Source organism: Acetobacter fabarum (genome assembly GCF_011516925.1).
GTDB classification, from domain to species: domain Bacteria; phylum Pseudomonadota; class Alphaproteobacteria; order Acetobacterales; family Acetobacteraceae; genus Acetobacter; species Acetobacter fabarum.
In genome coordinates this window covers 1-56,198 of record NZ_WOTG01000001.1, presented here as the reverse complement: position 1 = coordinate 56,198, position 56,198 = coordinate 1, and the positions used below count along the sequence as shown (strand labels likewise).

General features: G+C 57.0%; 55 protein-coding genes and 1 tRNA gene (1 of these 56 running past the window's edge). 20 read left to right on the top strand and 36 right to left on the bottom strand.

The genetic code is table 11. The features are described from left to right. Nucleotides 1–623 carry the 5' portion of a sulfurtransferase gene (locus GOB83_RS00280; protein ID WP_165924911.1) on the bottom strand. It extends 226 nt beyond the left edge of the window, so only the first 623 of its 849 coding nucleotides appear in the window; the start codon lies at nt 621–623; its stop codon lies beyond the left edge, outside the window. 216 nt (nt 624–839) lie between these two features. Between GOB83_RS00280 and GOB83_RS00275 the strand changes: the two genes are divergently transcribed. Further along, complete coding sequence (locus GOB83_RS00275) at nt 840–1,928, top strand: AI-2E family transporter (RefSeq protein WP_095348846.1); 1,089 nt, start codon at nt 840–842, stop codon at nt 1,926–1,928. Then, a complete protein-coding gene (locus tag GOB83_RS00270; RefSeq protein WP_165924910.1) occupies nt 1,925–2,632 on the top strand; it encodes an endonuclease/exonuclease/phosphatase family protein in 708 nt (235 codons plus the stop codon). Before GOB83_RS00275 ends, GOB83_RS00270 begins: the two co-directional genes overlap by 4 nt. On the opposite strand, the gene cls is transcribed toward GOB83_RS00270, so the two are convergent. After that, nucleotides 2,623–4,050, bottom strand: coding sequence for a cardiolipin synthase (gene cls, locus GOB83_RS00265; RefSeq protein ID WP_165924909.1), 1,428 nt, complete (start codon nt 4,048–4,050; stop codon nt 2,623–2,625). The genes GOB83_RS00270 and cls overlap by 10 nt on opposite strands. A 70-nt stretch (nt 4,051–4,120) precedes the next feature. Here cls and GOB83_RS00260 point away from each other — a divergent pair, with 70 nt between their 5' ends. Continuing rightward, nucleotides 4,121–4,501: a YraN family protein gene (locus tag GOB83_RS00260; RefSeq protein ID WP_306460208.1), complete on the top strand. Its 381-nt coding sequence runs from the start codon at nt 4,121–4,123 to the stop codon at nt 4,499–4,501. Between the two features lie 56 nt (nt 4,502–4,557). Here the strand turns inward: GOB83_RS00260 and GOB83_RS00255 are convergent, their stop codons facing one another. The 9 genes from GOB83_RS00255 to purB all read right to left on the bottom strand — a co-directional run bounded on the left by GOB83_RS00255 (nt 4,558) and on the right by purB (nt 11,377). After that, nucleotides 4,558–4,875, bottom strand: coding sequence for a hypothetical protein (locus GOB83_RS00255; protein ID WP_095348842.1), 318 nt, complete (start codon nt 4,873–4,875; stop codon nt 4,558–4,560). Between the two features lie 70 nt (nt 4,876–4,945). Next, nucleotides 4,946–5,284 (bottom strand): Grx4 family monothiol glutaredoxin, encoded by a 339-nt coding sequence (grxD, locus tag GOB83_RS00250; RefSeq protein WP_086645961.1) that lies wholly within the window; start codon nt 5,282–5,284, stop codon nt 4,946–4,948. Nucleotides 5,285–5,323: 39 nt separating this feature from the next. Beyond that, a complete protein-coding gene (locus GOB83_RS00245; RefSeq protein ID WP_095348841.1) occupies nt 5,324–5,554 on the bottom strand; it encodes a BolA/IbaG family iron-sulfur metabolism protein in 231 nt (76 codons plus the stop codon). Nucleotides 5,555–5,569: 15 nt separating this feature from the next. After that, on the bottom strand, nt 5,570–7,774 hold the full coding sequence (gene purL / locus GOB83_RS00240) for a phosphoribosylformylglycinamidine synthase subunit PurL (RefSeq protein ID WP_165924908.1): 2,205 nt from the start codon (nt 7,772–7,774) through the stop codon (nt 5,570–5,572). Continuing rightward, on the bottom strand, nt 7,771–8,472 hold the full coding sequence (gene purQ / locus GOB83_RS00235; protein WP_086645963.1) for a phosphoribosylformylglycinamidine synthase subunit PurQ: 702 nt from the start codon (nt 8,470–8,472) through the stop codon (nt 7,771–7,773). The genes purL and purQ overlap by 4 nt, the downstream gene beginning before the upstream one ends. Further along, nucleotides 8,469–8,840 carry a Rap1a/Tai family immunity protein gene (locus tag GOB83_RS00230; protein ID WP_165924907.1) on the bottom strand — a complete coding sequence of 124 codons (372 nt, stop codon included), beginning with the start codon at nt 8,838–8,840 and terminating at the stop codon, nt 8,469–8,471. The genes purQ and GOB83_RS00230 overlap by 4 nt, the downstream gene beginning before the upstream one ends. Continuing rightward, entirely contained in the window at nt 8,837–9,079 is a 243-nt protein-coding gene (purS, locus tag GOB83_RS00225) for a phosphoribosylformylglycinamidine synthase subunit PurS (protein WP_086645965.1), read from the bottom strand. The genes GOB83_RS00230 and purS overlap by 4 nt, the downstream gene beginning before the upstream one ends. A gap of 28 nt (nt 9,080–9,107) precedes the next feature. Further along, on the bottom strand, nt 9,108–9,875 hold the full coding sequence (purC, locus tag GOB83_RS00220) for a phosphoribosylaminoimidazolesuccinocarboxamide synthase (protein WP_086645966.1): 768 nt from the start codon (nt 9,873–9,875) through the stop codon (nt 9,108–9,110). Between the two features lie 152 nt (nt 9,876–10,027). Beyond that, nucleotides 10,028–11,377 (bottom strand): adenylosuccinate lyase, encoded by a 1,350-nt coding sequence (purB, locus tag GOB83_RS00215; protein ID WP_086645967.1) that lies wholly within the window; start codon nt 11,375–11,377, stop codon nt 10,028–10,030. A gap of 162 nt (nt 11,378–11,539) precedes the next feature. Here purB and GOB83_RS00210 point away from each other — a divergent pair, with 162 nt between their 5' ends. From GOB83_RS00210 to GOB83_RS00195, 4 genes are all read left to right on the top strand, one after another. Then, a complete protein-coding gene (locus GOB83_RS00210) occupies nt 11,540–12,148 on the top strand; it encodes a YjbE family putative metal transport protein (RefSeq protein ID WP_253527523.1) in 609 nt (202 codons plus the stop codon). Between the two features lie 83 nt (nt 12,149–12,231). Then, complete coding sequence (locus GOB83_RS00205; RefSeq protein WP_165924905.1) at nt 12,232–14,208, top strand: lytic transglycosylase domain-containing protein; 1,977 nt, start codon at nt 12,232–12,234, stop codon at nt 14,206–14,208. After that, nucleotides 14,205–14,687, top strand: coding sequence for a phosphatidylglycerophosphatase A family protein (locus GOB83_RS00200; RefSeq protein ID WP_165924904.1), 483 nt, complete (start codon nt 14,205–14,207; stop codon nt 14,685–14,687). The genes GOB83_RS00205 and GOB83_RS00200 overlap by 4 nt, the downstream gene beginning before the upstream one ends. A gap of 12 nt (nt 14,688–14,699) precedes the next feature. After that, complete coding sequence (locus tag GOB83_RS00195; RefSeq protein ID WP_165924903.1) at nt 14,700–15,215, top strand: CinA family protein; 516 nt, start codon at nt 14,700–14,702, stop codon at nt 15,213–15,215. Between the two features lie 4 nt (nt 15,216–15,219). On the opposite strand, the gene GOB83_RS00190 is transcribed toward GOB83_RS00195, so the two are convergent. From GOB83_RS00190 to GOB83_RS00130, 13 genes are all read right to left on the bottom strand, one after another. Next, a complete protein-coding gene (locus tag GOB83_RS00190) occupies nt 15,220–15,516 on the bottom strand; it encodes a hypothetical protein (protein WP_165924902.1) in 297 nt (98 codons plus the stop codon). Between the two features lie 51 nt (nt 15,517–15,567). Further along, the gene (locus GOB83_RS00185; protein WP_086645973.1) at nt 15,568–16,059 is read right to left on the bottom strand and encodes a type II toxin-antitoxin system RatA family toxin; all 492 of its coding nucleotides are present in this window, start codon (nt 16,057–16,059) and stop codon (nt 15,568–15,570) included. Next, nucleotides 16,059–17,033 (bottom strand): lipoyl synthase, encoded by a 975-nt coding sequence (gene lipA / locus GOB83_RS00180; RefSeq protein ID WP_095349144.1) that lies wholly within the window; start codon nt 17,031–17,033, stop codon nt 16,059–16,061. The genes GOB83_RS00185 and lipA overlap by 1 nt, the downstream gene beginning before the upstream one ends. Nucleotides 17,034–17,173: 140 nt before the next feature. Further along, nucleotides 17,174–18,586, bottom strand: a complete 1,413-nt coding sequence (gene lpdA / locus GOB83_RS00175) for a dihydrolipoyl dehydrogenase (protein ID WP_165924901.1) — start codon at nt 18,584–18,586, stop codon at nt 17,174–17,176. Nucleotides 18,587–18,616: 30 nt separating this feature from the next. Continuing rightward, entirely contained in the window at nt 18,617–19,873 is a 1,257-nt protein-coding gene (locus tag GOB83_RS00170; protein ID WP_165924900.1) for a pyruvate dehydrogenase complex dihydrolipoamide acetyltransferase, read from the bottom strand. Between the two features lie 11 nt (nt 19,874–19,884). Then, on the bottom strand, nt 19,885–21,243 hold the full coding sequence (locus GOB83_RS00165; protein WP_165924899.1) for a pyruvate dehydrogenase complex E1 component subunit beta: 1,359 nt from the start codon (nt 21,241–21,243) through the stop codon (nt 19,885–19,887). Between the two features lie 7 nt (nt 21,244–21,250). Continuing rightward, nucleotides 21,251–22,261, bottom strand: a complete 1,011-nt coding sequence (gene pdhA, locus GOB83_RS00160) for a pyruvate dehydrogenase (acetyl-transferring) E1 component subunit alpha (protein WP_086645977.1) — start codon at nt 22,259–22,261, stop codon at nt 21,251–21,253. Between the two features lie 132 nt (nt 22,262–22,393). After that, entirely contained in the window at nt 22,394–22,870 is a 477-nt protein-coding gene (gene moaC, locus GOB83_RS00155; RefSeq protein ID WP_086645978.1) for a cyclic pyranopterin monophosphate synthase MoaC, read from the bottom strand. Between the two features lie 2 nt (nt 22,871–22,872). Next, the gene (gene trpC / locus GOB83_RS00150; protein ID WP_086645979.1) at nt 22,873–23,739 is read right to left on the bottom strand and encodes an indole-3-glycerol phosphate synthase TrpC; all 867 of its coding nucleotides are present in this window, start codon (nt 23,737–23,739) and stop codon (nt 22,873–22,875) included. Continuing rightward, complete coding sequence (gene trpD / locus GOB83_RS00145) at nt 23,736–24,866, bottom strand: anthranilate phosphoribosyltransferase (protein WP_165924898.1); 1,131 nt, start codon at nt 24,864–24,866, stop codon at nt 23,736–23,738. Before trpD ends, trpC begins: the two co-directional genes overlap by 4 nt. Further along, nucleotides 24,859–25,455: an anthranilate synthase component II gene (locus GOB83_RS00140; protein ID WP_165924897.1), complete on the bottom strand. Its 597-nt coding sequence runs from the start codon at nt 25,453–25,455 to the stop codon at nt 24,859–24,861. Before GOB83_RS00140 ends, trpD begins: the two co-directional genes overlap by 8 nt. Before the next feature lie 58 nt (nt 25,456–25,513). Further along, nucleotides 25,514–27,049, bottom strand: a complete 1,536-nt coding sequence (gene trpE, locus GOB83_RS00135) for an anthranilate synthase component I (protein WP_165924896.1) — start codon at nt 27,047–27,049, stop codon at nt 25,514–25,516. Between the two features lie 8 nt (nt 27,050–27,057). Further along, nucleotides 27,058–28,974, bottom strand: a complete 1,917-nt coding sequence (locus GOB83_RS00130) for a SurA N-terminal domain-containing protein (RefSeq protein ID WP_165924895.1) — start codon at nt 28,972–28,974, stop codon at nt 27,058–27,060. Between the two features lie 232 nt (nt 28,975–29,206). Here GOB83_RS00130 and tpiA point away from each other — a divergent pair, with 232 nt between their 5' ends. From tpiA to kdsA, 4 genes are all read left to right on the top strand, one after another. After that, a complete protein-coding gene (tpiA, locus tag GOB83_RS00125) occupies nt 29,207–29,947 on the top strand; it encodes a triose-phosphate isomerase (RefSeq protein ID WP_165924894.1) in 741 nt (246 codons plus the stop codon). Nucleotides 29,948–29,974: 27 nt separating this feature from the next. Continuing rightward, nucleotides 29,975–30,319, top strand: a complete 345-nt coding sequence (gene secG, locus GOB83_RS00120) for a preprotein translocase subunit SecG (RefSeq protein ID WP_086645984.1) — start codon at nt 29,975–29,977, stop codon at nt 30,317–30,319. 143 nt (nt 30,320–30,462) lie between these two features. Further along, complete coding sequence (locus GOB83_RS00115) at nt 30,463–32,097, top strand: CTP synthase (RefSeq protein ID WP_165924893.1); 1,635 nt, start codon at nt 30,463–30,465, stop codon at nt 32,095–32,097. After that, complete coding sequence (kdsA, locus tag GOB83_RS00110) at nt 32,094–32,930, top strand: 3-deoxy-8-phosphooctulonate synthase (protein WP_165924892.1); 837 nt, start codon at nt 32,094–32,096, stop codon at nt 32,928–32,930. The genes GOB83_RS00115 and kdsA overlap by 4 nt, the downstream gene beginning before the upstream one ends. Nucleotides 32,931–33,009: 79 nt before the next feature. Here kdsA and gyrB read toward each other — a convergent pair whose 3' ends face one another. The 6 genes from gyrB to mutM form a co-directional block, all read right to left on the bottom strand. Next, on the bottom strand, nt 33,010–35,448 hold the full coding sequence (gene gyrB, locus GOB83_RS00105; protein WP_165924891.1) for a DNA topoisomerase (ATP-hydrolyzing) subunit B: 2,439 nt from the start codon (nt 35,446–35,448) through the stop codon (nt 33,010–33,012). Between the two features lie 93 nt (nt 35,449–35,541). After that, entirely contained in the window at nt 35,542–36,675 is a 1,134-nt protein-coding gene (gene recF, locus GOB83_RS00100; protein ID WP_165925181.1) for a DNA replication/repair protein RecF, read from the bottom strand. Between the two features lie 50 nt (nt 36,676–36,725). After that, nucleotides 36,726–37,850, bottom strand: coding sequence for a DNA polymerase III subunit beta (dnaN, locus tag GOB83_RS00095; RefSeq protein WP_095348826.1), 1,125 nt, complete (start codon nt 37,848–37,850; stop codon nt 36,726–36,728). Nucleotides 37,851–37,967: 117 nt separating this feature from the next. Further along, on the bottom strand, nt 37,968–39,407 hold the full coding sequence (gene dnaA, locus GOB83_RS00090) for a chromosomal replication initiator protein DnaA (RefSeq protein ID WP_165924890.1): 1,440 nt from the start codon (nt 39,405–39,407) through the stop codon (nt 37,968–37,970). Between the two features lie 341 nt (nt 39,408–39,748). After that, the gene (gene rpsT, locus GOB83_RS00085; protein WP_086645988.1) at nt 39,749–40,018 is read right to left on the bottom strand and encodes a 30S ribosomal protein S20; all 270 of its coding nucleotides are present in this window, start codon (nt 40,016–40,018) and stop codon (nt 39,749–39,751) included. Between the two features lie 138 nt (nt 40,019–40,156). Continuing rightward, on the bottom strand, nt 40,157–40,996 hold the full coding sequence (gene mutM / locus GOB83_RS00080; protein WP_165924889.1) for a bifunctional DNA-formamidopyrimidine glycosylase/DNA-(apurinic or apyrimidinic site) lyase: 840 nt from the start codon (nt 40,994–40,996) through the stop codon (nt 40,157–40,159). A 29-nt stretch (nt 40,997–41,025) separates the two neighbouring features. On the opposite strand from mutM, the gene GOB83_RS00075 reads away from it, so the two are divergent. Genes GOB83_RS00075 through GOB83_RS00055 form a run of 5 tightly spaced genes read left to right on the top strand, consistent with a single transcriptional unit; the run spans nt 41,026 to nt 46,673 of the window. Then, the gene (locus GOB83_RS00075; RefSeq protein WP_086645990.1) at nt 41,026–41,808 is read left to right on the top strand and encodes a class I SAM-dependent methyltransferase; all 783 of its coding nucleotides are present in this window, start codon (nt 41,026–41,028) and stop codon (nt 41,806–41,808) included. A gap of 6 nt (nt 41,809–41,814) precedes the next feature. After that, nucleotides 41,815–43,041 (top strand): bifunctional phosphopantothenoylcysteine decarboxylase/phosphopantothenate--cysteine ligase CoaBC, encoded by a 1,227-nt coding sequence (gene coaBC, locus GOB83_RS00070; protein ID WP_165924888.1) that lies wholly within the window; start codon nt 41,815–41,817, stop codon nt 43,039–43,041. A 39-nt stretch (nt 43,042–43,080) separates the two neighbouring features. Beyond that, nucleotides 43,081–43,560 (top strand): dUTP diphosphatase, encoded by a 480-nt coding sequence (dut, locus tag GOB83_RS00065; RefSeq protein WP_086645992.1) that lies wholly within the window; start codon nt 43,081–43,083, stop codon nt 43,558–43,560. Continuing rightward, complete coding sequence (locus GOB83_RS00060) at nt 43,557–45,302, top strand: ABC transporter permease subunit (RefSeq protein ID WP_165924887.1); 1,746 nt, start codon at nt 43,557–43,559, stop codon at nt 45,300–45,302. The genes dut and GOB83_RS00060 overlap by 4 nt, the downstream gene beginning before the upstream one ends. A gap of 15 nt (nt 45,303–45,317) precedes the next feature. After that, nucleotides 45,318–46,673 carry an ABC transporter ATP-binding protein gene (locus GOB83_RS00055; protein WP_165924886.1) on the top strand — a complete coding sequence of 452 codons (1,356 nt, stop codon included), beginning with the start codon at nt 45,318–45,320 and terminating at the stop codon, nt 46,671–46,673. Here GOB83_RS00055 and msrA read toward each other — a convergent pair whose 3' ends face one another. The 5 genes from msrA to GOB83_RS00030 form a co-directional block, all read right to left on the bottom strand. Beyond that, a complete protein-coding gene (gene msrA, locus GOB83_RS00050) occupies nt 46,674–47,216 on the bottom strand; it encodes a peptide-methionine (S)-S-oxide reductase MsrA (RefSeq protein ID WP_165924885.1) in 543 nt (180 codons plus the stop codon). 62 nt (nt 47,217–47,278) lie between these two features. Continuing rightward, a complete protein-coding gene (locus GOB83_RS00045; protein ID WP_165924884.1) occupies nt 47,279–49,975 on the bottom strand; it encodes a valine--tRNA ligase in 2,697 nt (898 codons plus the stop codon). A gap of 136 nt (nt 49,976–50,111) precedes the next feature. Then, on the bottom strand, nt 50,112–50,732 hold the full coding sequence (locus GOB83_RS00040) for a DUF2497 domain-containing protein (protein ID WP_165924883.1): 621 nt from the start codon (nt 50,730–50,732) through the stop codon (nt 50,112–50,114). A gap of 30 nt (nt 50,733–50,762) precedes the next feature. Beyond that, nucleotides 50,763–52,202, bottom strand: coding sequence for a TolC family outer membrane protein (locus tag GOB83_RS00035; protein WP_086645998.1), 1,440 nt, complete (start codon nt 52,200–52,202; stop codon nt 50,763–50,765). A gap of 125 nt (nt 52,203–52,327) precedes the next feature. Further along, the gene (locus GOB83_RS00030; protein WP_242005670.1) at nt 52,328–53,041 is read right to left on the bottom strand and encodes a protein-L-isoaspartate O-methyltransferase family protein; all 714 of its coding nucleotides are present in this window, start codon (nt 53,039–53,041) and stop codon (nt 52,328–52,330) included. 150 nt (nt 53,042–53,191) lie between these two features. On the opposite strand from GOB83_RS00030, the gene GOB83_RS00025 reads away from it, so the two are divergent. Both GOB83_RS00025 and GOB83_RS00020 read left to right on the top strand, forming a co-directional pair. Next, a tRNA-Cys gene (locus GOB83_RS00025) sits at nt 53,192–53,265 on the top strand. Nucleotides 53,266–53,431: 166 nt separating this feature from the next. Then, on the top strand, nt 53,432–54,634 hold the full coding sequence (locus GOB83_RS00020) for a tyrosine-type recombinase/integrase (RefSeq protein ID WP_165924882.1): 1,203 nt from the start codon (nt 53,432–53,434) through the stop codon (nt 54,632–54,634). Nucleotides 54,635–54,642: 8 nt separating this feature from the next. On the opposite strand, the gene GOB83_RS00015 is transcribed toward GOB83_RS00020, so the two are convergent. Then, on the bottom strand, nt 54,643–55,458 hold the full coding sequence (locus GOB83_RS00015; RefSeq protein WP_165924881.1) for a DNA adenine methylase: 816 nt from the start codon (nt 55,456–55,458) through the stop codon (nt 54,643–54,645). A 74-nt stretch (nt 55,459–55,532) separates the two neighbouring features. On the opposite strand from GOB83_RS00015, the gene GOB83_RS00010 reads away from it, so the two are divergent. After that, nucleotides 55,533–55,916: a LexA family protein gene (locus GOB83_RS00010; RefSeq protein WP_165924880.1), complete on the top strand. Its 384-nt coding sequence runs from the start codon at nt 55,533–55,535 to the stop codon at nt 55,914–55,916. Next, nucleotides 55,916–56,110: a Y-family DNA polymerase gene (locus GOB83_RS00005; protein ID WP_306309846.1), complete on the top strand. Its 195-nt coding sequence runs from the start codon at nt 55,916–55,918 to the stop codon at nt 56,108–56,110. Before GOB83_RS00010 ends, GOB83_RS00005 begins: the two co-directional genes overlap by 1 nt. Nucleotides 56,111–56,198: the final 88 nt, after the last annotated feature.

Sequence of the window (56,198 nt, the reverse complement as noted above, 5' to 3'; positions counted from 1 at the left end):
TCGTCCAGCACGGTTTTGTAAGGAATATTGCACGCACCGGGCATGTGCCCGGATTTTACGCCGGCACGTGGTTCTGGCGCTGTGCCATAAAACCGCGCAGCACTCCGGGCATCCAGTATGGGGCGGTTTTGTAGCCGGACATGTTCCAGCATGTCCCCAAGACCGGCCAGACGGGAATATTCTGTTCTGGGGTAATAGACCTGTGGAGCGTGCGATGCGCCCTCCCCTTGTTCCACGGGCAGGTTCTGCTGCTGCCATGCGTTGAGGCCGCCATGGATGATCTGGGTTTTTTCATGCCCGAACAACCGTGCCATCCACCAAGCCCGGCAGGCAGAAGCCACATTGCCCTGATCGTAAAAAACAACATGGGTTTGCGGTGTAATGCCCATCTGCCCGAACAGATGGGCAAAGCGTGCAGCAGACGGCACGGTATGCGGCAGAGTGCTCTGTGGATCGGAAAAAATAGAGATGTCAAAATACTGGCTGCCCGGAATATGGCCAGCTCTGAACTCAGCCTGGGGGTCAAATGTCTCTCCCGGCAAAGGCGTTGAGGCATCCAAAAAACGGATTGTGGTGTCCTTCGCAAGTGCGGGGAGCAGACTGCCGGGAATGAGAGGAGACATGACCAAAAGCCTCATGGAGTTTTTTTAACAGGGCAACAACGATCACATAGTCCTTCGGAACTGGCAAATGGGTTATGATATGTGAAGGGAGCAGCACAAAGCCTTTATCCGAACCGACTGGAAACTCGGTGCGGAATGCGCCATACCATAAAGCGGATACGCCATGTTCTTGTAAGCGGAACACAAAATTAAGGCGTTCGGTGGTTTGTTGCGCGCATGACATATGGTCACACATTGACGGCTGAACGTATTCTCCGGTTTTTACTGCTGGCAGGAATTGCATATGGCTGCATAGCCGTGCTGGTTCCTTTTTCCTCTGCCCTGCTTTGGGCGGGGGTGCTGACCTATACCACCTGGCCTCTTTTCCAGTATTTGCGGCGGAGCATGGGGGCCAATGCGGCCAGCCTGATCATGACGGTTCTGTGCGCTGTATGCGTGGTGTTCCCGCTTGCACTTTTAGCATCGGCCTGTGTGGCGTCTGGCCCGCGCTGGGCCGCACAGTTGACTACTCTGTTCGGGCAGGTCAACCAGTTGCCCCCCCTGCCGCGCTGGCTGGATAATTTGCCTGTTTTTGGGCCGGATATTCATCACCGCTGGGCATTATGGAGCCGTAACCTCGGGCTTGCTGCGGCCGAACTGCGGCCGTATGCGGGGGGCATTATCCAGTCTGTTCTCAGTGTGCTCATGCAGATGGCCAGCGGAGCGCTGCACCTTGTAACGGCTTTGTTCATTTCCTTCTTTTTCTGGATCAGTGGCTCCATCCTGTGGGATACTTTGCAGGCTGTTATCCTGCGGATTGCCGGGCCACAGGCCGGGCGGCATCTGTCCATCATTGCCAGTACGGTGCGCGGTACCGTGTATGGTATTCTGGGTACCGCCATTATTCAGGGTATTCTAACCGGCTTCGGGCTGTGGTTTTTTGGAGTGGCCGAGCCGGTTATTCTGGGCGGGATTGCAGCCTTTCTGGCCGTATTCCCGGTTGGTGCGCCACTGGTATGGATACCGGCTGCCGTGTGGCTGTTTGCAACGCATCACCAGCTCAAAGGTATTTTGCTTATTGTGTATGGTGTTGCATTTATTTCCGGCGCGGACCATCTGATCCGTCCGCTGTTTATCGCACGCGGGTCCAAGCTGCCTTATCTGCTGACCGTGCTAGGGGTTATTGGTGGGTTGCTGGCTTTTGGGGGCGTAGGTATTTTTCTGGGGCCGGTTCTGCTTGCTATTGGTTTTACGCTCACCATGGAATTTGCGCAGGGCGAACAGGCACGGCCACCATTGGATGATACAAGGAACATGGTACCATGAAGCGCCGTCTGGCCCGGTTTGTTGAGCTTGCATCCAAAGGGCGGCGCAGGCATGTAGCTGCCAATGATACGCCCGGGGTCCGTATTATCAGTTGGAACCTGCTCCGCCGTACAGGGGCGACTGTGCATGATGTGGCCGCCCTGATTGAAGCGGAACAGCCGGACATCCTGCTCATGCAGGAAGCCACGGTGGAAATAGACGTGCTGCCAGATGTAATTGGTGGCCATTATGCCCGCTCCCCCCTGCCGGGGCGTATTCACGGTGTAGCCTGCTGGAGCCGCCTGCCTTTTGCGCGCCCACCACGGGCATGCACCATTCCATCCGGGCCAATTGTCAAACGGCATGCCCAGATAATAGATTATCCCCAGTTTTCCTTGGCTAATGTCCATCTTTCGCATGGGCAGATGCTTAACCGCAGGCAGCTACGGCGGATTGCATCCCTGCTTTCTGCGCCCTGCGCTATTCTGGGGGATTTTAATCTGGTGGGGCCAACCCTTGTGCCGGGGTTTGCCGATGTAGGGCCTAAAGCCCCAACGCACCGTATGGTTGACCTGCTCCCCATTCGTCTGGACCGCTGCCTGGTGGAAGGCATGGTGTGTTCTGATGCACAGGTCCTGCCTGTTTTTGCCTCGGATCACCGGCCAATAGCGGTCACTCTCCAGCCAGAAATTGGTCGGCGCACACAGGCAAGTGCTTACAGGTAAGGCATGAACAGTCTGGCAAAGGAATCCCTTATGCGGGTGGGGAAGTTCCGGTTGTCCAGATCATAATGCGTTAGCCGGTGGTTACGGTGCTGGCATATGAAGTCATCCATGATTTCCGCCATGGTGACGTCATATGTCTCCATATTGATCTCAAAGTTCAGGCGCAGGCTGCGAATATCAAGGTTGGAACTGCCAACAAAAGACCACGCCTTATCCACCACCATGAGTTTGGAATGATTAAAGGGCGGGTTGGCGTGCCAGACCCGTGCCCCTGTATCGAGCAGAGGGGATATATTGGCCGCACAGGCCCAGTCCAGCGGGCGGTGGTTGCTGCGGAGCGGGATAATAATATCCACCTGCACGCCGCGTAAGGCTGCCAGCCCAAGTTCGGATAAAAAGCGCGCTCCCGGTAAAAAATAGGGGGTCATCAGCCGTATGCTTTTGCGGGAAAGCGTAATGGCCTGCAGCATGGTGTATTCAATTTTTTCCAGATCCGTGTCTGGGCCTGCCGTGACAATCCGGGCCAGAGAACTCCCCTTACTGGCATGTTCCTGTAAAAAGAGATCCCGGTTTAGCTGCTCTCCGGTTGTAAAATACCAGTCCCATGCTGCAACCTGTGCCAATTGGTGCACAACAGGCCCTTCAATCCGGAAATGCGTATCGGACACAGGGTGCCGGGGTTTGCGCGCGACCAGATTATTATCGGCGATGTTGAGCCCCCCCATAAACCCAACGCTGCCATCCACAACCAGAATTTTCCGGTGGTTTCGTAGATTAAGGAACGGCATCCGCCATGGAAGGAGCGAATGCATGAAGCGTGCACAGGGCACCCCTTCCCTTTTCAGGTAACGGTAGATGGGGGATAAAAAATATCCGCTGCCAATACCGTCCACCAGTACACGGACATTGACGCCCCTTTTATGTGCGGCAATCAGCCTGTCTGCAAATAACTGGCCACTGGCATCATGCCGGAAAATATACGAACATAGCAGAATGCTTCTGGTCGCTTTTTCTATGGCGTCCAGCATATGCGGGTATGCACCATCGCCATCATGCAGGCAGGTAATACTGTTATTGCCCACAACGGGGCGGGTTGTCAGTTTGCCCACCATCAGTGCCAGAGGTGCAAACTGGCCATCAAGTTCCCTGTTCCATGAGGAAAGGTCCGCACCATCCGGTCTGTGTGCCGTTCGGTCCCCCACCAGCTTTTTGGCAAGGCGGGTGACACGGTTGATCCCGAACATGAGGTAGAGAGCTGTCCCCAGAAACGGCATGAGAACACATACGCCAATCCACCCGATGGCGGATGCTGTATTCCGTTTTGTGAGCAGAATATGCAAACTTACGCCCGTAACAAGGCTCAGGCGCATACACGCAACTATAAAGGCTGTTGTGGAAAACTGGAGATCAAAAAACATGGTGGAGAGAAGGCTTTCACAACAAGCGGCTGACGTCCACAACATAGCGAATAAGTGTTCTGCACAACAGGTGCCTGCCTCTGCCGCAAAGCGGGCCAGAGGGTATGAGTCTTATAAGAGAGGTCTGGCGGCGGAAGAGGCTGTCTGTCAAAGGTTGCGCGCAGCAGGCTGGAGCATTCTGCTCCAAAGAGCAAAAACACGCAGGGGCGAGATAGATATTGTTGCCCAAAATGGTGCAACCATCTGTTTTGTTGAAGTTAAACAACGGCAGACATTGCGGGGAGCTGCGGAATGTCTTTCCGTAACACAGTCCCGGCGGTTGTACAGGGCTGCGGAGTGCCTGCTACAGAGCCACCCCTATTGGCAATATGAAAACCTGCGCTTTGACCTGTTTATGCTGGACGCACAAGGCCAGATGGAGTGGCTGGAAGATATTATCCGTCAGATGTAAGTCAGGAGCAGGTTATTCTGCCCAAAGTGCAGAACCTGTATAAAGCCAGACGGTAATCAGGTACGGTGGTGGTGCTTGTTGCTGTGTACCACGGTATGCGCGCTAGGGTGGTAGCTAACCAGATGCACCATTTTACCATGCGGAGCAGAGGCCAGAATGACCTTGTGCGAGGCATGGTTTGTTGTGGTCGCATGGCGCACAACATGGCGAACATGCACAACAGGAGGGGGAGCGGTCAGGGAGGCAAAGGTTAACTTGCTGGCTTCCAGATCGGAAAGAACGCGTTCCGCATGCACTGAAGAACTGGTGGCCATTACACTCAGACCGATACCGGCCAGAGCAAAAAGCCCGCGTACAAACGGAACTCGCGTCATTAACCTTAGCCCCCTGATCTTATGTCTGCCTGAAACTATACAAAGCAATTGCAGGCTGACAACCTATAATTCAGGCGGATGCGTTGCAGGCGATGTTTTTTTCCTGCAACAGTTTTTGCAGTTCACCGGTCTGGTACATTTCGGTCACAATGTCGCACCCACCAACAAACTCACCTTTGACGTAAAGCTGGGGAATGGTGGGCCAGTTGGAATAGTCCTTAATGCCCTGACGCAGCGCGGAATCTGCCAGAACATTGGCGGCTTTGAACGGCACACCAATCTGCTGCAGAATCTGCACTACCCGGGCAGAAAAGCCACACTGTGGGAAATCGGCATCCCCCTTCATGAAAAGCATGACAGGGTTGGAATCAATATCCTGCTGGATGGTCTGTTTGATGGAATCAGTCATCTGTCTGTTGTCCTTGGTCGTATGGAAGCCGGGTTCTGGTCAGGGAGCAGATGTACGGAGGGCCAGCGCATGCAGCTTGCCCCCCATGTGTCCTTCCAGCGCATTGTAAACGAGCTGATGCTGCCTTACGCGCGGAACATCACGAAAAGCTTCGCTTACAATTGAACAGGAATAGTGATCCCCATCTCCCGCCAGATCATCAATCCTGATCTGGGCATCGGGGAACGCCTTCAGAATATAAGCTTCAAGTTCTGTGGCGGACATGGCCATGGTGCTGTCCCTTCCCTATTGGTCCATCAGTGCAGGAAAAAAGGTTTCATGCGCTGATTTAAGGCGTGCTGCAGATATGGTGACGCCGCTGGGAAGAATCAAATCATTTCCACCGGAGCGACCCATCAGACGTGCAGGCACCCCAGCCTGTGCGGCTTTGGCACAAAAAGACTGGCCATCAGCAACGCACACAAGGTAACGGGCCTGATCCTCGCCAAACCAGAAGGCTTCCGGGCGGATGCCGGAATCCGGGCTTTCCAGTTCGCAACCTGTGCCGGATGCCATGACCATTTCGGCTGCGGCAACCAGAATACCGCCATCGGCAATATCGTGGCATGCGCTAATCTGGCCTGCCTGAATTTCGGCCCGAACAAAATCCCCGTTCCGCTTTTCTGCTGCCAGATCAACCGTTGGTGGTGCGCCTTCTTCACGCCCCAGAATCTCGCGCAGCCAGATGGACTGGCCAAGTTCACCCTTGGTCGCGCCAATCAGCACCAGGTCACTGTCAGGTTGCATACCAAGACCCACGGCAGAGGACACATCATCAAGCACACCAAGCCCACCAATAGCGGGAGTTGGCAGAATGGCCTGAGTTGTGCCGTCGGGCATACGGGTTTCGTTATACAGGGAGACGTTACCGCTCACGATGGGGAAGTCGAGAACCTTGCAGGCCTCTCCCATACCCTCGAGGGCCGCAATGAACTGGCCCATGATCTCCGGCTTTTCAGGGTTGCCGAAGTTCAGGTTGTCCGTCACCGCCAGAGGGCGTGCGCCGGTTGCCGTAATATTGCGCCATGCTTCAGCCACGGCCTGTGCGCCACCTGTGCGCGGGTCCGCCTGACAGTAGCGCGGCGTGCAATCCGTTGTCAGTGCAAGACCGAGCTGCGTATCTTCCACCTTAACAATGGCGGCATCCGCAGCGCCGGGGCGGCGGACGGTCTGGCCCCCAACGGTGCTGTCATACTGGTTCCAGACCCATGCGCGCGACGCAAGATCGGGCGAGGCTACAAGCTGGAGCAGCATGGCATCGAGCGAGAGCGGTGCGTGAACACTGCCCAGCTCTGCGGGTTTTTCCGGGGCGATGGAAGGACGGTCATAAACCGGCGCTTCATCCGCCAGAGGTTCAAGCGGAATGTCAGCCTCAAGCTGGCCTTTGTGCTTGATGACAATATGGCCGGTTTCGGTCAGGTGACCGATAATGGCAAAGTCCAGCTCCCACTTTTCAAAAATCTGGCGTGCCAGTTCTGTCCGGTCAGGGCGCAGGACCATGAGCATGCGTTCCTGACTTTCAGAAAGCATCATCTCATATGCGGTCATGTTGGGTTCGCGCTGGGGCACTGCATCCAGGTCAAGCTCGATACCCACGCCGCCCTTGCCAGCCATTTCCACGGCGGAAGAGGTCAGGCCTGCTGCACCCATGTCCTGAATGGCAACAATGGCATCTGTTGCCATCAGTTCCAGACAGGCTTCGATCAGCAGTTTTTCAATGAAGGGGTCGCCAACCTGCACGGTCGGGCGCTTAGAAAGCGCGTCTTCATCAAACTCGGCGGAGGACATGGTGGCACCATGGATCCCGTCCCGCCCTGTGCGTGAACCAACATAGACAACAGGGTTGCCAACACCGGCTGCTGCGGACAGGAAAATACGGTCCTGCCGGGCAATGCCCACGGTCATGGCGTTAACAAGCGGGTTGCCATCATATGCCGGGTGGAAGTTGATTTCCCCCCCGACTGTCGGCACACCCACGCAGTTGCCATAGCCGCCAATTCCACGCACTACGCCATCCACAATCCGGCGGGTAATGGGGTTTTCCGGGCTGCCAAAACGCAGGGCGTTCAGGTTGGAAATGGGGCGCGCACCCATGGTGAACACGTCACGCAGAATGCCGCCAACGCCTGTAGCTGCCCCCTGATAGGGTTCGATAAAGGAAGGGTGGTTATGGCTTTCCATCTTGAAGATGGCGGCATAACCCTGCCCGATATCCACAACACCTGCGTTTTCACCCGGCCCATGGATAACCCAAGGGGCTTTGGTGGGCAGGCCACGCAGCCATTTGCGGGAGGATTTGTAGGAGCAGTGCTCCGACCACATGACGGAAAAAACACCCAGTTCCGTCAGGCTGGGCTTACGGCCCATGATAGACAGAACACGGCCGTATTCTTCGCCCGTCAGGCCGAATTCACGCGCCAGGGATTCATCAACGGTTACAGGCTTATTCACCGGACCAGAGCCTCCACCAGACCTTCAAACAGCGGCAGACCATCCTCGCCCCCCATCAGCGGATCAACCAGATCCTCGGGGTGGGGCATCATGCCGCAAATACGTTTGTTTTCGCTCAGAACACCGGCAATGCTGTTCACGCTGCCGTTGGGGTTGCTTGTTCTGTCATCCGCGCACACACGGCCCTTGGCATCGGCGTAGCGGAATGCAACGCGGCCTTCGCCTTCAAGCACGGCAAGGGTCTGGGCATCGGCTGTGTAGTTGCCATCCCCATGTGCCAGCGGCGTGCGGAAGATGTCGCCCTTTTTCCAGCGCCGGGTAAAGGGAGTGCCTTCAACCTCCACGCGCAGATGGCAGTCCTGCGAAAGGAACCGCAGGTCCGCATTCCGCAGGAGTGCGCCGGGGAGCAGGTTGCTCTCGGTCAGGATCTGGAAGCCGTTGCACACGCCCAGAATATGCCCGCCTTTGGCGGCAAAGTCGCGCACGGCCCCCATGATGGGGGAATGTGCGGCCATTGCGCCGCAACGCAGGTAGTCACCATAGCTGAAGCCACCGGGCAGCACGACCAGATCCACACCGCTCAGATCTGTCTCATGGTGCCAGATCATGCGAGGGGCCTGCCCGGTTACGCGCCGCAGGGCAATGGCCATATCTCGTTCCCGGTTCGTGCCGGGAAATACGACAATCGCTGCTTTCATTTTTTCACGTCACACGGATAAGAGTCATGCAGGGCGGTAAAAACGCTCTCGCCCACTGGTTTGCCCAGAGAGTCGGAATGCGCTTTCAGCCAGGTGAGCACCTTGGTGCGGATGGCGGCAATGTCTTCGCTTGCCGGCACACAAAAGCCCGTGGGGGCGGAGGCATCGCCCGTATTGTGCGCGTTGATCTGGGCAAGGGTCACGCCATCGGTCAGGCCGCTCAGATAGGCATCGCACGCGGTGCGTGAGGCCGAACTGGAGCACATCTTGCCAAGTGCACCCGCCTTCATGGGGGCCAGCCGCTGGGCATGTGCCAGAGTGGGGACCGCCAGCACACCGGCAAGGGCGATCAGGGCGAGGCGCTTCATGCCACAACCTCTACCGAGTAGTCCTCGATAACCAGGTTGGCGAGCAGGTTGCGGGCCATTTCGCCCGCTTTTTCGTGCGCTTCTTCTGCTTTTACACCATGCAGTTCCAGCTCTATGACCTTGCCAACGCGCACATCCTGCACGCCTTCAAAGCCCAGTGTGTGCAGTGCGTGACCAATGGCCTTTCCCTGCGGGTCCAGAACGCCGTCCTTAAGCATGACGGTTACACGTACTTTCATTCTCAAACTCCCAAAGTACCCGTAGGGGTTACTGAACTGTTTCTGGGCCTTTCATGTCACCCCCGGCGCCGTTTTCCGGCAGGATGCCCATGCGGCGTGCAACTTCCTGATAAGCTTCCTTCACGTTGCCCAGATCGCGGCGGAAGCGATCCTTGTCGAGCTTTTCGTTTGTGTGAAGGTCCCACAAGCGGCAGTTATCAGGCGAAATTTCGTCAGCAAGAACAATACGCATGTCCTCGCCTTCCCAGCACCGGCCGAACTCGAGTTTGAAGTCCACGAGCTGGATGCCAATGCCGCTGAACAGGCCGCAGAGGAAGTCGTTCACGCGCATGGACATGCCCGTAATATCTTCCAGATCGTGCGGGCAGGCCCAGCCAAATGCAATAATGTGATCTTCCGATACCAGCGGGTCACCGAGTTCATCGTTCTTGTAATAGAACTCAACAATCGGGCGCGGCAGGCGCTGGCCTTCGGGGATGTTGAAGCGCTTGGAAATGCTGCCAGCGGCAACATTGCGGATGACCACCTCAAGCGGGATAATCTCCACTTCCTTTACCAGCTGCTCACGCATGTTGATGCGGCGGATAAAGTGGGTGGGGATGCCGATTTCCTGCAAGCGCAGCATCAGGTGTTCGCTAATGCGGTTGTTGAGCACACCTTTGCCGGTAATCACACCGCTTTTGGCACCATTGCCAGCCGTGGCATCGTCCTTGAAGTATTGCACAAGGGTCCCCGGTTCCGGACCTTCAAAGAGGATTTTGGCTTTACCTTCATAAAGCTGGCGGCGACGGGCCATAATGATCCTTACCTGTCGAAATGTGTGCGGGCGGTTGGGTGACCGCCCCAAAAAACGGGGGAACCAGACTGGTGGTTCACCCCTTTATTGCTCCCGTGTTCATAGCAGGCTTCCCGCGTGGAGGATACAGCCTGTGCAAACCGGGCTGGCGGTTACTGTTTTGGGCCAGTTTCACCGAAGATTTTTTCAAACTGGAAGTCCAGTGCCTTCAGGTGCTGGCGGCTGTCCATGGCGGCATCCAGCACATCGGCGGGAATGCGGCCCGAAATTTCGGCATCATCAGCCAGATTTTCGCGGAACGTTTTGCCTTCGGGCGTGCCCAGCTTGGTCCATGTTGCCATCGCGTTGCGCTGGACAATACGGTAGGCATCTTCGCGCGACAGGCCTGCTTTTGCCAGTGCCAGCAGAACTTCGCCCGAATGGACCACGCCGCCAAGGCTTTCGATATTCGCAGCCATGCGGTCGGGGTACACCACAAGCTTGGAGATCATGCCGGACAGGCGGGCCAGGGCAAAGTCCAGCCCGATGGTGGCATCGGGGCAGATGTTGCGCTCGACCGAGGAGTGGCTGATGTCACGTTCGTGCCACAGAGCCACGTTTTCCAGTGCCGGAATAACCGCTGCGCGCACCAGACGGGCAAGGCCGGTCAGGTTTTCGGTCAGCACGGGGTTGCGCTTGTGCGGCATGGCGGAAGAGCCCTTCTGCCCCGGATGGAAGAATTCCTCCGCTTCGCGGACTTCGGAGCGTTGCAGGTGGCGGACTTCCGTTGCAAGCCGTTCAATGCCGCTGGCAATAACGCCAAGAGCGCAGAAGAATGCCGCATGGCGGTCACGCGGGATAACCTGGGTGGAAACCGCTTCGGCCTGCAGGCCAAGGCGTTCGGCCACGTAAGCTTCCACACGCGGGTCAAGATGGGCGTATGTGCCTACAGCGCCGGAAATGGCACAGGTGGCAATTTCGGCCCGTGCGGTTTCAAGGCGGGTTCTGTTCCGGGCGAACTCGGCGTAATGGCCAGCAATCTTGAGACCGAAAGACGTGGGCTCAGCATGAATGCCGTGGCTGCGGCCAATGGTCAGGGTGTGTTTGTGTTCAAACGCACGTGCCTTAAGGGCGGCCAGAGTTTCGTCCAGATCCTTGAGCAGCAGGTCGGTGGCCTGCACAAGCTGCACGGCAAGGCAGGTGTCCAGCACGTCCGATGAGGTCATGCCCAGATGGACAAACCGGCTTTCGGGGCCAACTTTTTCTGCCAGCCATGTCAGGAACGCAATAACGTCATGCCGTGTTTCGGCTTCGATCTCGTCAATCCGGGCGAGGTCTGCATCGCAAAAAGCAGCCATGGCGGCATTGCCTTTTTCGCGGACCACTTTGGCGGCTTCCTTGGGGACCGTCCCGTATTCTGCCATGGCTTCACAGGCCAGAGCTTCGATCTCGAACCAGATTCGATAGCGGTTTTCAGGGGACCAGATTGCGGCCATGACGGGGCGGGTATAGCGCGGCACCATAACGCGAATTCCTTAACCAGAACAGTTTAAACGTCAGACAGGTGGCGCCTCTCTAGCGGATTTCGCGCATGTCGTCTGCCCGCAATGCGGAAAACTTTGACATTTTCTGCCGTGTGCCAGAAATTCGCGCCATTCAATGCGTGTTCTGGAATCGGAGTTATTGTGGCCAACCTATTTGATTCTGCCAGTTTTCCGGCAGTTGCCGCCCTCTTGCAGGTTGTGCTGATTGATGTGACTCTGGCCGGGGACAACGCAGTTGTCATTGGTATGGCCGTACGCTCCCTTGGCGGGGCACAGCGGCGCAAGGCCATTTGGGCCGGTGTGGGGCTGGCTGCGGTCATCAGGGTGCTTTTGGCACTTGTCGCGGTCAAGCTGTTGAGCATTGTCGGCCTGACACTGGCCGGCGGCCTGCTCCTGCTATGGGTCTGCTGGCGCATGTACCGCGAAATGCAGCACGCCAATACTGCTGATGGGGCAGCGGGTAGCGCACCGGGCAGCCTGCGTTCGGCCATTATCAAAATCCTGATCGCTGATTTGTCCATGAGTCTGGATAACGTGCTGGCCGTGGCCGGGGCTGCACGTGAACACCCCGGTATTCTGGTCATGGGGCTGGCCCTGTCTGTTGTGCTCATGGGTCTTGCGGCCTCCCTGATTGCGCGGCTGCTTGAGCGTTATAAGTGGATTTCGTGGGTGGGGCTGCTGGTTGTGCTGGGCGTTGCCGTAGAACTGATTGTTAGTGGCGGTGGAGAGGTTTGGGGCCACCTGTCCTAAGCCTGACGCAAGTGTGTCAGGCAGGCCGCCCCTGCCTGACAAAAGAACTTGCTAAATTGCAAAAAACCCGTTGAATTTCGGGTATGACCCGTTCTTACCCTTCATGGCGGCGGCAGCTTGTTGCCGCAGTATCTCTGGTCGGGTTTTCCCTGACCGCCTGCTCCGGTCCATCTGCCCAGCAGGTATCCGCACCTGAGGAGAGTGCCGGAGCAAGTGATGGTGCGCCCACCCGCAATGCCTTGCCGGTAGGTAACCTGAACGATCGGCTGGATACATGGCTCCGTCTTGTCGGGCCTGCACATGCAAGTGCTCAGGATTATGCCGATTTTTTACAATCCGGCAGTGTGTGGCCACGCTGGTCAGTGCTGGTCCTGCGTATGCAACAGGCTCTGGCAAACGAGACAGATACACAGGTGCTGGCCCGTTTGTGCCACAGCCAAAAACTGACTTATGCCCCGGCATTGGTGCAGTGCGCTACGCAACTACCAGATGATAAACCCCTCCAGCAGCAGCTTGCGGCCGAGGCCGTAACCGCATGGACCAATGGGAACGACACACCTGTAGCAGCAACTACGTTGGCCAGCACGTTTGGGGCAAGCCTTACCCCCCAGAGTTCATGGTTACGTTTTGACCGGGAGGAACGGTCTGGTCTGGTCAATGCTGCCCAGCAAACCTTGCCTTATCTTTCCGCCAGCAGGCAGCCGTTGGCGCAGGCCCGGCTGGCATTAAGAAACAATGACCCAACGGCACAATCCCAGTTTGATGCCCTACCCTCTTCCGCGCGTGCCGACCCGTGGCTTGTGCTGGATCTGGCCCGCTGGCTGCGCAAGCAGCAGCGCTATGACGAAGCCGTTACTCTATGGAAAGCAGGAGCCGTTGAGGCCGAACGGACAACCCGCTCCAAGCTGTTCTGGCGCGAGCGGGATGGGCTGGCTCGTGAGCTGATCCAGCAGAATCGGGCTGGGGATGCCTTTGCCGTGGCGAATGACACAATCGCCCAGGGTGAAAGCCGTTTGGACGCTGTGTTCCTGAGCGGGTGGATTGCTCTGCGTATGCAGCATGATGCCGCAACCGCAGAGGACTTCTTTCGTCAGCTTACAGAATCTTCGTCGCTCATTACGCGCAGCCGTGGGTTTTACTGGCTTGGCCGTGCCCGGGCTTCTGTAGGCAATATGGCCTCGGCTCAGGCGGACTGGACGCGTGCTAGCGCTTACCCCGGCACCTATTACGGTCAAATGGCAGCAGCAACGCTGGCAGGTCAGGCCAATGCCCTGCTGGAACCGGAACAGGTGCCTGCACTGATCGTGCAAAACCTCAGGAGTGCGGATAACGCACTGCCCCCGTCTTCTGAAGAGACACTACCAACAGGCAATGACCTGCTGCTGGCGGCTCTTCGGCTGGCAGCTATGGGGGATAAAGACCATACGCGCGATTTTTTGAACCTGTTTGAAAAACAGGTCACACAAACACCGCAACGTCAGGCGCTTTCGTCTCTGGCGTTGCGTCTGGGGGTGCCCGATATTGCCGTTACCGTAGCACGCCATGCCGGGCGGGATGGTGTGTTTATGCTGCGTTCGGGCTGGCCCCTGCCCTACACGCCGCCACAGAGCAGTTTGCCCCAAGATTTTGTTATGGGCCTCATGCGGCAGGAGAGCAGCTTTAACCCCGATGCCGTAAGCCCATCCAATGCAATCGGCCTTATGCAGATCAAGCCTTCTACTGCGGCGGATATGGTGCGGGCTGCCGGGGTGGCACCATCTGCCGCTACGGCTGTGGGGCTGCGGGATGCACAAAACAACATGCAACTGGGTACGGCCTACCTGCTCCATTTGCAGGATCGGTTTGGCCCCATAGTGCCTTATATGGCTGCCGCCTATAATGGAGGGCCTACCCGGTTGGCCAAATGGCTGACCACGGCAGGCGATCCCGCCCATAATGGGGGGCAAATGGAGCAGATGATCGACTGGGTGGAAAACATTCCCTATGCCGAAACACGTAATTACGTGCAGCGCGTATGGGAAAACATGATTGTTTACAAAGCATTGGGAACACCAGAATGACCCCTGCCCGTTTGATCGCAACATTTGGAGGCTGTGGCCTGTCCCCCCGTGCCCCCGGCACCGTTGGCTCCTTTGCCGCCTTGCTGGTCGGGCTACCCTTGCTAAAGCGGCCCCGCACGCTGGCCTGTGCTGCTGTAGCGGCAACCGTTGTGGGGTGGTGGGCCACAGCACGGGCGGGCAAAGGGGAAGACCACAGCTGGATTGTGATTGATGAAGTGGCGGGTATGTGGATCGCCCTGTTGGCCTGTTTACCCGATAGTGACCAGAGCGAGGAAGCAACCAAAGCCACGCACCGGTTGTTATGGCCCATTGTGGCGTTTGGGCTGTTCCGCGTGTTTGATATTACCAAGCCCGGCCCCATAGGCACGCTGGACAGACGGCATGATGCCATTGGCGTTATGGGGGATGATGTGCTGGCCGGGGTTGCCAGTGCAGGCTGTGTGCACGCACTACGCAAAGTATGGGCGGCACGGAACTAAAAAGGGTTGAACATGCGCGAACAGACAGAAGGATATGGCCCTGCGGTTCTGGCCGAAGCCGAACGTGTTCTGGCTCTGTTGCGCGCAGCAGAACTGCGGGTTGTTACGGCTGAAAGCTGCACGGGCGGGCTGGTCGCGGGGGCATTAACGCATTTTGCCGGGTCATCAGATGTGACCGAAGGTGGCTTTGTCACCTACTCCAACGGCATGAAGCAGGCAGTGCTGGGCGTACAGGCCAGCACATTAGCTGCCCATGGCGCGGTGAGTGCACAAACGGTAGAGCAGATGGCTGAGGGCGCGTTGAACGCCTGCTCCAGTGCCGGTGTGGCTGTGTCTATTTCCGGTATTGCGGGGCCAGGAGGCGGGAGCGTGGACAAGCCTGTGGGGCTGGTCTGGTTTGCCACGGCGCTGCGTGGAGGCCCAACACGCGCAGACCAGCAGATATTCTCCGGGGATCGGGTACAGGTGCGCGAGCAGGCAGTGTTGCACGCTTTAAGGCTTGTTTCTGCCCGCTTGGTTCATCTGTAACGGGTTATCGTCTGTCTGCCGGGTTATAAACAGGAGCTTCCTGTAAATCCGGTGCCATAACCCCTGTGCCTTTGGCTATGGTACCATCTGGCAATGTAGGAGTGGCGGCCGGTTGGGCAGGCTGGGTGCGCTGTATATGCGCCAGACTTTGAGCGTTTAACGCATCCGCTGTTACGTTCCCGCCGTGAGGCTGATCCGTAGGGGCTGTGCGCTCTGTTTGTTTTGGCAGTGTGTCTGCCATAGTCTGTGCAACTGGTGCCAGTGTTCCACCAAGCAGAAGCAGATAAAACAGTATGGGCATGCGGTTGTCCCCCGTGTTCAAACTCTGGGTTCTGCGTGATGGTGGTATGGTTCAGGTTGCTGTTTTCTGGCCTGAAAGAGCGGCTGGAGTGGCGGTGCCAGCCTGTAGTACGGGAGGGCCATAAACCTCTTTGGCACGCTTGATAAAAGCGGAAACCATAAGACGGGTTGCCTCGGTAAAGACTACACCAATAGCCGCTTGCAGAATGCGGGAGTTAAACTCGAAATCGACAAAAAAGTCGACCTGACAGCCATTGGCATGGGGCGTGAACTTCCACACATTACGCAGGTAGCGGAACGGCCCGCGCTCGTAACGCACGGTAATGGTGGACGGACGGTCCAGTGTCACACGGGAGGTAAAACTCTCCCTGAACGGACCAAAGCCTATGGTCAGGTCGGCAACAAGTTCTGTTTCGGTGCGGCTGCGCAAGCGTGCGGCAACACACCAGGGTAAAAAGGCGGGGTAGTGTGCAACGTCCGCAACCAGATCAAAAATCTGGTCGGGGCGATAGGGCAGAACACGCGTCTCTGCGTGTTTAGGCATTACAGAGCCTCCTTCAGGCGCTTGTTGCGTGCTTCGCGCAGCTGCGCAAAATCTGTGTCGGCATGGTAGGAAGAGCGCGTAAGGGGGCTGGAACTGACCTGCAAAAACCCTTTTACGCGCGCCATGGTGCCGTATTCCTCGAATTCTTCCGGTGTTACAAAGCGCGCAACGGCAGCGTGCTTGACCGTGGGCTGCAAATACTGCCCCATTGTGATAAAATCCACATCAGCAATGCGCAGATCATCCATGACCTGAGCGAGTTCCATTTTTTCTTCCCCCAAACCCAGCATCAGCCCTGATTTGGTGAAAATGGAAGGATCAAGCTGCTTGACCCGGTCCAGCAGGCGCATGGACTGGTAATACCGCGCGCCGGGCCGGATGGTGGGGTAAAGGCGTGGCACGGTTTCCAGATTATGGTTGAACACGTCCGGGCGGGCTTTAACAACCACTTCCAGAGCCTTGTCTTTACGCAAAAAATCCGGTGTCAGGATTTCAATGGTCGTGTCGGGGGATGTCGCGCGTATGGCAGCAATGACACGCGCAAAATGCTGCGCTCCCCCATCGGCCAGGTCATCCCGGTCAACAGAAGTGATCACCACATGGCGCAGGCCCAGCTTGGCTACGGCTTCTGCCACGCGTTCAGGCTCGCCTTCATCCAGAGCATGAGGCAAGCCGGTGCTGACATTGCAGAATGCACACGCACGGGTGCAGATTTCCCCCATGATCATCATGGTGGCATGGCGCTGTGACCAGCACTCCCCTATGTTGGGGCATGCGGCCTCCTCACACACAGTGACCAGCTTGTTGTCACGCATGAGGGTTCGTGTTTCGTGGTAAGTCGGGTGGTTGGGTGCTCTAACCCGTATCCACTCCGGCTTGCGGGCAATAGGGTTGTCCGGCCGATGGGCTTTTTCGGGGTGCCGTATCCGGCTTGTCCCACCTTTTCGATGATCAATCTCGACACGAGTAGACATGACTTCGCCCATTTATACCCAAAGAGTGCAGATAGAACTGGAATGCCCCTGCATGCACGTCAAGGTGTTGGAGAGGCGATAACCGGGAATGGGGCATCAAACCCGCGAGATTGATGCCCTACCCTTTTGAAAACAAAAGACTAAAAGTGCAAAGCGCCATCATAGGCCGCAAGAACGGCCTCATGCATGGATTCAGAAATGGTGGGGTGCGGGAAAATGGTTTCAGCCAGTTCCGCTTCCGTCAGTTCCCCTGTGCGGGCAATAACGTAACCCTGAATCATTTCAGTCACTTCCGCGCCAATCATGTGCGCGCCAAGCAGCTCGCCAGTCTGGGCATCAAAAACCGTTTTGATCAGCCCGTCCGGTTCACCCATGGCAAGGGCTTTACCATTGGCAATAAGCGGGAAGCGGCCAACACGTACCTTGTAACCAGCTTCCAGCGCCTTTGCTTCCGTGTAACCAACGGAGGCAATTTGCGGGCGGCAGTAGGTGCAGCCGGGTATTTTGGTCGGGTCGATTGGGTGGACTTTTCTGCCCGCAATGGCTTCTACACACATCACGGCTTCATGGCTGGCCTTGTGGGCAAGCCATGGCGCACCGGCCAGATCGCCAATAGCGTACACGCCGGGTTCGCCCGTGCGGCAAAGCGCATCTGTGACCACATGCGTCCGATCGACCTGGATTTTGGTCCCTTCCAGCCCGATTTTTTCCACATTGCCAACAATACCAACGGCAGAAATAACCCGTTCGGCAACCAATGTATCGGCTTTACCATTGACGGTAACGGGAATGCTGACCCCGGTTGCCGTTTTCTGCAACGTGCCGATCTTGGCGCTGGTCAGCACCCGAATGCCCTGTTTTTCAAAGGCTTTGCGTGCAAGCTGGCTTATTTCCACATCTTCTACGGGCAGAATGCGCTCGGCAACTTCCACCAGCGTTACGTCCGCACCCATGTTGCGGTAGAAGGATGCAAACTCGGTGCCAATAGCGCCAGAACCAATAACCACAAGGCTTTTGGGCATGGTTTCTGGCACAAGGGCTTCCTTGTAGGACCAGATGAATTGACCATCCGGCTCCAGCCCCGGCAGCACTCGTGCGCGTGCACCAGTTGCCAGAATAACGTGCTGGGCGGTGAGCGTGGTGGGGGCTGCCCCATCCTTGCTGACGAGCACTTTGCGGCGACCGTTGGCCAATGTGCCATCCAGCTTGCCGTGGCCGTCAAAAACCGGAACCTTGGCCTTTTTAAGCAGATGCGCAACCCCTGCGGACAACTGCTTGGAGACAGCCCGGGAGCGGGCAACAATTTTTTTAAAATCAAAGCTTACACCATCGGCCTTAAACCCATAGGCCGGCAGGTCGTGTAGCAGATGATTGATTTCCGATGCCCGAAGCAGCGCCTTGGTGGGGATGCACCCCCAGTTAAGGCAGATGCCACCAAGATGCTGGGCTTCAACCACCGCAACGGAGAGTTTAAGCTGGGCAGCGCGCAGAGCGGCAACATACCCACCCGGCCCGCCACCAATGACGATCACATCAAAATCTGTCTGGCTCATGATGCCAAATTTCTCCCGCAAAAGGCTGCGTTACAGAACAAGAGCCAGAGGTGCCTGCACAATGTTACGGAAGGCCGAGAGCCATTTGGCGGCCATGGCCCCATCCACCGCGCGGTGATCGACCGAGAGTGTTACAGTCATGACTGTTGCCACTTTAATCTCGTCACCACTCACAACAGGCTGCCGTTTGCCAGCAGCAATGGCCAGAATGGCGGCCTGCGGGGGGGTCACAATAGCTGCGAATTCCTTGACGCCGAACATCCCCATATTGGAAATGGAGAACGTACCGCCCTGAAACTCTTCGGGCTTCAGCTTGCCTGCTCTGGCGCGGGAAACCAGAGATTTGGCTTCCTGACTGATCTGCTTGAGGCTTTTGCGGTCAGCAGCCCGCACAATGGGGGTAATCAGCCCATCATCAAGGGAAACCGCCACGGAAATATCCGCATCTTCATGCAAGATCATGGCGTCTTCCGTAAAGGAGGCGTTGACTTCGGGCACCTGCTTGAGCGCAAGAGCCGCTGCCTTGATCAGCATATCATTAACCGACAACTTGAACGCGTCCTGCCCTTCATCATGAGACAGGGCATTGAGCTGTGAGCGTAATGCCATAAGCGCATCAAGCTCCACATCCATGGAAACATAAAAGTGCGGAATGGTCGCCTTGGATTCACTCAACCGGCGGGCAATCACCTTGCGCATGGTGGTGTGCGGCACCGTACGGCTTGCGCCCGTGGGAAGAGGTGCATTTGCCTGCTGGCCGGGTTTGGGAGCGGCCGCTGGCTGTGCGGCAGCCGCTTCCACATCGCGTTTGACAATGCGCCCGTTAGGCCCTGTTCCCTTGAGCGTGGACAGGTCCACATTTTTTGCAGCGGCAATGCGGCGAGCCAGCGGGGAGGCAACAATGCGGTTGGCCGGGCGCGAGGCCTGCAATGCAGCCGCCGGGGCAACCGGTGCACTGGCTGGTGCTACAGCACCCGCCTGTGCGGGGGCTGGCGCAGGTGCTGCGCTGGTGGCGGGCGGTGCGGCAGAGTCCGGCACAGCCTCCCCTTCTTCCACCATAATGGCGATGGGCGTATTGACCGCAACCCCCTCGGTCCCTTCGGGAACAAGGATGCGGCCAAAAATGCCATCTTCAATGGCTTCTACTTCCATTGTGGCCTTGTCGGTTTCGATCTCGGCCAGCACATCGCCATTGTTAACCGTATCGCCCTCTTTTTTCAGCCAGCGGGCAATCTTACCCTCTGTCATGGTGGGAGAGAGGGCGGGCATCAGAATTTCAATTGCCATCTTTCATCACCTCAGATCAGGCTGCGCACGGCTTTAACCACGTGCTCAGACTGTGGAAGGGCCAGTTTTTCCAGATTGGCTGCAAATGGCATGGGCACATCTTCACCGGCAACGCGCACGGGGGGGGCATCCAGCCAGTCAAAGGCATGTTCAATAACCTGCATGGCCACTTCGGAGCCAATGCCAGCAAACGGCCAGCCCTCTTCCACCGTGACAAGGCGGCTGGTCTTTTTCACGCTGTTGACAATTGTGGCTGTATCCAGCGGGCGAATGCTGCGCAGGTTGATCACTTCGGCCTCAATCCCCTGCTTGGCAAGTTCGGCCGCCGCATCCAGCGCTGTACCTACGGCAATGGAGAAAGCAACAATGGTGACATCGGTGCCAGCCCGTTCGATCTTTGCCTTGCCAATGGGCAGAATGAAATCTTCATCAATCGGGCAAGGGAACTTCTGCCCGTAAAGAATCTCATTTTCCAGCACGATCACCGGGTTCGGGTCACGGATAGCAGCGCGCAGCAGCCCCTTGGCGTCTGCTGCGGACCACGGGGCAACAACTTTAAGCCCTGGCACATGGCCGTACCAACTTGCGTAGCACTGCGAATGCTGGGCACCCACGCGTGCGGCAGCGCCGTTAGGGCCGCGGAACACAATGGGGCACCCCATCTGCCCGCCGGACATATACAGCGTTTTGGCAGCGGAGTTGATAATGTGGTCAATGGCCTGCATGGCAAAGTTCATGGTCATGAACTCGACAACAGGTTTAAGCCCGGTCAGGGCTGCGCCAACGGCCATGCCGGTAAAGCCATGCTCGGTAATGGGCATGTCCAGCACGCGTTTTTCGCCAAACTCCTGCAATAACCCCTGCGAGATTTTGTAAGCCCCCTGGTACTCGGCGACTTCCTCACCGAGCAGGAACACGTCTTCATCGCGGCGCAGTTCTGCTGCCATGGCATCGCGCAGGGCTTCACGCACGGTAATTTCCCGCGTTTCACCCCAGTCCTGCTCTGGTTCGGTCGGGCTCAGGGGTGTTGCGGGCGCGGTTGCGGGGGATGCCGTGCTGGCGGCTGCCGGTGCGGGAGCGCTGGTGGTGGGCGCATCGCTTACGGTATCGGTTTCGGGCACGGCTTCACCGTCTTCAACCACAATGGCTATGGGGGTGTTGACGGCAACACCTTCAACCCCTTCGTTGATCAGCACACGACCAAGAATGCCGTCTTCAATGGCTTCAATTTCCATTGTGGCCTTGTCGGTTTCGATCTCGGCCAGTACGTCACCGGTGGTAATGGTGTCCCCTTCCTTTTTCAGCCAGCGGGCAATTTTGCCTTCTGTCATGGTGGGGGAAAGGGCGGGCATTAAAATTTTAGTCGCCATAATCTGCTCAGGCCTCCAGCACAACGTCCGTATAAAGTTCAGAAGGGTCAGGTTCCGGGCTGGTCTGCGCGAATTCGGCTGAGTCGTTCACGACGGCTTTAATTTCGGCTTCCATGGCTTTGAGCGTGGCTTCCTCAACCCCGGCGTCCAGAAGGATATGCTTGACGTGTTCAATCGGGTCACGCGTCTTGCGGACCAGATCAACCTCCTCACGCGTGCGGTATTTGGCCGGGTCGGACATGGAATGACCACGGTAGCGGTAGGTCATCATTTCCAGAATGTAAGGGCCTTTGCCCGCGCGGCAGTGTGCTACGGCCTGAGCTGCGGCGGCATGCACAGCAGCAACATCCATGCCATCCACCTGCACGCCGGGAATGCCCCAAGGCTCACCATTTTTGTACAGGTTATGGGAAGCCGAAGCCCGCTCGATTGCAGTGCCCATGCCGTATTTGTTGTTTTCGATGACAAAAATACAGGGCAGCTTGTGCAGGGCGGCCAGGTTGAAGCTTTCATAAACCTGCCCCTGCCCGGCTGCGCCATCCCCAAAATACGCAACAGAAACTTCATCCGTGCCGCGATATTTGTTGGCGAAGGCCAAACCAATGCCAAGTGCTACCTGTGCACCAACAATACCATGCCCGCCATAAAAGTTCTTCTCGCGCGAGAACATGTGCATGGAACCGCCCTTGCCATGCGAATAGCCCGTGGCGCGGCCGGTCAACTCAGCCATAACGCCCCGCGGGGTCATACCTGCGACAAGCATCTGCCCATGGTCGCGGTAGGAGGTGATCAGCTTGTCCCCGTCCTTGAGGCACATCTGTATGCCAACCACAACGGCTTCCTGCCCGATGTAAAGGTGACAGAACCCCCCGATCAGCCCCATGCCGTAAAGCTGTCCGGCTTTTTCTTCAAACCGGCGGATCAGCAGCATGTCGTGATAAGCTGTTAGAAACTGCTCCCGGGTCAGTGATGGGCCGTTGCCACCGACTGCGCCGACCTGCTCAGATGTTGTTTCCATGTATGGACCCTCTACGATACATAGGTAAATGCGTCTTATAACGTAATGTCTTGGCGGCCAGGGGACTGGTCGGTTCGAGCATTTTATCGTGTTTTTTGCATAAAAAAATGCCGTCTGATCAGGGCACCTTGGTTATTTGGCGTTATATTCTCCTGATCTGCCACCGCTTTTGTGCTGTAGCCGGATATTGTCGATGCGCATGCTACGGTCAACGGCCTTGCACATGTCATAGAGTGTGAGGGCCGCGACAGATACCGCAGTCAACGCCTCCATTTCCACTCCGGTTGCGTCTTTTGTTGTAACAGCCGCAGTGATCTCGATTTTGTCATCTGTAGCGACAAGATCAAGCGTGACAGATGTCAGGCGCAACGGGTGGCAGAGGGGGATAACATCAGCCGTTTTTTTTGCGGCCATAATCCCCGCAATCCGGGCTGTTGCCAGCACATCCCCTTTGGGCATGGAGCCCGAGACAATCAGATCCAGCGTGTGGCGCTGCATATGCACTTCTGCTGCCGCAATGGCCTTGCGGAATGTCTCGTCCTTATCGGATACATCCACCATCCGGGCATGCCCGGATGAATCCAGATGGGTCAGGGGCTGTTCGCGCACTGTTACTTCAGTCCGAGCAATGTGCGTGCAGCAGCTCCGGGGTCTGGCTGGCGGAGCAGCGTTTCACCGACCAGAAAGCCCGTGACCCCAATAGAGGCAAGCTGGGCAATTTCTTCGTGTGTTTTAATCCCGCTTTCGGAGATGATAATCCGGTCAGGCGGCACCAGAGGGGCAAGCTGGCTGGTGGTGTTGATGTCTGTTGTCAGGGTCTTGAGGTTACGGTTGTTAATACCGATCAGGAACGTGTCCAGCGCCAGTGCGCGGTTCAGTTCGTCCTCATCATGCACTTCCACCAGAACGTCCATATCCAGACCCTTGGCGTGATCAACCAGTTCCAGCGCCATTTCATCTGTCAGAATGGACATGATCAGCAAGATGCAGTCAGCACCGATCATCCGGCTTTCGTAAACCTGCCACGGGTCGAGAATAAAGTCCTTGCGCAGGACTGGCAGCGCACAGGCGGCCCGGGCTGTTGCCAGATCCTCGTTTGCACCGTGGAAGCATGAGCTTTCCGTTAGCACGGAAATGCAGGCAGCTCCGGCCTGTTCGTAGGCTAGGGCGATCCGCGCGGGGTCGTATTCTTCCTGCAAGATACCCGCAGAAGGAGATGCCTTCTTGATCTCGGCAATCAGGCCCACGGCGCGGTCAGCGGCTTTTTCCTTGAGCGCACGACCGAAGCCCCGAGGTGCTTCCTTGGTTTCCTGCGCTTTGGCTACAACTTCCTTTAAGGGGTGCAGCGTGGAGCGATGTTCCACTTCCAGCCGTGTCCGCGCACAGATGCGGGCCAGAACATCTGGCAGTTCATCTACTTTGCAGTCAGGTGTGACGGCAGCGGAAGCTACAGTGGACGTGGAGGATGTATCGTTCATGATTGTCCTGTCATGTCTCCGGCGTGTGCATCCGAACGTGATGCACGTAAACCATTAAGCACCGCAAGGGCAGTGCCGTTGTCGAGTGAGCGTGCGGCGGTTGCCACACTGTTCCTGAGGCTGGCTGGGTCAATCCGGCCATTGTGCAGGACAGTCTGTTGACCGGCAACATGCAGCGCAAATGCCGCGTTCAACAGAACCGTATCACGGTACGCCCCGTGTGCGCCACGCAGGAGTGCTTCCAGCGCCTGCGCGTTATGCTGGGCATCGCCCCCTTTAATGGCGGATACGGGGGCGTAAGGCAGGCCCGCCATGTCCGGCTCAATCAGGTGGGACTGAATCTGCCCGTTTTCAAGCGCTACAGCCTGCGTGGGGCCTGCCAGTGTTATTTCGTCTATCCCGCCCTGCCCGTCCTGCGGCTGGCCGCAGACCGTCCACACACATTCCGACCCCAGACGGGCCAGCACTTCCGTAACGGGACGGAGCCACTGGGTGGAAAAAACCCCCATAAGCTGGCGTTTGACACCAGCCGGATTAACCATGGGACCAACCAGATTGAACAGCGTGGGCAGCGCCAGCACTTTTCTGGCACCCGCCGCATGCCGCATGGCCGGGTGGTGGTGCGGTGCAGCCATAAATACCACATGGTGGCGCGCAAGCTGTTCGGCAAGAACCTCTGCGTTGGAAGACAATGGCACGCACAGAGCCGCCAGCACGTCGGACGCTCCGGCGAGGGAGGAAATGGCTCTGTTGCCATGTTTGGCTACGGGCACCCCAAGCGCTGCCAGCACAAAGGCAACGGCGGTGGAAACATTCAGCGTGCCGTAATTATCCCCCCCCGTGCCACAGACATCAATCGTGTTGTCGGGAGCGTTGGGGACAGGGTACATCCGCTGCCGCAGGGCAGTTACAGCGCCAAAAAGCTCATCCTGTGTTTCCCCGCGCACGCGCAATGCCATTAAAAAAGCGGCAATCCGTTCGGGTGGAACATGGCCATCCATAATGCTGCCAAACGCGGCTTCGGCCTGCGCAGCACTCAGGCTTTTACGCTGTGCAAGAGCGTGCAGAACTCCGGAAAAAAATGCAGGGTCTTCCGTGCTGCCAATCGTAGTGGCGGACTCAGGCATGGAGCAGGCCCGCTGTCCATGCCCGTGCGTGGGTCAGAAAATTGCGGAGCAGATCATGCCCATGTTCGGACGCAATGCTCTCGGGGTGGAACTGTACGCCCGAGATGGGGTGCTGCTTGTGCCGTACGCCCATAATCACCCCATCGGCGGTCCATGCCGTAACTTCCAAGTCATCTGGGATGCTGGAAGGTTCAAGGGTCAGGCTGTGGTAACGGGTCGCATTGAACGGGCTGGGGAGCCCTTCAAAAACGTCCGTCCCGTTATGAAAAACAGGGCTGATCTTGCCGTGCATGGGGGTTGGAGAGCGCACAACCTGCGCCCCAAACACCTGCCCGATGGACTGGTGACCAAGGCAGACACCAAAAACGGGTATCTTGCCAGCAGCGGCGGCTATCAGATCACAGCAGATCCCTGCCTCGTTCGGGGAACAGGGCCCGGGGGACAGAACAATGGCGTCCGGGGCAAGAGCCATGGCTTCTGCTACGCTGAGCGTATCGTTCCGGCGGACGTCGCACTCCTCACCCAGTTCGCCCAGATAGTGGACCAGGTTGAAGGTAAAGCTGTCATAATTGTCGATCAGTAGGATCATGGCGGAATGATGACCTTTTCGTGCGCACGGGTCAAATGACGTGTCGGAAAGGCGCGGTTTACCCGCGGCCTGTCCGTGCCATTATCAAGGCTTCCTCGGCTGCGCGGAACACGGCGCGGGCTTTGTGCTGGGTTTCCTCATACTCTGATTCCGGCACACTATCCGCCACAACCCCACAACCTGCCTGCACGTGCATGGCACCGTCTTTGACAACGGCCATGCGCAGGCCAATGCAGGTGTCCATATCCCCCCCAGCACCAAAATAACCTATGCAGCCGGCATAGGTGGCGCGGCGGGTCCGTTCGACCTCGTCAATAATTTCCATGGCGCGGATTTTGGGGGCGCCGGTCAGGGTTCCTGCGGGAAAAGCCGCAACCAAGGCGTCCAGCGCTTCCAGATCAGACTTGAGCGTGCCCTCCACATTGGAGGAAATATGCATGACGTGGCTGAACCGCTCGATCACAAACCGCTCTGTGACCTTCACGGAGCCGGGGGAGCATACGCGCCCGACATCATTCCGGCCTAGGTCAATCAGCATCAGATGCTCGGCGATTTCCTTCTGGTCGGCCAGAAGATCCTGCTCAAGTGCCAGATCCTCAGCCGCGGTTTTGCCGCGCGGGCGTGTTCCCGCCAAAGGCCGCACAGTCATTTTGCCGTCTCTGAGCCGCACAAGGATCTCGGGGGATGACCCGACCAGAGAGAAGCCCCCAAAATCCAGATGGAACAGGAAAGGAGCTGGATTTATGCGCCGGAGCGCACGGTAGAGGGAGAGTGACGGCAGCGCAAAAGCTGTTGAAAAACGCTGGCTTGGCACAACCTGAAACGCATCGCCTGCAGCAATATAGTCCTGAATACGTGTGATGGCGGCGCAAAAATCGTTATGTGTGAACGTGGACGTAGGTTCGGTAAACGCTGGAACATTCGCCGGAATGTCTACCGATGGGAGTGCCCCGCTCAGGCAGTTTCTTGCACGTTGGAGCAATGCCTGAGCGCGCTCCCATGCTTCTGGTGCCGTGTCGGCCGCATTGGGGCGGACGGGGGTCGCCAGAATAAGCTCGTCCGTTACCGTATCAAAAACAGCAAACAGACTAGGGCGCATCAGAATGGATTCTGGCAGGTTCAGGTCGTCTGGTGGTGCGTCTGGTAGGTGTTCCATCTGGCGTACCATGTCGTACCCCAGATACCCGAATAGGCCACCAATCATGGGGGGGAGTTCGGGCGGGAGGTCCATGCGGGACGCGTGGATCAGGGCACGCAGGCTGGCCAGTGGTGCAGTACCTTCGTCTGGTACAGCTTTTGCGGGCAGGCCGTTATGGCATGTGCTGGTGCTGACCTTGCCGTTATGGCAAGTCCATACCAGATCTGGCCGCAGGGCAATAACGGAGTAGCGACCGCGGGTGACGCCGCCCTCCACACTTTCCAGCAGCAAGGTATATTGCCCTGTACCACCTTCCAGATGTGCCAGCCGCATATAGGCAGAGACCGGGGTCAGCAGGTCGGCAGGTTCCACAGAATAAATAATGGAACCCCTGCCCGCTTCCCATGCCGCAATGCAGTCCTGTTTACTGGGGGATGCCGCCGTGTGCGCCTTCATGCCCGGGTTCACTGGACTGGTCCCCCAAATCCGGCGGCAGACAGGGCCGCCTGAATGGCGGCGTTGTTAATGTGCGGGGGCAGCCGCTTGTTAAGGTCCTGCACATAGCTGGCCGCCAGATCATCACCATAGGCCTGTGTCAGGTTGTTTTTCAGCTTTTGCAGAACATCAATGGGTGCCGGAGGATTGGGTACAAAAACCTTGGTCACCACAGCGACAAAAAAAGTATCTGCATTTTCAGCCATAACCGCCTGCCCCGCCTTCATACGGGGGATGTAGCTGGCAATTTCGGGCGGCAGGGCCTTGCCGGGGTTGGTGAAGGAAAATGGAATGTCACGGGCAACCTGAATGCCAGAGGCCGTCTGGCCCGCAATGCTTCCCTTCTGGCGGGCTGCCAGAAACAAGGCCGTTGCCTGCTGGTCTGCCGTGTGGTGGCGGGTATCGGCCTGCCATGCAGCCAGCACGTCGCCTTTTGCCTGCCCAAACGAGCGGGGGGTAGCGGGTGTTATGGAATCAACCTCAACTGCAAACCAGCTGTTATCCGGGCCTTCGAGCAGATTAGGCGGATCTCCGGCTTTCTGGGCAAAGACCTGATGCACAATGGCATCGCGCAGCTTGCCCGAAGCCGGAATCGGAGCAGGCTGTTTTTCTGCCGTATTGCCCTGCGCGTCCAGTGAGCCGGAAATGGCAGCGGCACCAATTGTATCCGGAATGGCGTCCAGCCCTTTGCCAGCAATGGCGTCCTGCAACTGCCGGCGGCGTTCGGTCACAACAGACGGTGCGGCCGCAGTCCGGTATTGCTGCAAAATTTCCTGCCGGGCATCTGCAAAGGAGGTGCTGTGCGCGGGCAGGATTTTGGTCACGCGGAAAACAGACCAGCCCATTTCGGTTTTAACCGGCCCCGTAACCTGCCCTTGCGGTGCCTGAAACAAAACCTGCTTGAGTACGTCAGAAGGAATGGTCGTGGGGCGAGCGCCCGGCATTTCCACCGATGCAGCGCCTTTGACGGCACCTTGCGCAGCCTGCCAGCTCCCTTTGAGCTTCCATGCATCGGCAATTTTCTGGGCGTCAGATTCGGATGTGGCTGTGATCAGCTGAATATCGCGGGTTTCTGGCATGTTGTAGTGGCTGCTTTGTGCATCATACGCGCGCTTGAGCTGCGTATCATCGATTGTAATCGTATCCGCCACGGTTTGGGGGGACAGGACCACAATGCGTGCATGCCGCAATTCCGGGGTGCCAAAAAGCCACACATGGTTCGTATAATAGCGCTGCAAGGTTGCCGTATCCGGCGCGGGAGGGGCCGGCTGCGCTGCAACGGGAATGCTGATCAGGTCCACCATGCGCGTGGTTGCGCCGTAATCGACCAGAGTTTTGAGCAGGATGTTGGAGACCCGGCTTCCCTGCGCCATGGGTTGCAGCAGGGTGCGTACGGTCAGGTCGTCGCGGATCATGTCCAGCACCTGCTGTTCACTTAACCCCTGCGCACTCAGGCGCTGGTTGAACACGGCGCGGTCAAACTGGCCAGTAGGCCCTTTGAAGTAAGGGAGGGAAAACACTTCTTCCCTGATGGCGGAATCCGGCACAATGATTTTAAGCTGGCGAGCGGCCTCAAGCAGTTCGGCCTGTGCAATCAGGCGTTGCAAAATCTGGCGCGCAATCTGCCCCTGCATGATGGGAGACAGGGCAGAAGGGTCTTTGACCCCCATCTGCTGGGTGATTGTCGGCATTTCAGAGCGCAGGGCCATGGCTAGGTCACGCGTGGGTATGCGGTGCTGGCCAACCCGGGCCACCACATCCGTCTCTTCGCTCATGAAGCCAATAACGTCGCCAATACCCCAGCTGACAAAGGCCAGAAAAATAACAATGGCAACAACGCGGCCCAGCCACGATTCAACAAGTACTCGGCGCAGGTAGGAAATCATGACCCTATGGATCCACAGCTCATCATAAATGGTTTATGCTGATTGCAGCACATCTTGGGGCGGCACCATAAGCGGAGGTGTGCCGCTTGACCAGACTTAACCGTTGTGGGGCAGCAATAAGGTATAAACCCTCTCTTGCGCCTGAGTGTGCGTGTATGGTTTAGCCTGTTGTCAACAGTGCCATGGCAGACGCACATGCAGCGCGTGGCAGCACAGGAACTGGAGGAAGGGTATGAGCAGGCAGATTATTGTCGGCAATTGGAAAATGAATGGTACACGCCAGGACGCACAGGCGCTGGTACAGGCGCTGGTAAGCGGCCTGCCCGCTACTGCGCCGGATGTGGTTGTCTGCCCCCCCTTTACGCAGCTGGCACTTGTGCAGCCAGCGCTGGATGCCTCCCCTATCGGCCTTGGTGCGCAGGATTGCCATAAGGATGCTGCCGGAGCGCATACGGGCGATATTTCTCCCACCATGCTGGCAGACCTTGGCGTCAGCTACGTGATTCTCGGTCATTCAGAGCGGCGGCAGGAACACGGTGAGCTGGACGAAACCGTACGTGAAAAAGCCGTGGCTGCTACCAAGGCGGGCCTGACCCCGATTGTCTGTATTGGCGAGACGGAAGATCAGCGTGAGAGCGGTGAGTACGAAGATGTGCTTGGCTGGCAGATCAAGGGCTCGCTTCCCGATGGTTTTGCCGGTATTGTGGCTTACGAACCCATCTGGGCCATTGGGACGGGGCTTGCCGCGACAACCGACCAGATAGCTCAGACCATGTCTTTCCTGTGTGCCGAATTGGTCCGACAGTTTGGTGAGGCTGGAAAAACTATCAAAATCCTGTATGGAGGGTCCGTAAACGCTGGGAATGCTGTTTCCGTTCTTTCCATTCCCGAGGTTGCGGGCGCACTGGTTGGTGGCGCGAGCCTTAAGGCGGATGCATTTCTTTCTATTGTCAACGCAGCATCCGCTGCCTGACATTGCTGCTTTGATCTGGAACCCGACATGACGACAGCCCTGCTGATCCTGCATTTCTGTGTCACCATTGCTCTGATTGGCGTTGTGCTGATTCAGCGGAGCGAAGGTGGCGGCCTTGGTATTGGTAACAGTCAGGGTATGGGCGCCTTTATGTCCGGCCGCGGGACGGCCAACCTGCTGACCCGCACAACGGCCGTTCTGGCAGGGCTGTTCATGCTGCTTTCTCTCCTGCTCGCCATGCTCTATAAAGGTGGCGTAACCGGTGCCGGGCACGACATTCTGGCCCAGCCCCCGGCGGAAACCGCCCCCGTGGCAACTACGGCTCCGCCCGCAGTCCAGACTCAGGCGCCCCCTGCGGCTCCCAAGCCCTGAAAAATGCTGACATCCTTCTCTGATATCCGGTTGGTTTGCAGAGAAGGTTATGAGTTTTTGTCCCCCGCATGCAGCAATGCATGCGGTGGATTGTGTTTGTTTATCCTTCTCCACCCGCTCCAGTCCGTGTAGGAATTCTGCTCATGACACGCTTTGTCTTTATTACTGGTGGTGTGGTGTCCTCTCTAGGCAAGGGCATTGCTTCAGCCGCTCTCGCAGCGCTTTTGCAGGCGCGTGGCTACAAGGTCCGCCTGCGCAAGCTGGACCCCTACCTGAACGTGGACCCCGGCACCATGAGCCCTTACCAGCATGGTGAGGTGTTCGTAACTGATGACGGAGCGGAAACGGACCTCGACCTCGGCCACTACGAGCGTTTTACAGGTGTTAACGCCACGAAAGAGGACAACGCGACAACCGGGCGCATTTACTCTGACGTGATCGTGCGTGAGCGGCGTGGAGATTATCTGGGGGCCACCGTGCAGGTTATCCCCCATATTACAGATGCCATTAAGGACGTGGTGGTTGCCAACACGGATGATCTGGACTTTGTTCTGGTCGAAATTGGCGGAACCGTAGGGGATATTGAAAGCCTGCCGTTCCTTGAAGCCATTCGCCAGTTGCGGAATGATCTGGGCATGGACCAGACCATGGTGGTCCATCTGACACTGCTGCCGTGGATTCCTTCTGCCGGGGAGCTTAAAACAAAGCCGACCCAGCATTCGGTCAAGGAATTGCAGAACGTAGGCCTTCAGCCGCAAATCCTGCTCTGCCGCTGTGATCGCCCGATCCCCCCGACCGAGCGCCGCAAGATTGCAAACTTCTGTAACGTTCGCCCCGAAGCAGTTATTGCCGCACGGGATGTGGATACGATTTACGCCTGTCCCCTCTCCTACCATGCGGAAGGGATGGATACGGAAGTTCTGCGCTACTTTGACCTGCCGTATGCTGAAGAGCCCGATCTTTCCAACTGGCAGAACATTGTGGACGCCCTGCGCCACCCCGCAGGGGAAGTGCGCGTGGCTGTGGTGGGTAAATACACAGCCCTGCTCGATAGCTACAAATCCCTGAATGAGGCCATGTTGCATGGGGGGATTGCTCACCGGGTTAAAGTGTCACTCGACTGGATTGATTCTGAGCAGTTTGAAAAAAATCCTGCCACGCTGGAAGAAAAACTGGGCCATGCAGATGCCATTCTGGTGCCCGGTGGTTTTGGCGAGCGTGGTTCTCAGGGTAAAATTGAAGCCATTCGTTATGCGCGCGAAAAAGGCATTCCGTTCCTTGGCATCTGTTTTGGCATGCAGATGGCGGTTATTGAATGTGCCCGCAATCTTGCCGGTTTGAGCGATGCATCCTCCACCGAATTCGGCCGGACAGAAGAGCCGCTGGTCGGCCTGATGACCGAGTGGGCACGTGGCAATGAACGTTTGCGCCGGAGTGAAGGCGGGGAACTGGGCGGCACCATGCGTCTGGGAGCTTACCCGGCTACTCTGGTGCCCGGCTCCCGTGTTGCGGAAGCTTACGGAACCAACACCATTCGCGAACGTCATCGCCATCGGTATGAAGTGAATATCCATTATAAGGATCAGCTTGAAAAAGCGGGTCTGCGTTTTTCCGGCCTGTCCCCAGATGGTATTCTGCCAGAAGTGGTCGAATACCCTGATCACCCATGGTTTATTGCCGTGCAGTATCACCCTGAACTTAAATCCCGCCCCTTTGCGCCGCATCCCCTGTTCGCCGGGTTTGTGGGGGCTGCTGTTGCCAAGGCAAAACAGGCATGATCCCGGCCACTGGCGCACCAGTTGAAATTGGTGGGCTAAGTATTGGGAATAATTTGCCTTTTGTGCTGATCGCAGGACCATGCCAGATTGAATCGGCTGCCCATGCCATGGAAACAGCCGCAGCTCTTAAAGAGATCTGTCAGGCTACTGGTGTGGGGCTGATTTATAAAAGCTCGTTTGACAAAGCCAACCGTACCAGCCTCTCCAGTACACGAGGGGTTGGGCTAAAGGACGGGCTGGCTATTCTGGCTGATATTCGCCAGACATATGCTCTGCCGGTTCTGACAGATGTGCATACGGCAGAGCAATGCGCTCCGGTGGCGGAAGCCGTGGATGTGCTGCAAATTCCTGCTTTTTTGTGCCGGCAGACTGATCTGCTTCTGGCAGCGGGCAAAACCGGTGCGGCAGTCAATATTAAAAAAGGGCAGTTTCTTGCCCCGTGGGACATGCAGCACGTTGCCGCCAAGGTTGCTTCAACCGGTAACCAGCGTGTGCTGCTGTGCGAGCGTGGGACCAGCTTTGGCTACAATACGCTGGTGAATGATATGCGGGGCCTACCGATTATGGCCCAGACTGGCTTCCCTGTGGTGTTTGATGCGACACATTCGGTGCAGCAGCCGGGTGGCATGGGGACTGCAAGTGGTGGGCAGCGTGAATTTGCTCCCATTCTTTCCCGCGCAGCATTGGCCATTGGTGTAGCCGCACTGTTCATAGAAACGCATGAAGACCCGGATAAAGCGCCGAGTGATGGGCCGAACATGTTGCCCATCAGCCAGTTGCCCGCCTTGCTCAAGCAATTCCGGGCCATAGATAGCCTGATCAAAGGGCAGTAACAGCCGCAGGCATTGCGCATAAAAAAAGACGCCATGGCATGCAGGCCATGGCGTCTTTTTTGTAAGTAGGTGGGACGTCTTAGACGTCCAGATTGGCGACCTTAAGCGCGTTACCCACAATAAAGTCACGGCGTGGCTCAACCACATCGCCCATCAGGGTTGTAAACACATCTCCGGCTTCTTCCACGTCCCCAACGCGTACCTGCAAAAGGGTACGCATGGCGGGGTCCAGTGTGGTTTCCCAAAGCTGTGCATCGTTCATTTCGCCAAGACCTTTAAAGCGGTTAATGGCAAGGCCACGGCGGCCCTGTGCAAGCAGGCGCGTAAACAGGTCAGACGGCCCGTTCAGGCGGTGTTCCGTGGTTTCAAACTTCAGCACAACGCCGGTTTCAAAGTCTTTCTGCAACCGTGCCAGTTGGGCTGTCAGCCAGCGTGCATCCGCGCCTGCCAGTGTGGCAGGGTCTATGCGGTACATTTCCCCAACGCCTCGTACATTGCGTGCGAGTTCTACACCATCCACGCTGGCAACGGCCTTCCACCCCCGCTCGGTGGAGGGAGACGCCGCATCCAGCCGCTGCTGGAGTGCGGGCATGCGCTGCTGGAGCTGTTCAAGGTCAGCGCTGAGCGCACCAGCAAGAGCAACCTGCTCGACAATCCACGCGGGAATGCGTGTGGAAATGCGGGAAATAGCCTGACATGCCTGCCGGATAAACGGCAGATCAGCCTCCAGCTCCGTATTGCTGACCGTGCGGCCATCGGCATAGACAAAGCTTGCATTGCTGAGCGCTTTATCCAGCAGATATTGCTCCAGTGCCGCATCATCCTTCAGGTAGGTTTCTTCATTCCCGCGCTTGGCCCGGTATAGGGGGGGCTGGGCAATGTAGAGGTAACCGCGTTCGATCAGTTCAGGCATCTGGCGGAAGAAGAAGGTCAGCAGCAGGGTACGAATGTGGGATCCGTCCACGTCAGCGTCAGTCATGATGACAATGCGATGGTAACGGAGCTTTTCTATGGAAAAACCACCCTGATCGACTTCCCCACGGCCAATGCCCGTGCCCAGAGCGGTAATCAGCGTGCCAATTTCAGCCGAGCCAAGCATGCGGTCAAAACGGGCACGTTCGACGTTCAGGATTTTACCTTTGAGCGGCAGAATAGCCTGAAAGCGCCTGTCCCTGCCCTGTTTTGCCGTGCCGCCTGCGGAATCCCCTTCCACAATAAACAGTTCAGCTTTGGCGGGGTCGCGGGCCTGACAATCGGCCAGCTTACCCGGAAGGGACGAAACATCCAGAATGCCTTTGCGGCGTGTCAGTTCGCGCGCCTTGCGTGCGGCCTCACGGGCCGATGCAGCGTCCAGCACCTTGGAAACAACAGTCTTTGCTTCCTTGGGGTGGGTTTCAAACCAGTGGGCAATAATATCGGCCGCAGCCGCATGCACCACAGGCTGCACTTCGGAGGAAACCAGCTTGTCTTTGGTCTGGGACGAAAATTTGGGGTCCGGCACTTTAACCGACAGAACGGCGGTTAAGCCTTCACGCATATCTTCACCCTGAAGGGACTGGGCGTCTTTTTTGGCAATGCTTTCAGCATATTTGCCAACAACGCGGGTCAGAGCCTGGCGGAAACCTGCCAGATGCGCCCCACCATCCCTTTGAGGAATGTTGTTGGTGAAGCAGAGCATGGTTTCATGAAAACTGTCATTCCAGCTCAGTGCAAACTCGACCTTGATCCCATTATCCGGGTTTTCCAGACTGCCGGTAATTGGCGGGGTGATCAGGGATGTGCGTGAACGGTCAAGCCAGTTTACAAAAGCTTCCAGCCCGCCCTCATAGTAGAATGTTTCTTCCCGCACAGGGGTAACGCGGGCGTCCCGTAGAACAATTTCCAAGCCCGAGTTCAAAAATGCCAGTTCGCGGAGCCGGCGTTCGAGAATGGTAAAGTCGAACTCGATCTTGGGGAAGGTCTGCAGGCTGGGCTTGAAAGTGACCTGTGTGCCGGATTCTTCAGCCGACGGGCCAACAACCTCAAGCGGGGCATCGCGCTCACCATCATGGAAGCGGATGCAGTGTTCATGACCATTGCGCCAGATGCGCACTTCCATCCATTCCGAAAGCGCGTTTACAACGGCAGCACCCACGCCATGCAGCCCGCCAGAAACCTTGTAGGAGTTCTGGTTGAACTTGCCGCCTGCATGCAGGCGGGTCAGCACCACTTCGGCGGCACTGATGCCTTCCTCATGGTGCATATCGGTTGGAATGCCGCGCCCGTTATCACGAACAGTTACACTGCCGTCTGCATTAAGGGTGAGAACACAGCGCGATGCAAACCCGGCCTGCGCCTCGTCCACCGCGTTATCAATGATCTCGAATGCCATGTGGTGCAGGCCGGAACCATCATCAGTATCACCGATGTACATTCCGGGCCGTTTGCGGACAGCATCAAGCCCCTTCAGCACAGAGATAGACGCGGCATCATACTCTTCGGTACCAGCAGATGGCGTAGGCTGAGAGAGGTCTGTCATAAGAATGCTGCACTCCGCAAAAAAAGAATGGAAGCCATTGTGGTCTTATACTCCGCCCATGGCATTGCGACCAGCGCCCGAAGGCCCCTTTTGTCAGCAGATCGACAAAAAAGCGCCCTGCCGGAGCGTTGCAAACTCGGCATGTCCCTGCAATGGCGCAAACGGTGCTTGGTCCGTGCCGGTTATGAGCACAGTACTTTGAAAATTTTGTAGAATTTTTTGCAAAGATAACCGGCGCTGTTCGTCCAGATGGACCAGAGGTTCATCCAGCAGTAATAGCGGGGCCGTTCCTCTGTGGTCGCTAACCAGACGGGCATGGGCCAGAATAAGTCCGATGAGTAGAGATTTTTGTTGGCCGGTGCTGGCCAGTGCTGCCGGGAGCTGTTTTTTAAGGTCGGTAAGTGCGAAGTCGCTCTTATGCACACCAAGACTGGTGCGCCCTTTTTCTCGGTCCATCATGCGCGATGTGGTGAGTTGTTCCTTGAGCCAATCTTCCACATGCAAGGCAGGATGCTGCTCAAGCTTGTCCGCTATGGCGCAGAGCAGTTTGATCTGCACCGCAGGAAAGGCATCCATATCCTGCTGGGCATAGAGGTTGATCTGGCGGACGGTCTCATTCCGTGCCGCAGTGACCGATGCTCCATGCCGCGCCATGGCGGCCTCCAGCCCGGATAACCAGACGGGTTCATTGGCGCGGGTTTGCAGCAGGCGGTTTCTCTGGCTCATGGCGCGGTCATACGCTGCCAGTTCGCGCGCATGGTGGGGATAAGCGGCCATGACCAGCCGATCCAGAAAACGCCTCCGGCCAGATGCGCTTTCGCTGAACAGCCGGTCCATCTGTGGGGTTAGCCATACAGCGGCCAGAGGGTTTTCCCACGTGTTCTGGTTGCGAAGGGGTTTGCCGTTGAGCAGAAAAATGCGGCGTGGGGTATCGGTCCCGGGCTGAAGCCCCGTGCCAAGTTCCATGGGGTCGCCGTCAACCATAATTTGGGAGGAAATCCCCCAATGGGCACTTCCATTCTGGCCAAACTGGCCAAGGGATGCGCCGCGCAGGCCGCGACCGGGTGTGAGGAGCGAGGCCGCTTCGAGCAGGTTGGTTTTCCCGCTGCCGTTTTCCCCCGTCAGCACAACAATGGGGGCCTGGGGGCAAAGGGTGAGCTGGTCGTAGTTCCGAAAGCGGCAGAGGGTCAGTCTGGCCAGTTGTAACCGTGTGGAAGGTTGCCCCACCTTGCTGGCGAACAAGGTGGGTGATGTGTGCAGGCGTGGTGCGGCGCTTGTCACACGCGCATCGGCATCAGAACATACAAGGCGGACGGGCTATCTACATCCCGGACAATGGTGGGGGATGCGCTATCCGCAAAGCAGAACTCGACCTCTTTTTCCACCTGATCGGTAATATCGTTCAGGTAGCGGGCCTGAAAGCCTATTTCCAGCGATTCAGCATCATAGGAAATCCGGTTGTCGTCCAGTTCTTCCTTGGCGGTTCCCTGCTCTGCGCTGCTGGCGGAGAGGGTCAGCAGGCCGGGTTCGAGCATCAGCTTAACCGGGCGGGAGCGTTCCTGGCTAATGGCGGCCACACGCGCCACGGCATCCGAGAAGTCTTTTTTGCCAACGCGCAAAATACGCGTGTTATTGCGCGGAATAACACGTTCGTATTCGGGGAAGGTGCCGTCTATCAGTTTGGAGGTCAGGGTGATCGGCCCAACCGTGAACTGAATTCTGGTTTCAGAAAGAGCAACGGCAATGTCTTCCGGTGCTTCATCAATCAGCTTGCGCAGTTCTGCTACGGTTTTACGCGGGATGATTACGCCGGGCATGCCTGCGGCACCTGCGGGCATTTCTGCTTCTACCCGTGCCAGACGGTGGCCGTCCGTGGCAACGGCGCGGAGTAGCGGTTTGCCGTCAATGTCTGCGGCATGCAGGAAAATGCCGTTCAGGTAATAGCGCGTTTCTTCCGTGGAAATGGCAAAGCGCGTGCGGTCGATCAGCGAACGCAGAACAGCACCATTCAACTGAAACTTGTGCGGGAAGTCCCCTGCCCCCATGGACGGAAAATCGTCAACGCTCAGCACATTCAGGTGGGTGGCATAGCGGCCTGCACGCAGGTGAAGCTGGCCGTCGCTGTCTGTCTGGTCGAGCTCAACTTCAACGCCATCAGGCAGCTTACGCACGATTTCGTACAGCACGGATGCCGGAGCAGTCGTGGCCCCTTCCCGCGTGATGGTGGCTGGTACGGTTTCAACCACCTCGATTTCCATGTCGGTGGCCTTCAGGCATAGCTGCCCGTTTGTAGCCTGCATGAGCACGTTTGCGAGAATGGGAATGGTGTTACGTTTTTCCGCCACGCTCTGGATATGAGCCAACGCTTTAAGGAGCGTTGCGCGCTCTGCCGAAAACTTCATGTATCCCTCTTTCCTGCACAGCAAGTTCTGCACTCCTGAGCGGAGATGGAACCCGTCTTATCCATTCTAAAACTAACAGGCCGCGTTTATCCGTCAATCTTTTTGAAGGTGCTGGTTCTAGCTCTCCAGCATGCGGCGCATCAGTTCCACATCTTCTGCAAATGCTGCGTCACGTTCCATCAGTTCCGTTACGCGATTAACCGCGTGCATGACTGTGGTGTGGTCACGATTACCAAACTTGCGGCCAATTTCGGGTAGCGAGCGGCTGGTCAACTGTTTGGCCAGATACATGGCCACCTGGCGCGGGCGTGCCACGTTACGCGCACGGCGGGCGGAGGACATGTCCGTTAAGCGGATATTCCAGTGTTCAGCCACTTTTTTCTGGATTTCCTCAATGGTCACACGCCGGTCGTGGGCCTTGAGAATATCGTGCAGCACATCCTGCGTGGCTTCAAGCGTGACCGGCCGGCCAAACAGGTTGGCATGGGCGATCAGGCGGTTCAGTGCGCCTTCAAGTTCACGCACATTGGATGTGATCTTGTGTGCAAGGAACTCAAGCACCTTTGCGGGAACCACCACACCGGATGCAGCTGCTTTGGCTTCCAGAATGGAAATGCGCAGTTCAAATGTTGTGGCGTGAATATCTGCCACCATGCCACAGCCCAGACGGGTGCGGAGCCTATCCTCCAGCCCGGACAGGTCCGAAGGAGACTTGTCGGCGGAAACCACAATCTGCCGCCCGGCATCCACCAGAGCGTTAAACGTATGGAAGAACTCTTCCTGAGTATTGTCCTTACCGATCAGGAACTGAAGATCGTCGATCATCAGGACATCCACGGAGCGAAGCTGCTCCTTGAATTCGATCGTGGACTGGGAGCGAATGGCCGCAATAAAGCGGTACATGAACTTTTCGGCAGACATATAGGCCACCGAGACATTGCCGCTTTTAACCAGTTCCGCACCAATGGCGTGCATGAGGTGCGTTTTACCCAAGCCGACCCCGCCGTACAGGAAGAGCGGATTAAAGCCAACGCTGGAGGGTTTTTCAGCCACCCTGCGTGCGCAGGCATAGGCAAATTCGTTGGGTTTGCCGACAACGAACGTGTCAAACGTAAATCGGCTGTCCAGCGCGGTTACAAGGTCGCTGCGCACTTCGGCAACAGGGCGGCTTGCCGGGCTGTTATCTTCCGTGGGGAGGGGAGCGGCACTTGCTGGTGCGGCGGCAACTTCAGTGACGGGTAGCGGAGCCGGGTCACCCGGGCGGGCAACCTGCAATTCAACCCGCCGAATGGAGGGAATCTCGTTATGCCACAGCTCGTTCAGGCGGTCTCCGTACTGGCTACGGACCCAGTCGCGCAAAAAGCGGGTGGGCAGAAGGAGCGTAATTTCGTCGCCATCAATCGGCCCGAGGGCAATCTGGGTTAGCCAGGTGCGGTATTCAACCTCCCCGACCTCACCTTTCAGGCGGCCACAGATACGCAGCCACGATTCCGCAAGCCCTTTATTGTCTTCCAGTCGGGAAAAGGCGCTTTCGTCATCGTCCACTCCGATTGTCATTTTTGCTCCCGAGCGGTCATTAAAGGCGCATGTGCTGCGCAAAAATTCAACGGCTTCCGTGCTCTAACAGCAGGCTGCCGGCGCTAGTTTATCCTGATGCATATACCTTGCCTCAGCAGGACCGTGGATACTCTTTTTGGTCTGGCTTGCTCAAGGGTATTCCAACCAAGATAAAGCAGTGTCATGCCCGCGGGCAACGAAAAAGCATTTCCCGGTCGCAGGGCAGGATTGTGGCAGGGAATGGCCACATACAAAAAGCAAAGCCGAACCATCGGCCTGATGATTCGGCTTTGCTGCAAACAATCGCATAGGCGCTCCATACAGAGCGCCCGATCGCTTGATTACGCTGCTGCCAGCGCCTTGATACGGGCAGACAGGCGGGAAATCTTGCGGGCAACCGTGTTGTGGTGTGCAACGCCTTTGCTGGCTGCACGCTGGATTTCCGGCTGTGCAACGCGCAGGGCTTCACGAGCGGCTGCCTGATCCCCGGATTCAATCGCGGTTTCCACTTTCTTGATGAAAGTGCGCATGCGGGATTTGCGGGCCGTGTTACGGGCAGTCCGCTTCGCGGTCTGCCGGATGCGCTTACGCGCCGAAGCGATATTCGCCATGGGTTTCTATTCTGTCCAGCACTAAGAAAAAGTAAGGTGCCAACGCGCCGCAATGGCCCATCAGCACAAAGAGTAAGCGGTGCTGTAATGCACGCATGCGCTTTCAGTCAAGCATGTTCCGGTCCAAACGCTCGAATTTTACCCGTTTTTCTGATGTTGCGGGCAGAAAAACGTCGTGCGGCCGGCTTGTGTCATATGCTGCACACCGGCGCATTTGGGAGTGCCCGGGCACTTGGGGCACGGCTGGTTCTTTTTGCCGTAAACCTGCCATGCGTGCTGGAAGTAGCCGAGCCCGCCCTCTGGGCGCACGTAGTCCTTCAGGCTGGACCCACCTGCGGCGATGGCATCTTGCAGAACGGCGCGGATGGCGCGGACCAGTGCCCCCGCTGCTTTGGGTTTGAGGTCGCAGGTCGGCATGGTTGGCGCGATGCCTGCACGGTAAAGGGCCTCACACACATAAATATTGCCCAGCCCGGCCACCACATGCTGGTCAAGCAGGAAGGGCTTTATGGCGGTGCGTCGCCCCTTGCCCGCGTCCAGCAGGGTTTGTGGGCTGAACTGGTTGCCCAATGGTTCCGGCCCCATTTTTACAAAAGCACGGTAGGTGTCTTCTTCGTGGGTGGGAACAAGGTCCAGCATGCCAAAACGGCGCGGGTCTATGTATCCGCAGCGTTTGCCGTCATCGGTTATAAAAACCACATGTTCGTGCAGTTGGGGCGTTTGGGGAGAATCGAGTAGCACCCGTCCTGACATGCCCAGATGCAGCACAATCGACTGGCCACAGGACAGGCGGATAAGAATATATTTGCCCCGCCGATAAAAGCTCAGGATTGTGGACCCCGTAACCTGCTGTGAAAAATCGGCAGGAATCCGCCATCTCAGGTCATGGCGACGGATAATGGTCTGTTCAATAACGCGATCTTGCAGGGCTATCTGCATGCCGCGCATCACGGTTTCTACTTCGGGGAGTTCCGGCATGGCTATAAAGCAGGGTATAGAGGAAACCCATGACCGACAACTCTTTTGCGCCCTCCCCCGCTCCTTCTGACGTAACTGTGGAAGAAACGGATTTTGGCTTCCGCTCCGTCAGGAAGGAAGAAAAGAAAAACCTCGTCCGCGGCGTGTTCGACAGCGTAGCCGGACAATACGACGTGATGAACGACATCATGTCGCTGGGTATCCACCGAATATGGAAGCGCATATTCGTAACGGAACTCGGCCCCCAGCCCGGCCTGACACTGCTCGACCTCGCTGGTGGTACGGGCGATATTTCGTTCGGCTGGCTCAAGGCCGGTGGCGGTCCTGTTGTTATGACCGACATCAACCGTAGCATGCTCTCTGTCGGGCGCGACCGGGCGCTCAACCGTGGTCTGGTGTCCGATCTTTCCTTCTGCGTTGTGGATGCCGAGGCTATTCCTGTGCGCGATATGTCTGTGGATCGCGTTTCCATTGCCTTCGGTTTGCGTAACTGCACGGACAAGCTAGCCGTGATCCGCGAGGCGCGCCGCGTGCTCAAGCCCGGTGGGCGCTTTTTATGTCTGGAGTTCTCGCGTGTGCAGGTTGCCGCGCTGGCTCCCATTTACGACGCGTGGTCCTTCAAGGTGTTGCCTGCCATGGGCGGGATGGTCGCCAAGGACCGCGAAAGTTACCAGTATCTGGCGGAAAGCATACGCATGTTCCCGGATCAGGAAACACTGGCGGACATGTTCCGTGAAGCTGGTCTGTCCCATGTGCGTTATCAGTCCCTGTCTGGCGGGATTGCGGCTATCCATTCCGGCTGGCGTATCTGATCCGGCATGTCTGCTTCCTCCCCTGCCCGCTCGGTTCTGCTGATTGTTGGCGGTAGTATTGCCGCTTTCAAAGTTCCGGAACTGGTGCGTCTGCTACAGGTTGAAGGCATGCAGGTCCGGTGCGTGCTGACCGAAGGGGGGAGCCAGTTTGTAACGCCTCTCACCTTACAGGCTCTAAGCGGGCAGCCGGTGCACACGGACCTGTTCTCCCTGACTGCTGAGCAGGAAATGGGGCACATCGCCCTTTCACGCTCGGCGGATCTGGTGCTTGTGTGCCCGGCATCGGCTAATTTGCTGGCGCGCATGGCCAGTGGTCTGGCGGATGACCTTGCCGGGGCGTTGCTCCTTGCAACAGATGCCCCAGTTATGGCCGTGCCTGCCATGAACGTGCGCATGTGGGAGCACCCCGCAACACAGGCCAATGTGGCATTGCTGGCCGAGCGGGGTGTGCGCATCCTGCCGCCTGCCAGTGGCCCCATGGCCTGTGGCGAGTTTGGGCCGGGGCGTATGCCTGAGCCTGTTGAAATTAAAGATGCAGTTCTGGCCTTTTTCCGCCAGCAGCAATGCCAGACAGGACCGCTGGCGGGGTGCCGTATAGTGGTTACGGCGGGGCCAACACATGAGCCACTGGACCCCGTGCGTTACCTTGCCAACAGGTCGTCCGGCCAGCAGGGCTTTGCCCTTGCCTCGGCTCTGGCTGACATGGGAGCAAGCGTTACTCTGGTGAGTGGCCCTGTATCCCTTCCCGCTCCTGCCGGGGTGATGTATCTGGCGTGCGAAACCGCGCGGGAAATGCAGGCTCTTGTTATGGGAAGCGGCCCGTTTGATGTGGCAGTATGCACTGCCGCGGTGGCCGACTGGCGGCCTGAGCACGAAGCCGGGCAGAAAATAAAAAAGACCGGCGGCTCTGATACGGCCCCTGCCATAAAACTTGTGCCCAACCCCGATATTCTGGCCGAACTTTCCGCTCCGGGTGCGGGCCGCCCCCGGCTGGTGGTGGGGTTTGCGGCTGAGACGGAAAATGTCATCGCGCACGCTACCGCCAAGCGCCAGCGCAAGCAGTGCGACTGGATTGTAGCGAATGACGTAAGCCCCCAGACCGGCAATATGGGTGGGGTGAATAACGAAGTTGTGCTGATAACCGCCAGTAACGTTGAACACTGGCCCAGAATGAGCAAGGCAGACGTGGCAAAACAGCTTGCCGCGCGTATAACGGACTGGCTTTCTGAATAACCTTGATACAATATCTGGTTCAAATCCAAGGAGTAGTGCATGTCCGTCTCTGAAAAAACGTCCGGTACCGTAGGTATAAAGGTTCGGCGACTTTCTCATGGACTGGACCTTCCCCTGCCAGCATATGCCACGCAGGGTGCCGCGGGCATGGACCTTCTGGCCGCTCTTGATGCTCCTCTGCGGCTTGAACCCGGGCAGAGGGGGCTTGTCCCAACCGGGTTGAGCATCGCCCTCCCCGCCGGGTATGAACTACAGGTGCGCCCCCGCTCCGGGCTGGCCCTTAAACATGGAATTGTCCTGCCAAACGCGCCGGGAACCATTGATGAAGATTATCGTGGCGAGATCGGCGTGATTGTCATGAACGCAGGGCAGGAAGCGTTTGTTGTTGAGCCCGGCATGCGTATTGCGCAGGCTGTGATTGCGCCCGTTATCCGTGCAACCTGGATTGAATGCGACAATCTGGATGAAACCGAGCGCGGGGCGGGAGGGTTTGGCAGTACAGGAACCGGAGCGTCATGAGCGACCGGCAGCAGGAATTTCCATTTTCTCCTGAGTTATGTTCCTCCCTGCCCGCATCCTGCGGCAAAAGGCATGGGAGCTGGCTTGCCGGGTTTCTTGTTTTTTCTGTTATCCTGTTATGTGTTGCGTATCTTCCGTCCAATCTCACCGTGTTGTCTGGTGCTGTGGAAGCCTTGCCGCTAGGGCTTGTGTACCTGCCTGACTACGCGGTGCAGACCATAGGCCGCATGCTGCTTGGACTGGGCTTGTCCCTTGTTTCGGCTTTGTTGTGTGTAGCGCTTATCTTCCGCAGCCGCTGGGCTGCGAAATGCCTGCTGCCTTTGCTGGATGTCGGACAGGCTTTTCCTGTTCTGGCTATTCCGCTGCTTGTTCTGCCCTTTGTGCAAAGCCACATGCCAACACAGGCTGTGGGTGCCGAGGTGGTGGTGATCATGACCATCTGGTGCAGCCAGTTCTGGGGCATGGTGCTGGTTCTATGCCAGCGGTTTTATGGCGTTCCTGCTGAACTGGAAGATGTGGTCTGCTGCTTCGGGCTGACATCGTGGCAGAAGTTCTGGCAGCTGGAAGTGCCTTTTGCCATCCCTGCGCTGGTGCGTAAAACCATGTTGTCCATGGGGGGGAGCTGGTTTGCTGCATTATATGCCGAGAGTGTGGTGCTGGATGGCCATAACTGGCTTTTTGCAGGGATCGGCTCTTATGTCCGGCAGGCGGCGTGCGAGCGCAATGTAGGCGCTTTGCTGGCAGCGCTTGCGTGCATGCTGGTGATTATTGTTGTTTTTGACCAGATTCTGTTCCGACCGCTGTCGGCCTGGGCGGTGCGCTTTCAACCTGGAAAGGTTGGGGAGCCACACCTCGCGGAACCTTGGTTCCTTAAACTTTTGCGGCGTACGCATCTGTTTCGTTTGTGTGTGCTGTTCTGTGTCAATGCCGCGCGCAGGTTCAGCCGCCTGCCCATAGGTGCGCGTTATGTGCAGGAACATACGGTTGACGGAAACACACAGTGGGGTGGCTGGCTTGTGGCGGCTTTAGCCGTTGTGGTCGCGCTGTTTGCTGCTGTTACGGCGTGGCCCTTGCTGTATGCAGCCTGCGGTCTGCCTGTTCTTTTTTCTGTTATCCTGTGTGGTGGCATAACCGGGCTGCGTGTTTTTGTTATGGTGGGGCTGGTATCCCTTATCTGGATCCCTCTTGGTGTCTGGCTGGGGTTAAAATCACCTTATGCCGGGCGGATGCAGCGGCTTATTCAGTATTGCACTGTTTTTCCTGCCAACCTGCTGTTTCCATTATGGGCGGCTGGTTTGGTGGCTTGTCCGTTTGTGCCCACGTTCTGGCAATCCCCGCTTATTGTGCTGGGTGCGCAGTGGTATATTGCTCTGGGTGTTCTGGCTGGTGCGAGTGCTTACCCGTCTGACCTGCTGGAAGCGGCCCGTAACCTGAATGTTACAGGTAGCCTGTGGTGGCGCAAGGTACTGTTGCCCGGGATTTTACCGTACTATCTGGCGGGTCTTGTGGCGGCAACCAGCAGCGCATGGAATGCCGCCATTGCTGTGGAATGGCTCCAGTGGGGGCAGACCACGCTGAGTGTGCACGGTCTTGGCAGCTTTATGGCCATGGCCGCTGCACGGGGGCATGTCAGTGCCGTAGCCCTTGGCGCGGTTGCCATGTGCCTGTTTATGATGGCCTTGAACGCTTTTTTATGGCGCCCTTTGTCTGACTATGTTTCTCGCCGTCTGAAACTGAATTGAACGGATTAACCTGAAATGGTCTTTCCCTCTCAACCTGGGCGTACTCCGCCGCAACAGACAGTTCTGGCGGAGCTGCGCAACGTCCGGCAGTTCTATCATAAGGATAGCACTGCGGATGTGCAGGTGCTTGATGATGTGAACCTGACGATCCATGCGGGTGAAATTGTTGGGCTGCTGGGGCGTTCCGGATCGGGTAAATCCACGCTGTTACGGATTATTGCCGGGCTGCTCCCCCCTACCTCGGGGGAGGTGTTGTGGAAGGGGGAGCCTCTTAAAGGGCCAACACCCGATGTTGCCATAGTTTTTCAGTCCTTTGCGCTTTTCCCGTGGATGACCATTGAAGAAAATGTGGCTCTTGGCCTGGATGCAAAGGGTGTGCCCGCTGCCGAGCGTGATCCGCTGGTGGAAAGTGCAATCGACCTGATCGGCCTTGGTGGGTACGAAAATGCATGGCCCAAGGAACTTTCTGGGGGCATGCAGCAACGTGTGGGGCTTGCCCGGGCACTTGTGGTTAACCCGGCCCTGCTGCTGATGGATGAACCGTTCTCCGCACTGGATGTTCTGACCGCGGAAAACCTGCGGACCGATCTGGTCGAACTTTGGTCAGACAACAAACTGCCCGTGCAGAGCATGCTGATTGTGACACACAACATTGAAGAAGCCGTGTTGATGTGTGACCGGATTGTGATTTCATCTTCCAATCCCGGCCGTATTGCCCATGTGTTGCCTGTCCCCTTCCCTCATCCGCGGAACCGGGAGGATGCGGGCTTCCGCCAGTTGGTCGATCATATTTATGCACTGATGACGCAGCGCGCGCCAATTATCTCGGAAGCAGATCTGATGCACCGCTCCTCGGCGGCATCTTCCGTGGTTCCGGGGTTCCGGGCTTTGGTGCCTGTGTCCATCACCATGATGATCGGCATGATGGAGGCTCTGGCCGCGCCCCCCCTGAACGGGCGAGCAGATTTGCCGATTCTAGCAGAAAAATTGCAGCTTGAACTGGATGACCTGTTCCCGCTTGGGGAATCTCTCGAACTGCTGGCTTTGGCCGAGTTGGAGGATGGAGACATCCTGCTGACCAACGAGGGCGTTCATTTTGTATTGAGTGATCTGGATGAACGCAAAGCCATTATGGGCCATGCGCTCAGGCACCATGTGCCGCTAGTAAAAATGATTTGTGCCCTGCTGGATGAACGTCCGACGCATAGCGTTAAAGCCGAGCGCTTCCGTGACGAACTGGAAGCCTGCATGTCCCCCGATTATGCGCGGCAGACGCTCCAGACCATTATTGGCTGGACCCGTTTTGCAGAACTGTTCGATTATGATGAAGAGAGCGACCGTTTTTTTCTGCCAGATGACAGTCGCGAGTAGTTATTCCCCTGCTCGTAACATCATGTCCCCCAGAGCCTGCCGTGCTTTGGTGACTTTGGGCGCAATAACAGCCTGACAGTACCCGGCATACGGGTGCTTGGCATAGTAATCATGATGTTCGGGTTCGGCTGGCCAGAATGTATCCAGTGGCAACACTTCGGTCACAGGTTTTGCCCCCCATAAATTGCTATTTGTGATGCTGCTTATGGTTTCCTGAGCAATGTCGCGCTGCTGTGGGGACGTGTAAAAAATGACAGACCGATACTGGCTTCCAACGTCATGCCCCTGTCTGTTCAGAGTTGTGGGGTCATGGAGTGTAAAAAAGCAGTCCAGTATCTGGCGGTAATTCAGCACGGAATGATCCCACTCCAACTGTACAACCTCGGCATGCCCGGTTTGTCCGGAGCAGACCTGCTGGTATGTGGGGTGTAAAACCGTGCCTCCTGCATAACCGGGAACAACTGAGGTTATGCCACGCATCTGGCGATAAACGGCTTCCAGGCACCAGAAGCAACCTCCCCCCAGCACTGCTATTTCCGCCATGCGTATGATCCCCTTCAGTCCGGTAGCCCCACGAATATGTTGGGTTCGTGGGGCCTGTTTGTTCAGGCTATGCGGGACAGGGCCGCCTTAAGACGTACGCATTCACCCTGCTGGCTTTCCAGACGATCGCGCATTTCCTGCACGATTTCTGGTTTGGCGCGGCTGACAAAGTTTTCGTTCCCGAGCTTTTTTTCGGTCTTGGCGACTTCATCTTCCGCTTTGGACAGTTCTTTTTTTAGCCGCTCGCGTTCAACGGCCAGATCAATCAGCCCTTCCAGCGGGATAATGACCGTAGCTTCATCCACAACAGCCTGAGCAGAGCCTTTGGGAATATCCCCGGCAAGCGGGCTTGTCTGTGTTACGCGGGCCATGCGGCAAATGGCTTCCTGCCACCGGCCAATGCGTTCCAGCGTTAGTGGTGCTGCATCCTTGAGAAGAACAGGAGCAGTCTGTGACGGCGGAACGTTCATTTCCGCCCGAACGGTGCGGATTTCCGTAATCAGGCGAATGATCTGCTCGCATTCTGCCACAGCTTCGTCTGCGCCGGTGGGGGCAATGGGTTCAGGCCATTGCGCGGCTATCAGGCTGCCTTCTTCACCAAAGCCGAATTCATGCCACAGTGTATCTGTTACAAATGGCACAACAGGTTGCAGCAGGCGCAGGATAACGCCCAACACATGGCCTGCAACGGCGCGGATTTCTACTGCTTCCTGATCATTGGCGGAATTAAAGACCGGTTTGGCAAATTCCAAGAACCAGTCACAGAAGCGGTTCCAGACAAAGCGGTAGCAGGTCAGTGCGTATTCATCAAAACGATAGGCATCCAGCGCACGGGTTGCCTCGGCAATGGCGGTTGCTGCTTCGGCCAGAATCCAGCGGCCCAGAGGGGATTGGACCTGTGTGGGGTCAAAGTTGACCGGGGCTCGTACGCCATTCATTTCGCAAAAGCGGGCGGCATTCCAGAGTTTGGTAATAAAGGAACGATAGTCTTCCACCCGTTTGCGGCCGAGTTTGACGTCCCGCCCAATGCCGGTCAGGGCGCAAATGGTAAAGCGCATGGCGTCTGCGCCGTAATCCTCGATCAGCTCCAGCGGATCAATGCCGTTGCCCTTGCTTTTGGACATCTTCTGTCCGTGCTCATCGCGCACCAGACCGTGGATGAAGATGTTGCGGAAGGGCACATCGTGCATGAAGTGCTGGCCCATCATCATCATTCTGGCGACCCAGAAGAAAATGATGTCGAAGCCGGTTACCAGAACATCCGTTGGGTAATATCGGTCGAGTTCGGGTGTTTTGTCCGGCCAGCCAAGCGTTGAAAACGGCCATAGTGCAGACGAGAACCACGTATCCAGTACGTCTTCGTCCTGTGTCAGGGGTTCTGTCTTGCCGTAATGCGCCTGAGCCTGTTGCTGCGCGTCCTCACCGTCATGGGCAACAAACACATGGCCGTCCGGCCCATACCATGCGGGGATGCGGTGCCCCCACCACAACTGGCGGGAAATGCACCAGGGCTGGATGTCACGCATCCATGCAAAAAAGGTATTTTCCCACTGTTTGGGAATAAAGCTGGCCCGGCCAGAGGTAATGGCCTCAATGGCAGGCCCCGCCAGTTTGCCAGCATCGCAATACCACTGGGTGGTCAGGCGGGGCTCAATAACAGCCCCCCCGCGTTCCGCATGGGGAACCTGATGGCGATGGGGTTCAATTTTTTCCAGCCAGCCGGTTTCTTCCAGCTTGGCGACAATAATCTTGCGTGCCTCTTCTCGCGTGGTGCCAGCAAGTGAGCGAACAAAGGCGGGGTCGGCCAGACCATCCTGCGCGCTGAGTTCTTCTTCTATCTCGTCCAGCACAATGCGGGCCTGCTCGTCCAGAATGCTGAGCATGGGGAGCTGGTGCCTGCGGCCGACTTCAAAGTCATTAAAGTCATGCGCAGGCGTAATTTTGACCGCACCTGTCCCTTTTTCCGGGTCGGAATGTTCGTCCGCCACAATCGGGATCAGGCGGCCTGTCAGGGGCAGGCGAACAAATTTGCCAATCAGGCTCTTGTAACGTTCATCTTCGGGATGAACAGCTACGGCCGTGTCGCCCAGCATGGTTTCGGGGCGAGTGGTGGCAACAGTAATGGTTGCGTCGCCCTGCCCTTCAACCGGATAGCGGATGTACCATAGGTTGCCCGCGACATCCTTGCTTTCCACCTCCAGATCAGAAATGGCGGAGCGGAATGCGGGGTCCCAGTTGACCAGCCGTCTGTCCCGATAAATCAGACCATCCTTGTAGAGGGAAACAAAGACTTCCTTGACTGCGCGGGAGAGGCCTTCATCCATGGTAAAGCGCTCACGCGACCAGTCGAGCGATGCACCAAGGCGGCGCAGCTGGCGGGTAATGCCCCCGCCGGATTCTTCCTTCCACTGCCACACGCGCTCAATAAAGGCATCGCGGCCCATATCCTGCCGGGTTGTTTTGCCCTCGGCTGCCAGTGTGCGCTCGACAACCATTTGCGTTGCAATGCCGGCGTGGTCCGTGCCGGGCTGCCAAAGGGTGTCAAACCCCTGCATGCGTTTCCAGCGGATCAGGGTATCCTGCAAGGTCATGGTCAACGCATGGCCCATATGGAGGGTGCCGGTAACGTTAGGTGGCGGGATCATGATGGTAAAAGGTTTTTTGTCGCTTGCTGGCTGGGCAGAGAAAGCCTTCTTGCTTTCCCACAGTTCGTACAGCCGGTTTTCTGTTTGTGCAGGCTCAAAAGTCTTGTTCAGCATATTTATCCAACCACACCACGTAAAAAAGGCGGAAGGCATCTAGCCCCCGCCTTTGCAAAGCAATTAACAGACCACAGGATTCCCCTCCATTGGCCTGCCCCCATAGGGTTACAAGCCGGTGGAGGGGAAGAAAACCTTACAGACCGCGCTGCGTCAGGCGTTCAACTTCCTTGCGTACAGCAGCCTGCACAATGCTTGCCAGATGGGCATCAAGCCATTTTTTGAGGAAAACGCGCACTTCCTGGCGCACGATGTCTTCAACCGTCAGAGACCCTTCATGCGTGACAGCCACTTTTCTCTCCTCATGTTCTCTAAGATATTTTTCCTGCAGGCTTTTCTGCAGCACGGCAAATGAGTTGGCGGTATCGGAAACCGTTTCGTCATTCAAAGGGATGGGCAGTGGACCAGACATGGTATGTTCAGCCTTTTTGTTAAGTTCGATCTGCCTGAGATCCGTTACAGATAATACTTCATCATGATCCACGGCCCGCGGTTGCACAAGGTCGGCCTTGCCGGCTGCCTGAGCTGTATCCGTGGTACGGGTGGGGGCAGCGGGAGCCTCTTTTTCCCCCTGCTGCGCAGAGTCCATCATGGACGGAGAGAGGACAAGCACATCGTCGTCCTGTTCATCCTGCGGCTCCGGGGCATGTTCTGCTGTAGCCGAGAGGTGCTCATCATGCAGTACCTGCCGAATGGAAGACAGGGTATCCGCTACGGATTTACCTGTTTCTTCTGATGAGTCCTGAGGCGACACCATACAAACATCCCTGCCACTGCTGGCTTAACATTATCGACCCGGCTGGTTGAGCGCGTAATCGTTCAACCCCCATAACCGATCCTTTACCGCGTTATAGTATGCTTTGTCATCATAAAGGGGAACATTCAGCTTCAGATCAACAGCAGTCAGGCGTCCAATGGCGGCTGCCACGTTGTAAGAGGACAGGACCATGTTGCTCAGGCTCTGCACAAGGGCCACCTGGGCCTGCAACAGACTCTCCTGCTGCTGCAGGACGGAAAGGGTTGTGCTGGTGCCAACCATGGCCTGCCGCTCTACCCCGCCCAGTGCTACGGTACCCGCCTTGATTGCGACCCGATTGCTTGCGATGGACGCCCGGTAAGTGACCAGCTTCTGCCAGTTGGAAACCGCATCCTGTGCCGCTGCACGGCGCTGGACGTCCACCTCCCGGTGTGCCTCCTGCGCAAGCTGCTTGGCCTGACGGACCGCCGCATACTCCGATCCCCCCTGATAAATGGGGATATTGAAGTTGAGGGCGGCGTATTTACTGTCATTGATCTGGTTGTTCAGGGCCTGATTAACCTGATGCTGATACCCCATTGTCGCGGACACTTTGGGGAGAATGGCAGCCATGGCAACGCCCACGGAATCTTTGTGCGATGCCTCGGTAAAAAGTGCGTGAATAACATCGGGGTTATTCCTGACCGCCAGTGCGGCGGCGGTCTGCTCATTTTTAACGGGCAGGACCAAAGGTTGTGGCGGCACCAGATTAGGGGGCGGTGCCATGCCAATAACCTGCATGTAGGTTGCCTGAGCAGTCTGCAATGTGCCCTCAGCCTGCTGGCGTGCGGCTTGTGCGGACGCGTAGGCGGCTTCCGCCTGAGCAACGTCGGTCCGGGTAATTTCCCCTACCCTGTAGCGTTCACTGGTTGCGCGTAGCTGCTGCTGCAAAACCCGTTCATTGTTAATGTTCAGTTGCAGGAGCTGTTCGTCTTCAATCACGCCCACATAGGCACTGACGACCTGTTTGAAGACCTGCTGTTCAACCGAAATCAGGTGCGCACGCGCGGCCATGACCTGATTAACGGCCTCATGCGTAGCGGCTGTGGTTTTGCCCCCGGTGTAAATTGGCTGGTTGATTGCAACACCCGCCGAATATCCCGGCGTATCGTAACGGCGGAGGGACTGGTGTGTGCGGGGGTGCCCGACCCCCTGATAATCATTGATCCCGTTATAGTAAGAAAGGCCGACCTGCCCGGTTACTGTGGGGTGCCAGCCTGCAAGGGCGGTTGGTACACTCTCGTCCGTGGCGCGGAGCGAAGCGCGTGCCGCTTGCAGGGTCGGATTGGTCAGATACGCGGCGGCCAGAGATTCCTGCAGTGTATGCGGGATAAAGGAGGGGGAGCCGCTTCCATCGTATTTTTGCGCCCATGCGGTTGTGCCGCACAGTATGACCGCCAGGCTCAGGCCGGTTTCGCAAATACGCCGCATGAGGCTGCTCCCGCTTGCAGTTACCGCAATAGGCTTGCGGCACTGTTCCTTGCCATGATGCGAGATTAAATTCCATTTTATAGTTTGTGACGGATTGAAAATGAGACGCCCTTCTGTGCCTTTTTTTAAAAGGAGAACGCGTGTTCAGGCACCATACCGGGCAGGAGTGGCGCTTGCGCTTCAAACAGGAGTGTCAGCCTGAATGGCTTGGAATATCCGGGTTCCCTGACCGCACTAAAGGCTTCCGGGAGAGATGACCCACTTTGTAGCAAACCTACAATGCGGCCTTTGGCGGAAAGCTGCCGGTCACAGAAATCAGGAAGTGTTGCAATGCAGCCATCAAAATAAATCAGGTCATACGGTGCCGAGTCTGCCGCCCCTTCGGTCAGAGCACCTTGCTGCCAGACAACATCCGGGGCCTGAGCCTGACAGAATCCCTGCCCGATCTGTGCCAGTTCGGAATTGGATTCGAGTGCGGTCACATGCAGGCCAAGCTGCGCAAAAAGGGCAGCGGTGTAACCGGTGGAGGCTCCCACAACCAGAACACGCTGCCCGGTTACTGGTTCTGCCGCTTGCACAAGGCGGGCAGTCAGGAGGGGCTGTGACAAAACACGGCCCTGCGCCAAGGGCAGGCTGGTATCTGCATAAGCCGCATTGCGCAGGTCGGGGCGAACACAGTGCTCACGCGGGAGGTGGCGCATGATCTCCAGAATACGCGAATCGGTAATCTCGGATGGGCGCAACTGGTCGTCCACCATCAGGTTGCGTGCTTGGGCATACAGGGTTGCATCCATTGACTGTTCTCCTTGAAGCATGGCGGTGGCCGTATGGGCATTCATGCTGCGTACACTCCTGATTGGCCATCTACCCGGTTGACCCGCGCCGACCATGGGCAGGAGTCTGTCTGACATACTGTTTTAAAATTGGCACAACACAACGGCTTGACCAATTTGAAAGAAAAGGACATAACGCTCCCACCATACACCGTTGGTCCGGTGGCAGAATGGTGATGTAGCGGACTGCAAATCCGCGTATGTGGGTTCGATTCCCGCCCGGACCTCCACTCCCCCTTGAAAATGAATGACGCCTGTTGACATTTCTCGCGGAAAACTGCGCTTTGTCACTCTGTGCCTTATGACATGGAATGATGCCGGGAGACGGGGAATGACAGGTATTCTGGGGGTATATTTGGGGGTAGCATCTCCATGCTGGGGGTATCGGGGATGTTCATGCTGACTGATGCCGCTGCTCGTAAAGCAAAACCACAGGAAAAGCCTTACAAACTGGCCGACTCTGAAGGGCTGTATTTGTTGGTCCAGCCTAATGGTAGCCGACTGTGGAGAATGAAGTATCGCATTGGAGGGAAAGAGAAGCTTCTCTCCTTTGGGAAATACCCCGAGGTTTCTCTGGCTGGAGCCAGAAAAGCTCGGGATGATGCAAAAGCAGAAATCCGCTTATCCAGAGACCCTTCCCTCACGCGTAAGCAACGTCGCGCGGAAGCCGCGTGCGCTCAGAACCATTTACAATCTGTAGGTGAAAGCTGGTTGAACATGAACCGCTCCAACTGGAGTGCCGTTCATCTTGAGCAAGTTCAGAGAAGCCTAGAAAGGTTCATCTGGCCATCTTTAGGCAATATTCCGATTACAGAGATCACGCCGCCAATGGTTTTGGCAGTCATTGAAGGTATTGAGCGCAGCAATGCCAAAGAAACAGCGCGGCGCGTAAGGCAGAGGTTATCTGCTATTTTTACATACGGTATTGCCCGCGGCCTTGGCGATGCAGATCCAGCAGCCGTAATTAAGGGAGCACTGGCGCCTTTGAAAAAGGGGCGCATGCCGGCAATCACTAACTTAGCCGAATTACAAGAGATGTTGCGAATAGCAGAAAGTCTTCCCGCTCATCCGGTGACAGTGCTTGCTCTGCGGTTTCTGGCACTTACGGCTGTCCGCCCGGGAGAAGTCCATGCAATGCCTTGGGCGGAGTTGGAAGGCGATACCTGGACGATCCCGGCAGACAGAATGAAAATGCGTCGTCCGCATGTTGTGCCGCTCTCTCGTCAGGCCTTGGAGGTATTAGAGGCAGTGAGGACCCTGAGTGGCCGAGGCCCCATGGTTTTCCCCAATGCGCGGTGGGCTCATAGGGCCATGTCAGAAAATGCTTTGGGCTATTTTCTGAACAGAGCGGGCTATGCAGGAAGGCACGTGCCGCATGGTTTCCGGTCTTCCTTTTCATCGATCATGAATGAACGGCACCCAGAAGATCGTGCCGTTATTGACCAAATGCTTGCGCATACAACGCGGAACCAAGTCGAGGCAGCATACAACCGGGCTGAACATAGAGAGAGAAAACGGGAGTTGGCTCAGGAATGGGCGGACATTTTATTCGATAATTTTCCCGACCCGATAGAACTTCTGGGTAAAAGTAGACGGTAAGTCTGCATTTAATTCGTGATAATTACCTCGCCACGTCGCCCCCTGCCCTTTTCACTTCGACTGATCGAATAGTTCACCTCTACCGCCTCTACGTGAAACGCAGAGAATATGTCCCGTACTTCTGGCCTGTCGTTCAATGACAGGACAAAACGCCCCCTGATCTGGGCCAGTTGCTCCGCCATCGCCACGAACTCGGAGCGAGCAAACGGCGCATTGTAGTCCTTTTCGTTCCCATAGTAGGGCGGGTCCAGATAGAAAAGCGTGTCCGGGCGGTCATACCGGGCAATTACGTCTGTATAAGGCAAGCACTCGACCACCACTCGGCTTAACCTCTGGTGGGCCTCGTCCAGTATCTGCCCCAACTTATGCACATCAAAGCGAGCTGGATTGATAGCCACCCCGAATGCCCCATTGACTTTCCCGCCAAACGCTAAGCGCTGAAGGTAAAGAAAGCGGGCCGCCTTGTGCAGGTCCGTCAGCATGATGGGGTCGCTCTTACGCAAACGTTCAAAGTCTTCCCTGCTGGTGACCTGCCACCTCAACACATCCATCAGCGGTACGTAATGCCACTTCAACACCCGGAACAGATTGGCCACATCTCCATTCAGGTCATTGATCACCTCGCAGGGCGACACAAAATTCCGGCGGAAAAATACACCACCCATCCCTACAAATGGCTCGACATAAGCCCGGTGCGGTATGCTCCTGAGCAATGGAACAATCTTTTTGGCCAGCAGCTTTTTGCCGCCCAGGTATGGGGCTACGGGCGAGACAGGCGTGCAATCTCTCAGATCGCTCTCATTCCCACAGAAATTCTCATCCATACCTTTTGCCCTCCAATAATCTTGACTCTCATGCCTCATATGTTCTCTATACGTTCTCAATGGAGGGTACAAGCATGAGCGCACGCTATGCGGGAGATCGTACGACCGGTTTTGCCAGCCCGGCAGCAGATGCTGTTGAAGGGCCGATAGACCTTTCCCAGATTCTGGACCTCAAAAACCCCAGCCGCTACCCGGTGCGCGTGCGTGGCGCGACCTTTGCAGGGCGCGGTATTCTGGATGGGGATATTCTGATAGCCGATACCGCGGGCTCTCCGCAGGCAGGCCAACTGGTCATTGCCTGGGCAGCCGGGCGCGTGCTGCTGGCGGAGTTGCAGAAGCGCGACAAGACATGGTGGCTGCTATCGGGTGATGACACGCATCCACCACTTCAGGTTGATCCTGCGCGTGATGTGGAGATCTGGGCCAACGTCACCAGTGTGGTGCGCGAGAAAGCCTGATGCTGTACGGGTTGATCGACTGCAACAGCTTCTACTGCTCCTGCCAGCGCTCCTTTGACCCGGAGCTGAAGCACAGGCCGGTTGTCGTACTGTCCAACAACGATGGGTGCGCCATAGCCCGCACAGCGGAAGCCAAACAGCTTGGCATCAAAATGGGCGAGCCGTGGCATCTGGAGGGATCGAAGAACCGTTGATTGATGTGCTTGGCGGGTAATTTCTGGCTTTTGGCGATTTGATTGACGGTTTTTGCGATGGCATCCGGTCTGCGTTTTGAGCAGATTG

Excerpts from the sequence above, each read along its gene's own strand:
- GOB83_RS00275 (WP_095348846.1), top strand. The coding sequence starts at position 840 with ATGACATATGGTCACACATTGACGGCTGAACGTATTCTCCGGTTTTTA.
- GOB83_RS00270 (WP_165924910.1), top strand. The coding sequence starts at position 1,925 with ATGAAGCGCCGTCTGGCCCGGTTTGTTGAGCTTGCATCCAAAGGGCGG.
- cls (WP_165924909.1), bottom strand. The coding sequence starts at position 4,050 with ATGTTTTTTGATCTCCAGTTTTCCACAACAGCCTTTATAGTTGCGTGT.
- GOB83_RS00255 (WP_095348842.1), bottom strand. The coding sequence starts at position 4,875 with ATGACGCGAGTTCCGTTTGTACGCGGGCTTTTTGCTCTGGCCGGTATC.
- grxD (WP_086645961.1), bottom strand. The coding sequence starts at position 5,284 with ATGACTGATTCCATCAAACAGACCATCCAGCAGGATATTGATTCCAAC.
- GOB83_RS00245 (WP_095348841.1), bottom strand. The coding sequence starts at position 5,554 with ATGGCCATGTCCGCCACAGAACTTGAAGCTTATATTCTGAAGGCGTTC.
- purQ (WP_086645963.1), bottom strand. The coding sequence starts at position 8,472 with ATGAAAGCAGCGATTGTCGTATTTCCCGGCACGAACCGGGAACGAGAT.
- GOB83_RS00230 (WP_165924907.1), bottom strand. The coding sequence starts at position 8,840 with ATGAAGCGCCTCGCCCTGATCGCCCTTGCCGGTGTGCTGGCGGTCCCC.
- purS (WP_086645965.1), bottom strand. The coding sequence starts at position 9,079 with ATGAAAGTACGTGTAACCGTCATGCTTAAGGACGGCGTTCTGGACCCG.
- purC (WP_086645966.1), bottom strand. The coding sequence starts at position 9,875 with ATGGCCCGTCGCCGCCAGCTTTATGAAGGTAAAGCCAAAATCCTCTTT.
- purB (WP_086645967.1), bottom strand. The coding sequence starts at position 11,377 with ATGGTGCCGCGCTATACCCGCCCCGTCATGGCCGCAATCTGGTCCCCT.
- GOB83_RS00205 (WP_165924905.1), top strand. The coding sequence starts at position 12,232 with ATGACCCGTTCTTACCCTTCATGGCGGCGGCAGCTTGTTGCCGCAGTA.
- GOB83_RS00200 (WP_165924904.1), top strand. The coding sequence starts at position 14,205 with ATGACCCCTGCCCGTTTGATCGCAACATTTGGAGGCTGTGGCCTGTCC.
- GOB83_RS00195 (WP_165924903.1), top strand. The coding sequence starts at position 14,700 with ATGCGCGAACAGACAGAAGGATATGGCCCTGCGGTTCTGGCCGAAGCC.
- GOB83_RS00190 (WP_165924902.1), bottom strand. The coding sequence starts at position 15,516 with ATGCCCATACTGTTTTATCTGCTTCTGCTTGGTGGAACACTGGCACCA.
- GOB83_RS00185 (WP_086645973.1), bottom strand. The coding sequence starts at position 16,059 with ATGCCTAAACACGCAGAGACGCGTGTTCTGCCCTATCGCCCCGACCAG.
- lipA (WP_095349144.1), bottom strand. The coding sequence starts at position 17,033 with ATGTCTACTCGTGTCGAGATTGATCATCGAAAAGGTGGGACAAGCCGG.
- lpdA (WP_165924901.1), bottom strand. The coding sequence starts at position 18,586 with ATGAGCCAGACAGATTTTGATGTGATCGTCATTGGTGGCGGGCCGGGT.
- GOB83_RS00170 (WP_165924900.1), bottom strand. The coding sequence starts at position 19,873 with ATGGCAATTGAAATTCTGATGCCCGCCCTCTCTCCCACCATGACAGAG.
- GOB83_RS00165 (WP_165924899.1), bottom strand. The coding sequence starts at position 21,243 with ATGGCGACTAAAATTTTAATGCCCGCCCTTTCCCCCACCATGACAGAA.
- pdhA (WP_086645977.1), bottom strand. The coding sequence starts at position 22,261 with ATGGAAACAACATCTGAGCAGGTCGGCGCAGTCGGTGGCAACGGCCCA.
- trpC (WP_086645979.1), bottom strand. The coding sequence starts at position 23,739 with ATGAACGATACATCCTCCACGTCCACTGTAGCTTCCGCTGCCGTCACA.
- trpD (WP_165924898.1), bottom strand. The coding sequence starts at position 24,866 with ATGCCTGAGTCCGCCACTACGATTGGCAGCACGGAAGACCCTGCATTT.
- GOB83_RS00140 (WP_165924897.1), bottom strand. The coding sequence starts at position 25,455 with ATGATCCTACTGATCGACAATTATGACAGCTTTACCTTCAACCTGGTC.
- trpE (WP_165924896.1), bottom strand. The coding sequence starts at position 27,049 with ATGAAGGCGCACACGGCGGCATCCCCCAGTAAACAGGACTGCATTGCG.
- GOB83_RS00130 (WP_165924895.1), bottom strand. The coding sequence starts at position 28,974 with ATGATTTCCTACCTGCGCCGAGTACTTGTTGAATCGTGGCTGGGCCGC.
- tpiA (WP_165924894.1), top strand. The coding sequence starts at position 29,207 with ATGAGCAGGCAGATTATTGTCGGCAATTGGAAAATGAATGGTACACGC.
- secG (WP_086645984.1), top strand. The coding sequence starts at position 29,975 with ATGACGACAGCCCTGCTGATCCTGCATTTCTGTGTCACCATTGCTCTG.
- GOB83_RS00115 (WP_165924893.1), top strand. The coding sequence starts at position 30,463 with ATGACACGCTTTGTCTTTATTACTGGTGGTGTGGTGTCCTCTCTAGGC.
- kdsA (WP_165924892.1), top strand. The coding sequence starts at position 32,094 with ATGATCCCGGCCACTGGCGCACCAGTTGAAATTGGTGGGCTAAGTATT.
- gyrB (WP_165924891.1), bottom strand. The coding sequence starts at position 35,448 with ATGACAGACCTCTCTCAGCCTACGCCATCTGCTGGTACCGAAGAGTAT.
- dnaN (WP_095348826.1), bottom strand. The coding sequence starts at position 37,850 with ATGAAGTTTTCGGCAGAGCGCGCAACGCTCCTTAAAGCGTTGGCTCAT.
- dnaA (WP_165924890.1), bottom strand. The coding sequence starts at position 39,407 with ATGACAATCGGAGTGGACGATGACGAAAGCGCCTTTTCCCGACTGGAA.
- rpsT (WP_086645988.1), bottom strand. The coding sequence starts at position 40,018 with ATGGCGAATATCGCTTCGGCGCGTAAGCGCATCCGGCAGACCGCGAAG.
- mutM (WP_165924889.1), bottom strand. The coding sequence starts at position 40,996 with ATGCCGGAACTCCCCGAAGTAGAAACCGTGATGCGCGGCATGCAGATA.
- GOB83_RS00075 (WP_086645990.1), top strand. The coding sequence starts at position 41,026 with ATGACCGACAACTCTTTTGCGCCCTCCCCCGCTCCTTCTGACGTAACT.
- coaBC (WP_165924888.1), top strand. The coding sequence starts at position 41,815 with ATGTCTGCTTCCTCCCCTGCCCGCTCGGTTCTGCTGATTGTTGGCGGT.
- dut (WP_086645992.1), top strand. The coding sequence starts at position 43,081 with ATGTCCGTCTCTGAAAAAACGTCCGGTACCGTAGGTATAAAGGTTCGG.
- GOB83_RS00060 (WP_165924887.1), top strand. The coding sequence starts at position 43,557 with ATGAGCGACCGGCAGCAGGAATTTCCATTTTCTCCTGAGTTATGTTCC.
- GOB83_RS00055 (WP_165924886.1), top strand. The coding sequence starts at position 45,318 with ATGGTCTTTCCCTCTCAACCTGGGCGTACTCCGCCGCAACAGACAGTT.
- msrA (WP_165924885.1), bottom strand. The coding sequence starts at position 47,216 with ATGGCGGAAATAGCAGTGCTGGGGGGAGGTTGCTTCTGGTGCCTGGAA.
- GOB83_RS00045 (WP_165924884.1), bottom strand. The coding sequence starts at position 49,975 with ATGCTGAACAAGACTTTTGAGCCTGCACAAACAGAAAACCGGCTGTAC.
- GOB83_RS00040 (WP_165924883.1), bottom strand. The coding sequence starts at position 50,732 with ATGGTGTCGCCTCAGGACTCATCAGAAGAAACAGGTAAATCCGTAGCG.
- GOB83_RS00035 (WP_086645998.1), bottom strand. The coding sequence starts at position 52,202 with ATGCGGCGTATTTGCGAAACCGGCCTGAGCCTGGCGGTCATACTGTGC.
- GOB83_RS00030 (WP_242005670.1), bottom strand. The coding sequence starts at position 53,041 with ATGAATGCCCATACGGCCACCGCCATGCTTCAAGGAGAACAGTCAATG.
- GOB83_RS00020 (WP_165924882.1), top strand. The coding sequence starts at position 53,432 with ATGCTGACTGATGCCGCTGCTCGTAAAGCAAAACCACAGGAAAAGCCT.
- GOB83_RS00015 (WP_165924881.1), bottom strand. The coding sequence starts at position 55,458 with ATGGATGAGAATTTCTGTGGGAATGAGAGCGATCTGAGAGATTGCACG.
- GOB83_RS00010 (WP_165924880.1), top strand. The coding sequence starts at position 55,533 with ATGAGCGCACGCTATGCGGGAGATCGTACGACCGGTTTTGCCAGCCCG.
- GOB83_RS00005 (WP_306309846.1), top strand. The coding sequence starts at position 55,916 with ATGCTGTACGGGTTGATCGACTGCAACAGCTTCTACTGCTCCTGCCAG.